The sequence below is a fragment of the Niallia sp. RD1 genome (genome assembly GCF_024219955.1).
In the GTDB taxonomy this organism is placed as follows: Bacteria; Bacillota; Bacilli; order Bacillales; family Cytobacillaceae; genus Niallia; species Niallia alba.
Genome location: NZ_CP100420.1, coordinates 3,097,131 through 3,154,801, shown reverse-complemented (window position 1 = coordinate 3,154,801; position 57,671 = coordinate 3,097,131). Strand labels below are relative to the sequence as shown.

At 35.3% G+C, this 57,671-nt stretch carries 54 protein-coding genes, 2 pseudogenes and 1 riboswitch (2 of these 57 cut by a window edge); of the genes and pseudogenes, 10 read left to right on the top strand and 46 right to left on the bottom strand.

All coding sequences use genetic code 11. From position 1 onward, the window contains the following. The 5 genes from NKG37_RS14990 to NKG37_RS14970 all read right to left on the bottom strand — a co-directional run. Nucleotides 1-826 carry the 5' portion of a CPBP family intramembrane glutamic endopeptidase gene (locus NKG37_RS14990; protein ID WP_254414884.1) on the bottom strand. Its footprint begins 62 nt before the window's first position, so only the first 826 of its 888 coding nucleotides appear in the window; it begins with the start codon at nucleotides 824-826; the stop codon falls past the left edge of the window. 169 nt (nucleotides 827-995) lie between these two features. Next, the gene (locus tag NKG37_RS14985) at nucleotides 996-1,850 is read right to left on the bottom strand and encodes a GNAT family N-acetyltransferase (RefSeq protein WP_016200795.1); all 855 of its coding nucleotides are present in this window, start codon (nucleotides 1,848-1,850) and stop codon (nucleotides 996-998) included. Nucleotides 1,851-2,036: 186 nt separating this feature from the next. Then, nucleotides 2,037-2,735, bottom strand: a complete 699-nt coding sequence (locus tag NKG37_RS14980) for an SDR family oxidoreductase (RefSeq protein WP_016200794.1) — start codon at nucleotides 2,733-2,735, stop codon at nucleotides 2,037-2,039. 57 nt (nucleotides 2,736-2,792) lie between these two features. Beyond that, nucleotides 2,793-3,167, bottom strand: coding sequence for a hypothetical protein (locus tag NKG37_RS14975; RefSeq protein ID WP_016200793.1), 375 nt, complete (start codon nucleotides 3,165-3,167; stop codon nucleotides 2,793-2,795). 288 nt (nucleotides 3,168-3,455) lie between these two features. Beyond that, on the bottom strand, nucleotides 3,456-4,901 hold the full coding sequence (locus NKG37_RS14970) for an amidase family protein (RefSeq protein ID WP_169188269.1): 1,446 nt from the start codon (nucleotides 4,899-4,901) through the stop codon (nucleotides 3,456-3,458). 124 nt (nucleotides 4,902-5,025) lie between these two features. Between NKG37_RS14970 and NKG37_RS14965 the strand changes: the two genes are divergently transcribed. Further along, the gene (locus NKG37_RS14965) at nucleotides 5,026-5,397 is read left to right on the top strand and encodes a GNAT family N-acetyltransferase (protein WP_016200791.1); all 372 of its coding nucleotides are present in this window, start codon (nucleotides 5,026-5,028) and stop codon (nucleotides 5,395-5,397) included. A 146-nt stretch (nucleotides 5,398-5,543) separates the two neighbouring features. Beyond that, nucleotides 5,544-5,654 (top strand): annotated as a pseudogene (locus tag NKG37_RS14960) (GNAT family N-acetyltransferase); the annotation flags it as partial. Between the two features lie 278 nt (nucleotides 5,655-5,932). Here the strand turns inward: NKG37_RS14960 and NKG37_RS14955 are convergent. From NKG37_RS14955 to NKG37_RS14945, 3 genes are all read right to left on the bottom strand, one after another. After that, complete coding sequence (locus tag NKG37_RS14955; protein WP_016200790.1) at nucleotides 5,933-6,667, bottom strand: MBL fold metallo-hydrolase; 735 nt, start codon at nucleotides 6,665-6,667, stop codon at nucleotides 5,933-5,935. A gap of 40 nt (nucleotides 6,668-6,707) precedes the next feature. Beyond that, nucleotides 6,708-9,074, bottom strand: coding sequence for a polyprenyl synthetase family protein (locus tag NKG37_RS14950; RefSeq protein WP_254414883.1), 2,367 nt, complete (start codon nucleotides 9,072-9,074; stop codon nucleotides 6,708-6,710). A gap of 494 nt (nucleotides 9,075-9,568) precedes the next feature. Beyond that, complete coding sequence (locus NKG37_RS14945; protein WP_254414882.1) at nucleotides 9,569-10,861, bottom strand: MFS transporter; 1,293 nt, start codon at nucleotides 10,859-10,861, stop codon at nucleotides 9,569-9,571. Between the two features lie 120 nt (nucleotides 10,862-10,981). Between NKG37_RS14945 and NKG37_RS14940 the strand changes: the two genes are divergently transcribed. Continuing rightward, nucleotides 10,982-12,226, top strand: a complete 1,245-nt coding sequence (locus NKG37_RS14940; protein WP_254414881.1) for a helix-turn-helix domain-containing protein — start codon at nucleotides 10,982-10,984, stop codon at nucleotides 12,224-12,226. A 128-nt stretch (nucleotides 12,227-12,354) separates the two neighbouring features. Here the strand turns inward: NKG37_RS14940 and NKG37_RS14935 are convergent, their stop codons facing one another. The 9 genes from NKG37_RS14935 to NKG37_RS14895 form a co-directional block, all read right to left on the bottom strand. After that, on the bottom strand, nucleotides 12,355-13,200 hold the full coding sequence (locus NKG37_RS14935) for a glycerophosphodiester phosphodiesterase (protein WP_016200785.1): 846 nt from the start codon (nucleotides 13,198-13,200) through the stop codon (nucleotides 12,355-12,357). Then, nucleotides 13,193-13,954 (bottom strand): glycerophosphodiester phosphodiesterase, encoded by a 762-nt coding sequence (locus NKG37_RS14930; RefSeq protein ID WP_016200784.1) that lies wholly within the window; start codon nucleotides 13,952-13,954, stop codon nucleotides 13,193-13,195. The genes NKG37_RS14935 and NKG37_RS14930 overlap by 8 nt, the downstream gene beginning before the upstream one ends. A gap of 70 nt (nucleotides 13,955-14,024) precedes the next feature. After that, the gene (locus tag NKG37_RS14925) at nucleotides 14,025-15,362 is read right to left on the bottom strand and encodes an ABC transporter substrate-binding protein (protein ID WP_016200783.1); all 1,338 of its coding nucleotides are present in this window, start codon (nucleotides 15,360-15,362) and stop codon (nucleotides 14,025-14,027) included. 59 nt (nucleotides 15,363-15,421) lie between these two features. Beyond that, a complete protein-coding gene (locus NKG37_RS14920; protein ID WP_016200782.1) occupies nucleotides 15,422-16,240 on the bottom strand; it encodes a carbohydrate ABC transporter permease in 819 nt (272 codons plus the stop codon). After that, nucleotides 16,237-17,175: a carbohydrate ABC transporter permease gene (locus tag NKG37_RS14915; RefSeq protein WP_254414880.1), complete on the bottom strand. Its 939-nt coding sequence runs from the start codon at nucleotides 17,173-17,175 to the stop codon at nucleotides 16,237-16,239. The genes NKG37_RS14920 and NKG37_RS14915 overlap by 4 nt, the downstream gene beginning before the upstream one ends. Further along, nucleotides 17,172-18,284, bottom strand: coding sequence for an ABC transporter ATP-binding protein (locus NKG37_RS14910; RefSeq protein WP_254414879.1), 1,113 nt, complete (start codon nucleotides 18,282-18,284; stop codon nucleotides 17,172-17,174). Before NKG37_RS14910 ends, NKG37_RS14915 begins: the two co-directional genes overlap by 4 nt. Before the next feature lie 236 nt (nucleotides 18,285-18,520). Further along, nucleotides 18,521-19,003 (bottom strand): pyridoxamine 5'-phosphate oxidase family protein, encoded by a 483-nt coding sequence (locus NKG37_RS14905; RefSeq protein WP_254414878.1) that lies wholly within the window; start codon nucleotides 19,001-19,003, stop codon nucleotides 18,521-18,523. 159 nt (nucleotides 19,004-19,162) lie between these two features. After that, nucleotides 19,163-19,840 (bottom strand): DUF554 domain-containing protein, encoded by a 678-nt coding sequence (locus tag NKG37_RS14900; RefSeq protein WP_212121483.1) that lies wholly within the window; start codon nucleotides 19,838-19,840, stop codon nucleotides 19,163-19,165. Between the two features lie 118 nt (nucleotides 19,841-19,958). Next, complete coding sequence (locus tag NKG37_RS14895; RefSeq protein WP_254414877.1) at nucleotides 19,959-21,206, bottom strand: APC family permease; 1,248 nt, start codon at nucleotides 21,204-21,206, stop codon at nucleotides 19,959-19,961. 129 nt (nucleotides 21,207-21,335) lie between these two features. Here NKG37_RS14895 and NKG37_RS14890 point away from each other — a divergent pair, with 129 nt between their 5' ends. Beyond that, the gene (locus NKG37_RS14890; RefSeq protein ID WP_101730173.1) at nucleotides 21,336-22,235 is read left to right on the top strand and encodes a LysR family transcriptional regulator; all 900 of its coding nucleotides are present in this window, start codon (nucleotides 21,336-21,338) and stop codon (nucleotides 22,233-22,235) included. Continuing rightward, nucleotides 22,232-22,786, top strand: coding sequence for a sugar O-acetyltransferase (locus NKG37_RS14885; RefSeq protein WP_254414876.1), 555 nt, complete (start codon nucleotides 22,232-22,234; stop codon nucleotides 22,784-22,786). The genes NKG37_RS14890 and NKG37_RS14885 overlap by 4 nt, the downstream gene beginning before the upstream one ends. A gap of 69 nt (nucleotides 22,787-22,855) precedes the next feature. Here the strand turns inward: NKG37_RS14885 and NKG37_RS14880 are convergent, their stop codons facing one another. Further along, complete coding sequence (locus tag NKG37_RS14880) at nucleotides 22,856-23,368, bottom strand: DoxX family protein (RefSeq protein WP_016200775.1); 513 nt, start codon at nucleotides 23,366-23,368, stop codon at nucleotides 22,856-22,858. Between the two features lie 406 nt (nucleotides 23,369-23,774). Between NKG37_RS14880 and NKG37_RS14875 the strand changes: the two genes are divergently transcribed. After that, nucleotides 23,775-24,542, top strand: coding sequence for an IclR family transcriptional regulator (locus NKG37_RS14875; protein WP_016200773.1), 768 nt, complete (start codon nucleotides 23,775-23,777; stop codon nucleotides 24,540-24,542). Nucleotides 24,543-24,794: 252 nt separating this feature from the next. Here NKG37_RS14875 and NKG37_RS14870 read toward each other — a convergent pair whose 3' ends face one another. The 15 genes from NKG37_RS14870 to NKG37_RS14800 form a co-directional block, all read right to left on the bottom strand. Further along, nucleotides 24,795-25,343, bottom strand: a complete 549-nt coding sequence (locus NKG37_RS14870; RefSeq protein ID WP_169188255.1) for a hypothetical protein — start codon at nucleotides 25,341-25,343, stop codon at nucleotides 24,795-24,797. Between the two features lie 178 nt (nucleotides 25,344-25,521). Then, nucleotides 25,522-26,055 (bottom strand): cell wall hydrolase, encoded by a 534-nt coding sequence (locus NKG37_RS14865; RefSeq protein WP_101730178.1) that lies wholly within the window; start codon nucleotides 26,053-26,055, stop codon nucleotides 25,522-25,524. A gap of 282 nt (nucleotides 26,056-26,337) precedes the next feature. Next, on the bottom strand, nucleotides 26,338-27,729 hold the full coding sequence (gene rlmD, locus NKG37_RS14860) for a 23S rRNA (uracil(1939)-C(5))-methyltransferase RlmD (protein WP_101730179.1): 1,392 nt from the start codon (nucleotides 27,727-27,729) through the stop codon (nucleotides 26,338-26,340). A gap of 313 nt (nucleotides 27,730-28,042) precedes the next feature. Then, complete coding sequence (locus NKG37_RS14855; RefSeq protein WP_254414875.1) at nucleotides 28,043-28,795, bottom strand: nucleoside 2-deoxyribosyltransferase; 753 nt, start codon at nucleotides 28,793-28,795, stop codon at nucleotides 28,043-28,045. A gap of 38 nt (nucleotides 28,796-28,833) precedes the next feature. After that, entirely contained in the window at nucleotides 28,834-30,177 is a 1,344-nt protein-coding gene (locus NKG37_RS14850; RefSeq protein WP_254414874.1) for an amidohydrolase family protein, read from the bottom strand. A gap of 30 nt (nucleotides 30,178-30,207) precedes the next feature. After that, nucleotides 30,208-31,173, bottom strand: a complete 966-nt coding sequence (locus NKG37_RS14845; protein WP_254414873.1) for a nucleoside hydrolase — start codon at nucleotides 31,171-31,173, stop codon at nucleotides 30,208-30,210. Further along, complete coding sequence (locus NKG37_RS14840; RefSeq protein ID WP_254414872.1) at nucleotides 31,161-31,781, bottom strand: hypothetical protein; 621 nt, start codon at nucleotides 31,779-31,781, stop codon at nucleotides 31,161-31,163. Before NKG37_RS14840 ends, NKG37_RS14845 begins: the two co-directional genes overlap by 13 nt. A gap of 67 nt (nucleotides 31,782-31,848) precedes the next feature. Then, nucleotides 31,849-32,574 (bottom strand): carbohydrate ABC transporter permease, encoded by a 726-nt coding sequence (locus NKG37_RS14835; protein WP_254414871.1) that lies wholly within the window; start codon nucleotides 32,572-32,574, stop codon nucleotides 31,849-31,851. A gap of 167 nt (nucleotides 32,575-32,741) precedes the next feature. Beyond that, the gene (locus NKG37_RS14830; RefSeq protein WP_254414870.1) at nucleotides 32,742-33,986 is read right to left on the bottom strand and encodes an ABC transporter substrate-binding protein; all 1,245 of its coding nucleotides are present in this window, start codon (nucleotides 33,984-33,986) and stop codon (nucleotides 32,742-32,744) included. 26 nt (nucleotides 33,987-34,012) lie between these two features. Continuing rightward, nucleotides 34,013-34,966: a carbohydrate ABC transporter permease gene (locus NKG37_RS14825; RefSeq protein ID WP_254414869.1), complete on the bottom strand. Its 954-nt coding sequence runs from the start codon at nucleotides 34,964-34,966 to the stop codon at nucleotides 34,013-34,015. Between the two features lie 36 nt (nucleotides 34,967-35,002). Further along, nucleotides 35,003-36,100, bottom strand: coding sequence for an ABC transporter ATP-binding protein (locus tag NKG37_RS14820; RefSeq protein WP_254416404.1), 1,098 nt, complete (start codon nucleotides 36,098-36,100; stop codon nucleotides 35,003-35,005). 310 nt (nucleotides 36,101-36,410) lie between these two features. Then, nucleotides 36,411-38,450 (bottom strand): beta-galactosidase, encoded by a 2,040-nt coding sequence (locus NKG37_RS14815; RefSeq protein WP_254414868.1) that lies wholly within the window; start codon nucleotides 38,448-38,450, stop codon nucleotides 36,411-36,413. 21 nt (nucleotides 38,451-38,471) lie between these two features. Then, complete coding sequence (locus NKG37_RS14810; protein WP_254414867.1) at nucleotides 38,472-39,299, bottom strand: carbohydrate ABC transporter permease; 828 nt, start codon at nucleotides 39,297-39,299, stop codon at nucleotides 38,472-38,474. Continuing rightward, the gene (locus NKG37_RS14805) at nucleotides 39,299-40,216 is read right to left on the bottom strand and encodes a carbohydrate ABC transporter permease (protein ID WP_254414866.1); all 918 of its coding nucleotides are present in this window, start codon (nucleotides 40,214-40,216) and stop codon (nucleotides 39,299-39,301) included. Before NKG37_RS14805 ends, NKG37_RS14810 begins: the two co-directional genes overlap by 1 nt. Before the next feature lie 87 nt (nucleotides 40,217-40,303). Then, entirely contained in the window at nucleotides 40,304-41,617 is a 1,314-nt protein-coding gene (locus NKG37_RS14800; protein ID WP_254414865.1) for an ABC transporter substrate-binding protein, read from the bottom strand. A gap of 253 nt (nucleotides 41,618-41,870) precedes the next feature. On the opposite strand from NKG37_RS14800, the gene NKG37_RS14795 reads away from it, so the two are divergent. Continuing rightward, nucleotides 41,871-43,061, top strand: coding sequence for a helix-turn-helix domain-containing protein (locus tag NKG37_RS14795; protein ID WP_254414864.1), 1,191 nt, complete (start codon nucleotides 41,871-41,873; stop codon nucleotides 43,059-43,061). 112 nt (nucleotides 43,062-43,173) lie between these two features. On the opposite strand, the gene NKG37_RS14790 is transcribed toward NKG37_RS14795, so the two are convergent. Both NKG37_RS14790 and NKG37_RS14785 read right to left on the bottom strand, forming a co-directional pair. After that, nucleotides 43,174-43,866: a hypothetical protein gene (locus tag NKG37_RS14790; RefSeq protein ID WP_254414863.1), complete on the bottom strand. Its 693-nt coding sequence runs from the start codon at nucleotides 43,864-43,866 to the stop codon at nucleotides 43,174-43,176. A gap of 637 nt (nucleotides 43,867-44,503) precedes the next feature. Next, entirely contained in the window at nucleotides 44,504-45,820 is a 1,317-nt protein-coding gene (locus NKG37_RS14785) for an ISLre2 family transposase (protein ID WP_254414862.1), read from the bottom strand. Between the two features lie 467 nt (nucleotides 45,821-46,287). On the opposite strand from NKG37_RS14785, the gene NKG37_RS14780 reads away from it, so the two are divergent. Both NKG37_RS14780 and NKG37_RS26120 read left to right on the top strand, forming a co-directional pair. Next, entirely contained in the window at nucleotides 46,288-47,403 is a 1,116-nt protein-coding gene (locus tag NKG37_RS14780) for an ABC transporter ATP-binding protein (protein WP_016204047.1), read from the top strand. A gap of 94 nt (nucleotides 47,404-47,497) precedes the next feature. Then, on the top strand, nucleotides 47,498-48,991 hold the full coding sequence (locus tag NKG37_RS26120; protein ID WP_302183184.1) for a glycine betaine ABC transporter substrate-binding protein: 1,494 nt from the start codon (nucleotides 47,498-47,500) through the stop codon (nucleotides 48,989-48,991). A gap of 59 nt (nucleotides 48,992-49,050) precedes the next feature. Here the strand turns inward: NKG37_RS26120 and NKG37_RS14765 are convergent, their stop codons facing one another. Continuing rightward, nucleotides 49,051-50,001, bottom strand: a complete 951-nt coding sequence (locus tag NKG37_RS14765) for an ATP-grasp domain-containing protein (RefSeq protein WP_016204049.1) — start codon at nucleotides 49,999-50,001, stop codon at nucleotides 49,051-49,053. Next, nucleotides 50,001-50,246, bottom strand: a pseudogene (locus tag NKG37_RS14760) (alkanesulfonate monooxygenase); the annotation flags it as partial. The pseudogene NKG37_RS14760 and the gene NKG37_RS14765, both read right to left, overlap by 1 nt. Before the next feature lie 94 nt (nucleotides 50,247-50,340). Here NKG37_RS14760 and NKG37_RS14755 point away from each other — a divergent pair. Next, complete coding sequence (locus NKG37_RS14755; protein WP_101730586.1) at nucleotides 50,341-50,526, top strand: hypothetical protein; 186 nt, start codon at nucleotides 50,341-50,343, stop codon at nucleotides 50,524-50,526. 408 nt (nucleotides 50,527-50,934) lie between these two features. Here the strand turns inward: NKG37_RS14755 and NKG37_RS14750 are convergent, their stop codons facing one another. From NKG37_RS14750 to NKG37_RS14710, 9 genes are all read right to left on the bottom strand, one after another. Then, nucleotides 50,935-51,675, bottom strand: coding sequence for a serine/threonine-protein kinase (locus tag NKG37_RS14750; protein WP_224428227.1), 741 nt, complete (start codon nucleotides 51,673-51,675; stop codon nucleotides 50,935-50,937). Nucleotides 51,676-51,814: 139 nt separating this feature from the next. Continuing rightward, the gene (locus NKG37_RS14745) at nucleotides 51,815-52,102 is read right to left on the bottom strand and encodes a hypothetical protein (RefSeq protein WP_254414861.1); all 288 of its coding nucleotides are present in this window, start codon (nucleotides 52,100-52,102) and stop codon (nucleotides 51,815-51,817) included. A 68-nt stretch (nucleotides 52,103-52,170) separates the two neighbouring features. After that, nucleotides 52,171-52,683, bottom strand: a complete 513-nt coding sequence (locus NKG37_RS14740; RefSeq protein WP_254414860.1) for a radical SAM protein — start codon at nucleotides 52,681-52,683, stop codon at nucleotides 52,171-52,173. Beyond that, complete coding sequence (locus NKG37_RS14735) at nucleotides 52,637-52,975, bottom strand: beta/alpha barrel domain-containing protein (RefSeq protein WP_169188251.1); 339 nt, start codon at nucleotides 52,973-52,975, stop codon at nucleotides 52,637-52,639. The genes NKG37_RS14740 and NKG37_RS14735 overlap by 47 nt, the downstream gene beginning before the upstream one ends. Nucleotides 52,976-53,091: 116 nt before the next feature. Then, a riboswitch (TPP riboswitch) is annotated at nucleotides 53,092-53,190 on the bottom strand. A gap of 206 nt (nucleotides 53,191-53,396) precedes the next feature. Next, complete coding sequence (locus tag NKG37_RS14730) at nucleotides 53,397-53,990, bottom strand: cell wall hydrolase (protein ID WP_254414859.1); 594 nt, start codon at nucleotides 53,988-53,990, stop codon at nucleotides 53,397-53,399. Between the two features lie 310 nt (nucleotides 53,991-54,300). Then, on the bottom strand, nucleotides 54,301-55,071 hold the full coding sequence (locus NKG37_RS14725; protein ID WP_016204058.1) for a sugar phosphate isomerase/epimerase family protein: 771 nt from the start codon (nucleotides 55,069-55,071) through the stop codon (nucleotides 54,301-54,303). 13 nt (nucleotides 55,072-55,084) lie between these two features. Continuing rightward, entirely contained in the window at nucleotides 55,085-55,903 is an 819-nt protein-coding gene (locus NKG37_RS14720; protein WP_016204059.1) for a sugar phosphate isomerase/epimerase family protein, read from the bottom strand. Between the two features lie 82 nt (nucleotides 55,904-55,985). After that, nucleotides 55,986-57,149 carry a Gfo/Idh/MocA family protein gene (locus NKG37_RS14715; RefSeq protein ID WP_016204060.1) on the bottom strand — a complete coding sequence of 388 codons (1,164 nt, stop codon included), beginning with the start codon at nucleotides 57,147-57,149 and terminating at the stop codon, nucleotides 55,986-55,988. A gap of 56 nt (nucleotides 57,150-57,205) precedes the next feature. After that, nucleotides 57,206-57,671, bottom strand: the 3' portion of a protein-coding gene (locus NKG37_RS14710) for a sugar phosphate isomerase/epimerase family protein (RefSeq protein ID WP_016204061.1). 293 nt of this gene lie beyond the right edge of the window; the window shows 466 of its 759 coding nt (coding positions 294-759); its start codon lies off the right edge, out of view — the gene reads right to left on this strand; its stop codon occupies nucleotides 57,206-57,208.

Here is a 57,671-nt window from a genome sequence, read left to right as displayed (position 1 = left end):
TAGCTAGTAAACCGCCTTCCAGGCCAAAAGAACCGCCCGTTAGCCAATTATTTCCCATGGACACATCGATTCCATAAAGACCGTGCGGAGTAGTACCACTAACTGGAAAACCAAACACATTTCCTTGAAAATAATTCCACGTTACATGGTAACCAATTGGCATCCATAGGCTTTTCGTCTTATCATACATATAAGCAAACAGGAGCCCAACAAGAAAAATATTAATAATTCCAAGAACCGCCACATTCGGATTTAATAAATGTGCCACACCAAAAATAAGCGAGGAAACGATATACACGACCGTCTTAGAGTTACCGTTATCTGCAAGTGTTGTCATAATGTAGCCTCTAAATGTTAGTTCCTCTGAAAACCCTACTAAAATAAAAAACAGAAGATAAGATAGCGTGTAGGCAGAAAAATCTGGTGAAGCAAAAGAATTAGCCATCTCTATATTTTGGGTGAATAATAGAATTAAAAAAATAAAGACGATAGACACTGCACCAAGTCCTAAACCAGTAATAAAATCTGGAGAAAACCTTTTAAATCCCATTTCTGAAATTCTCTTCTTATTAACAAACTTCCATAAAAGAAACAAGATTGCGATACCACCGATTAATCCTAAACCTTGAGACAAGAGAGATAGCGGAGAACTATCTAAAACCTGATCAATCATTTCATCCGAAATATTAGGATGAATTTGTGATTCAATAATTACGGCGATAATCATACCTGGGGCTGAAAGAATCATTTGCGCTATCATTGTAGCTGTTATAGCTAACAAAATAATCCAGCCCGACCTCACTTTCCCCATTTTATTTTTATACATCATTTTCCTCCTCTTTTCTTCACAATATATTCATAGAATTTTTTCCTCTATTCATTATATCTATTTCTTTTTGGACAATATATACTCTAATTCAATATTTTTCTACTATTCATATCATAGAAAAAAGATTCCCCTTAATATAGAAAAATCTAAAATAAGCATACATTATTCATCCATAAGCCTGTGCCGCAATTGCATATAAGCTATTATTTCTTTTTGGAAATGCTTCAAGATTCTTGACCATTACCGGGGGACGATCGTTTACTTGAAATCCTACTGTCTCTAATTCTTTCATTAATGATGTCTTCCCATCTAATACATCTATTCGTATACTTCCCTTATTGGTCGCAATTATTGTTTGAATAAGGAGCATCGCTTGTTTATCATTTTGAGCAACTACTGGACCAAGTACGAGATTAGCAGGTTTTTTAACAGCAAGAGCATATCCAACAATTATGCCTTGTTCCTTTAGCACAAGTGTATCCTTTGCCTGCTTTATCCTATTTTTTAGAAATAGTTCTCTCCCACTTCCAAATGCCACTTCGTCTAACTCCATCATTTCTTTTATATCAGTTTTGTTTAACGGACTAATGGAATAACCATCCGATGCTACCTCAAATATTTTTCCTTCCCCTAGAAGCTTTGTCACATGACTATATTCTTTAAAGCCTAATTTTTCATATACAGGTCTACCTTCTTTTGTAGCAATTAACATAAGTGCGGTATTTTGTGTTACTTGGCTCATACACTGAATCAATAGCTCTTTCGCTAATCCTCTTCCTCGATAGTCTGGATGGACAATAACCATGCCGATCGAGGCTAATTTAGCTCCATAAGGAATAATGGCCGCACAGGATATAACCATCTTATCGATATTTACATGTCCATAAACACTCCCTGAAGCGAGCAAAGTTTGTATTTCCTCTCTATCATAATCCCAACCAACGATCGTGGCTAAGGATAGCAAGTCTCCGATATGTAATTGATTTAACTGCTGCCTTGTTACTACCTCTTCCTTTTTCATTAGTTACTCCTTCCTCAATAAATCAACAGAATATTATAAATAATATTTCTATTATAATGGAAATTTCCATCCATGGGGATTTTTTTCTTTTACTGAGAAGGAAGATTTTCTTTTTATATAGAAAAGAATCAGAAACTTTTTGCGTGGTGCACAAAAGTCTGATTCTTTCCCTAAACACATTTCTAGCTAAATTTTCATTTCTTGTCCTTTAAAATCAATAAATCCTAGTTCACTTTTTGCTTCTATCTTTCCTTCTAGAATATCTAGTATGCCATTTGCTGATTCTTCTGGATAGCCTGTAGCATTTTCGCCGCCCATATCCGTTTTGATCCAACCAGGATGGACAGCATGTACAGCAATATCCTTTTCTTTCACATATCTTGATAATTGTACACTAAACATGTTCAGCGCAGCTTTCGAAATGCCATAGGGAAAATCACCACCATAAGCATTATGAATACTACCAGCTTCAGAAGAAATATTAATAATCGTTTTCTTCTTCCCTTTATATAAGAGTGGTAGAAAATGTTTCATTACTCTCATTGGTCCTAATACATTAACATCCATTGTGAACTTCACATTTTCAAAGTCTAGCTCTTCGATTATTTTTCCCCGCTCTGTCAAAACTCCGGCATTATTAATAATTCCATCGATAGAACCGACATCCTCTGCTGCTAATTTAGCTGCAGTTGCAACAGATTCCTCGTTCGTTACATCAAGGAAATATGTATATACTTTATCTGGATATTGTTTTTTCAATAGATTAATAGGGGAATCCTCTTGTATTGTTCGCACACCTGCAAGCACAGTATGGCCTCGTTCCAAAGCCGTTTTGACTAGATGAATCCCCAATCCCCGATTAGCTCCTGTAAGAATAATTTTCATTCACTGCACTCCTATTCCTTTTCACAACAACTAAATGTATTTGCAGCTGATGGATTCTTATCCTTTCTCTGGCTGAATCTCTGTATGAAGCGCTTTAAAAAATTGCTGAATATATTTATAGCTGGATCCGAAATCTCCTAAAGCCCCTTCCTTTGAACAATAAACATCAATTGCAGATTGCATTCCGGCCATCTTATAAACCGTAATAATCATTAAACTCGATCCCTTACTTAGGACAATTTCGCCACGATCCGTATCGATTTTTTTCAATTCCCAATTCGTCATTTTTCTTTCTATCACGGTTTTTACCGTTTCCATTAATCGATCACGACTTTTTTTATAATAGCGTGTCTTTAATTCAGGAACTTTAGGCTGTTCCTTCGTCTCTTCAAAACTTTTAAAAATCCCTACCAGCACACGTGTTAAAGACAATTCCTTTTCCTCCTCAAAACATGAATTCCTACTATTTTGCTAACAAACACTAGTACAAAAATGGCTACTAGCAGCTGTTTCAATGGCTACTTATGGGTTGTGCCAGTCAAATGTAAGAGCTTTCTTTTTGTTTTATTATAGCTTATATCTGAAAATCAATCTAGGACAAACTGTATAGACATATTAAATAAGAACAAATATTTCTATTAATATATTGTCCTACTCTTTAGCTTATGCTTAAGAAAGCCATGTACTTTTGGCACACTGCTTCCTTAAGCTACTTTTTTGTTATTCCTTATTTAATTCAGGTGGAATGCGAAGGTTTGTCGCTTGTTCATAACTAAATGCCATTTCAATTAATCTAGGTTCACTATAGGCTAATCCTGAGAAGGTGATTCCCATAGGCTTTCCTTTGGGTGTATATCCTGCTGGAACAGTAATAGATGGATATCCTGCTTTTGCAGGCATCTCACATCCTAAATATTTCGCAAACACTAAGCCATCCAATTGATATTCTTCCATTGCCACATCGATTCCTTTTGTTGCCGAAAGTCTAATATCCTTTTCTCGGTGTTTCTTGTATTTTGGATCGTCCAAATCTCCGTTTAACGTTTGGCAGTATTCAAGAATTGTTTGCCCATACTTAACAGCATCCAAATGTTGTTTATTAAATGCAATTACTTCACTTAATGAATGAACGGGAACTTCCTCTGAAAGTTTATGTAAGTAGTTATTTATACCATGCTTAAACTCATGATAGAGAACGATCGACTCAAACTTTTCTCGAGGAATTGTCACATCAAGCAGAATAGCTCCTTGCTTTGTTAATTCTTCCAATGCTTCATTAAACAACACAACTTCGTCTTCCTCTTCAGGCAAGAAGGAACGATCAACGCCAATTCTTTTTCCTTTAAGACCGTCCGTTTTTAAAAATGTTGTATAATCACTCGGCTGCCCTTCACATGTTTTAGTCACTTCATCTGCTTCGTCTACACCTGCAATTATTCCTAAAAGAATAGCAGCATCACAAACTGTTCTCGTCATTGGCCCCGCCGTATCCTGACTATGTGCGAGCGGAATAATGCCGGAACGGCTAACAAGACCAAGGGTTGGTTTAATTCCGACAAGGGAATTATTGCTAGCAGGACTAAGAATAGATCCAGACGTTTCTGTCCCTATCCCAACAACAGCAAAATTGGCGGCAATGCTTGCGCCAGTGCCAGAACTTGAACCACCAACATCCCATACAGCAGGACCATATGGATTCATTACTTGGCCACCTAATGAGCTATAGCCGTTGGGCATATCTAATTCAGTAATAAAATTAGCAAATTCTGAAAGATTTGCCTTTCCAATAATAATCGCTCCTGCCTCTCGTAGCTTTTTGACAATAAAAGCATCTTCTTTTGCAAAATTATTTTCCAATGCAATCGAGCCGGCAGTTGTAGCCATCGCATCCTTCGTATCAATATTGTCCTTAATAATAACAGGAATACCATAAAGTGGTCCAATTTGATTGATTTCCTGTCTTTTTTTATCTAGTTCTGCTGCAATCTCTAATGCATCAGGATTAATTTCTCTAATAGAGCATAATGTAGAATCATACGCAGCTATTCGCTCTAAATATTGCTTTGTCAGTTCCCATGAAGTAATAACACCCGAATCAAGTGCCTTTTGCACTTCTAAAATTGTTGCTTCTTCTATATTAAAGGGAATTCGATTATCAATTTTCATGTCCCTTCTACCCCCTTCTCATTTTCTTAAGTATAGCTTGTTCCAATTGTTCAGAGAAGAAGAAATTTTTCGTTTTATCACAATGTTTTGATATAGTATAATTTTATAAAAAAGGGAGAAAAAAATGACCTATACACTCCAACCTATCACACAAGAACAAGCAGAAGAAATAGCTTATAACTGGCATTATGATGGAAAGTATGCTTTTTATGATATGGAGGCGGATGAAGAAGATTTAGCAGAATTTCTTGATAATAATAAAAGAAATAACTCTATTTATGCTGTTACTGAAAAAAAGCAGCTCATTGGTTTTTTCAGTATATATCAAGAAGAAAATAATACAATTAATATAGGACTTGGTCTTAGACCTGATTTAACAGGTCAGGGGAATGGATATACATTTTTAACAACTGGAATCAATTATATAAAAGAACGGTATTCCCCAGCCTTTATCTCTTTGGCTGTCGCAACTTTCAACACTCGGGCCATAAAGTGAAACTTCCATCAGTGGGGGTTTTCCTTCATCCCCAACTGATGGTTAGTTGAACCAATCGGACCTTTACGGACAGTTGATCTCCCACCTACCTTCCTCGTATTCTCCTATGCTTAAGGGGGGGAGTCTTACTGACCGTTAAGAGTGGGATAAAGGTATATAAGAAAGCAGGCTTTAAAGAGACAACCATATTTATGCAATCGACAAATGGAGCAGAATTTGAATTTGTTAAAATGATTTATACCTGTTCGATAGCATGAAAAGGAAGCCGGGACATAAGTATTTTCAACCAAATAACCCCGAACGATTATACGTACATGCTAAGAAAATTCCGTATAATTGTTTGGGGTTTTATTCATTTTAAGAAAGAAGGTTTGTGGTGATCACCCACAGATTGAATATACTTCGCTTTGTATTTCCTACTCATTATATTTTCTTTTAAAAAAATGATGGAACGAGCTGGTTTCGCTACTAAATGAGAGATTGCTCGTCTTTATCTATTATATATTTTGTTCTGTCCCAGTCTTATTATTTGAAGTTATTTAAGATCTATTACCATACCGGGATTTACCAACTGAACGGGACCACTATACCCTTGTTTTGCTTCTTCCACAAGTTTTTCCTGCTCACCGTAATGGGGAAGATGGGTTAAAAGGAGTTGCTTTACACCCGCTTGTTCAGCAAGTTTTCCGGCTTCCTCTCCAGTTAGATGTCCTTTAACCATACCGAATTGTTCTTTATAAATGCTTGCTTCACTTATTAGAACATCCGCATTTTTTGCAAACACGACTAAATCATCCTTCCACTCGGTATCTGCGGTGTAAAGAATGGTTTGGCCACTTGCCTGTATTTTCATAGCCAAACAATAGGCAGGATGAATCGTTTCACAAAAAGATAGGCTGAATGGTCCTATGTCAGACGTTTTTCCTACTGAAATTTCCCGTCCTTCTGTAAAAATATCATTGGTTAATTCGTCAAACTTAGCATCTCTTTTATGCCCATAAATTGGGAAAGCTTTTGTTCGGTTTCCGAGTTTTGACTCAACTAGCATAGCATATTGCAGAACTCCCACATCAGCGATATGGTCATGATGATAGTGGGAAAGAATGCATGCATCTAAATCTTTTAAATCGACAAATGATTGAACTTTTGATAACACCCCACTCCCACAATCAACCAATAAATGAAATCCATTAGACTCTAATAAAAAAGAAGAAGTAGCACTGTCCTTGCCTGGATATCCTCCGTATTTTCCTAAAAAGGTAATTTTCATTTTTCTATCCACCTTTCCTTTCGAACTTCTCCAATCATTATTACCGATTTCGATTCACGATATAATCTACTAAACACTTTAAAAAGTTTGTCTTCTTTGGCAAGGAATCAACAATTTCCAAGGACTTACAATAATGCTCCCACATTTCCTTTTTCGCACCTTCCAAACCAAGTACTGTAACAAAAGTAGATGTATCGTTGTCTTTATCCATACCAGCTTCTTTTCCTAATATTTCTTTACTTCCTTCCGCATCCAGCAAATCATCCTTAATTTGAAAAGCGATTCCAGCATGGTAAGCATATTTCTTCAATTGATCCTTAACTTCTTCTGAAACTCCTGCTAAAATAGCAGGCATAAGAAGAGCGGCTTCAAAGCCAATGCCTGTTTTATAAAAACAAAGGGTATTCAATTCTTGAAGGGATAATTGTTTTCTTCTGGATTCTAAATCCATCACCTGTCCTTTACACATATCAGCAGTAGCTTTTGTTGTATATTGAATCAGTTTTAACACAATAGATCCAGCAAAATCCTGTAAACTAGCTTGTTCCTCTATTGCCTTTTGTGTAAGAAAGAGGCCTGTTAACTCAGCTGTTGCAGCATTATATACTTCATGTAAAGTTGGGCGCCCTCTTCTCATCACAGCATTATCCTGTGTTGGCAAATCGTCAAAAATAAGAGAAGCTGTATGCATATACTCTACAGATCGCAACAATGGAACGATTTGAGCATCATCTAACTCCAATTCCTTTACCCCGATAAACCATGTAATAATCGGTCGCAATCTTTTCCCATCCCCTGCAAGACTATAATTTGCTGCTTCTGTCACGATATCCTTCTCTAACATTGTGTTTTCTGTAATTGGCAGCATCTTCTCAATAGGTGAACGAATAGATTGAATCATTTCTGAAAACTCCGTCTGCTCGCGACGATTTTCCTTCAATGTGGCAATCATATGATCACGAAGCAGCTTATCGAAAAAGTCAACATCATCGGCTTTTGCAACCATTTGTTGGAGTAACCGATTAAAGGTAGGAAATCCCTTTGTTAAAATCCCCATTAAATCACTATACTTCTGTTCTCCTAATTTTTCCCTTAACCGTTTTAACCCATTAATTGCCCGGTCTAATATAACTTCCTGTGTTTTGGAATCAGAATGGTATACATCGTGAATCAAATAGGAAATGACTGTCCAATACATTTCAAACGGATTAATTAAATCCTTTCTTGTTTGATAATAAGTAAGATAATACGTATAAGGTGTAACTGCCCCATCTTTTTGATCATCAAACATATCTGCTAAATCATCGGCTAGCTGATTATAAATACCATAATAAAAGGTTCTTTGATCATACCCTTCATCTTCTGGAGCATTCATTAATGACCGAACAATCTGCCTAGAAGCGGAAGATTTAAGAATTACCGGTATATATAACTCTTCATTAGAATAAGTACTATTGGTCAATTCCTTTTTTCTATCTACCTCTTGTGAATGAAAAAAGATATAGGATTGGTTTAAAAATAACTCCCATGTTTGATTATCATGCTGTTTCTTCATATATTCGAATGCTTCTTTTAGTTCTTTATGAATGAATTGAATGAGTTCTTCATTTTTTCCAGACCATTTACCTAAGTCAGGAACTTCACCTGTTTCTAATGTATGTCGTATTAAATTGGAATACTGTATTTCTTCTTCCAACGATAAAATTTTTGCATCAAGCAAATCATCAATTAAAGGATAGGTTAAACCATAATAAAAACCTAGTTTTATCGCTTTTTCTAATCGAGTCTGGCGCTCTTGATTTGAAAGCTCTAGTTCTCTTCTTTCCTCCAATTCATGCATTAAAACTCCTGCAAGGATTTTCAGTATTTTTCGTTGGGCATGCTCTACACTCATCCCAGCAGGTATATGAGAAGTCACTTGCTTCAGTCTTTCCAATACCCAAATCATCGTATGTTCGACCGCTTCTTTTTTAGCTAACTTATATATACTGGATACACTAAAATTTCCCTCCTCTGCATCTTTCTTTAATAAATGATTTTTCATATTTTTAACTACTTCATTTATTCTTTCTTGAGTAGATTGAGAAGAGAGGGCCTTTCCTAAATCACGCATATAAAGATAGGAAATACTCCGATTTAAATAATCATCTAATTTCCCTACATAATTTAGCCATTCTATATAGGTTCGATATCCTTTTACAACTGGTTTTCTTTTTTTTCGGGAAAAATAAGTAAGGATGGATGGAGAATGAATATGACTTATCTTCCAAGTTTGAAAGTCATTCGTTAAGCGTGACACATAAGACTTATCCGTTAACTGATTTTGAAGGGAATGGAAATAACGGGCTGCTTTGTGCTCCGCCGATCGATATTCCTCATTTATTTTTACTTTTATTCTTTTTTTCATATGAACATTACCTCTGCTTTTACTTTAAGTTCGTTTAACTAGTTTAATATAATCACCTATCTTCTTTATTATAACTAGAATGTTCATTATCTCCTATTAATCTTAATTTTTTATTAAAAAACCCTCCTGTTTTGGAAGGAGAGTTTTTGGATTAGATACATTTTCTTGTGTACTATGTTTTGTTAAACTTTTTGTTCATTGTAGCAAGGGAGGGAGGTCATTTAGTAAACAAAGTAACTGTCTGTTGCCTTTACTCGTTGATTTTCTTCTTTTAGGTCACAGAGCTGCCTTCTCTGTTACCTTTTCTCGTCGATTTTCTTCTTTTTGGTCACTGAGCTGCCTTCTCTGTTACCTTTTCTCATCGATTTTCTTCTTTTTGGTCACTGAGCGACTTTCTCTGTTACCTTTTCTCATTGATTTTCTTCTTTCAGGAACAGAGCGACCTTCTCTAGATTTTCTTCTACTAAGTACCGGATAGCACTCCTCAAGAATCTTCAAACAGAAGTAGCTTTTTGTTTTGGAATAGATGATGTTGACTTTGATTCCTTTGCTTTTTCCATAACCGACGGCCTTGCAAGAATAAATACAGAAATAATAGTCAAACATCCCGCCATAATGAGAATCCACTGTGCTGGAACATAATCATATAGAAAGCCAAACAACAATGTGCCTATTGGCATCATTGCCATAGCAAAAGTCTCTATTATGGTAAAAACCCTACCTTTATATTCATTAGCAATTTTCTTTTGCAAGAGTACCATAATCGGAATATTTATCAAGATATTCGTTGCTCCAAATAAGAACATAATTACTAAATAGTAAATGAATACTGTCGTAGTGGATAACGAAATAATAATGGGAACTGCTGCAGCTATTATTAACACACTTGACGTAAGTATTCCCCTTTTACTAACAATAAACGGCTGTTTTACTTCCTTTCCTAATGTCAGGTAGACCGAAAGCAAAAGAGTTCCTACAGCAAAAGCACCTTCAACAATCCCAAACTGCACGGATGGCATATGTAATTTCGTATTAACGATAAAAGGGAACCCTACATTAAATGCTGTAAAAATAAAATTAACGATCAAACTTATACTGATGATCGTCATCAATAATGGTTGCAGCCTTACATAATTTAAACCTTCTTTTAAACTTTGAAAAACAGATTCTTTCTTCTCCTGTTTATCCCGTTCTTTTTCAAAAAGGGTAAAATTCATGGTGGAATCGAGTATAACCGCAATCAATGATGCGATAAGATAGATCGTTAAAAACACAGACATAGAAACCAAACCAAATAATATTCCACCGATAGCAGGACTTGCAATTTGCGCAATGGAAATAGCAATTTGATTTAAAGAGGATGCTTTCTGGATGCGAGTTTCATCAATTAATCCTGTTAATGATGAAGTAAAGGCATTACTTGCAAACATAGAGGTGATCGACAAGATACAAGACGTTGTATAAATGGCGGGTAATGACAATCCCATTGTTATGCTATAAAGTAGTAATCCACCTATTGCCATTGTAGTAACCGTTTGAGCGGTAATAGCAATTATTTTTCGAGGATACCTGTCAATAATGGACCCAGCAAAAGGAGCAACGATTGTTCTAGGCAAGATATTACATAACATATTCACGGCAAAACTCATCGAAGAACCAGTCAAATGCAAAATATACAAACTAATGGCAAATGTGTAAATTTGCGAGCCGGCTGTTGCAATTAATTTACTACTTACAAATGTCCATAAATGATAGATCGCTCTCTTTTCTAACTGATATTCATCCAACAAAATCCCATCCTTCCCCAATAAAGTTTAATTAAATTAAACAAATCATATCACACAAAAATTTCCCTTTCAAGAAAAAGTTTAATATAATTAAACTATCGAATAAAGGAGTGTACTATTATGCTAGGAGAACGAATTCGTACATTAAGAAAACAAAGAAAAATGACACTGGAAGCATTAGCTGGAGAAAGATTAACGAAAGGCATGCTTAGTCAGATTGAAAATAATAAAGCAAAACCTTCGATGGAGAGTTTGGAATATATTGCTGAGAGACTGAATGTAACTGTGTCTGAATTAGTAGATAAATTTAGTTCTACTGAAATTAGAAAGGTACTAAACCAAGCTGAAAAACTACATAAAGGATTTCAAGTTTATTTTCGCAATAAAAAAGAAACAATTGAAACTTGTAAAAAAATAATGAAACTAATACAACCCTATATTAATAGTATGAATGACAGCTATGAATCTGCTCGTTTATTAGAAATTTACAGTCATAGCCTATTTTGCCTGTATGATAGCCAGTGGGAAATTTACTTTAAAAAAGCTGCAACTATATATGATACACTCAATCTCACTGCTAACCGAGCAGAAGTTGGCATTTTCAAGGCAATTACCATTTTTCTAGAGCACCGTTATAAAGAAGCTCTTCAGACTTTTTTAGAAGAACGACATTTACTAGAAACTTCGCATTATAAGATTGACTCGATGACAAAAGTAAACTTAGATTACCATGAAGCAGCTTTCTATTCAGCAATTGGTGATTCTCAGGGAACTGCTCAAGCAATTGAAAGAGCTCTAGATAACTCTAAAAAAGAAAAAATATATTATAAAACGGATGATATATATAAACTAGCTGCTTTTGAAGCTTTACTAGGATCAGAGGACCAAAAATTTAATTATTACTTAAAAAAACTAAAACAATTTGGTGAATTTTTAGAAGACGAGAATTATATAGAACTTTACGATGTTTTATATGTCGAATATTTAATAAATATTAAAGGGCAATACAGTAGAGTCATGCCAATTATCGATAAGTATGTAAAATATGACGAAAAAGAATTAAAACTGATTGGAGATAATTGGAATATCCTCCAAAAGGGAAAGGCTCTTTACTATATACAAGCATATGAAAAATCGCTAGAAATTTTGTTAACTGTCCATGTTCCAGATTATTTGAACCATCCTGTAGATTTTGGAATCTATTATATTAAAGATACTTATATCGCTCTTTGTTATAAAGAACTAAATAATCAAAAAGATGCCTTTCATTATGCTAAAATTGCTTATGACAATTTCTTGCCCCTTCCCAATTCAATCTTTCGGAAACTGAGTATCGAAACATATGAAAGTATCTCGTCCAATTAAAGTTCTAATATAAGATTGTCGAGAAGTTTCATCCATTCAAATTAAGGATCCAGAGAAATTAGAATCCTAGGTTCAATTATCGGGAAAATAAAAAAGGGCGTGAATAAATTCCTTCATACCCTTTTTCTCTATATCGCTAAAATCTCTTTCGTAAAATGAATATAATCAGTGAAATAACCATCCACTTCATATTCCAATACTCGTTCTTGTTCCTCTTTTTGTGTTTTCTTATTTATAAAATATACGTGAACTTCTTTTCCCTTCTTATGTAATTCCTCTACAACTTTTTTTGTAACATCAGTAGACTCTATTCCGATAATAGGGAAATCAACCGTATGTGCCTTTTCCAAGGAAAAAGAGCCTTTTCGAAAAAGAAGGGCTAATTCAGTATCTGGTGCTAATTCTTTTATCTTCATTAAGCTTTCTTCTGAAAATGACTGAATCGTTACTAACTCTTTATCTAAAAGCTGATACTCTTCTAACAACTGAATCAGTTTTTCCTCCATTGCTAGTTTCTCATCAACGAGCCTTGTTTCTATATAATAGTTTTGAGTATCATGAAAAGTTTCTAATATTTCTTTTAAAGTTGGGATTTTTTCTGTTATTTCCTTGCTATCATCCGATTCCATCGTTCGAAACGCTCTTATTTCTTCTAATGTATAATCAGAAACCTTCCCTTTTCCATTTGTCGTACGATCCATTGTCTCATCATGCATGACAATTAATTCGCCATCCTTAGTCATTCTCAAGTCCATTTCTAGTGAATCTACACCTGTCTCTGCTGCTATTTGATAAGCGGTAATAGTGCTCTCGTTATACCATTCATTCGCCCCTCTGTGTGCAATCACTCTTGGAGTGTCATCGATTTCTATCGCAGATTGACTCACCATGGCTACCGACTGATTATTATCGCAGGCAGAAAGAGTAACAAACAAAAAAGAGATTACAATGCTTCCAATCAAGTACTTACTCAACCGAAACAGCCCTTTCTTGTCTAATCGCTATAGCCAATTCTGGATAATCAGTTATCACTGCTTCCACTTCTGCATCAATAAGATTAGTCATCTCTTCCTCTTGATTTACAGTCCACACTCTTACTAGCTTTCTTAATTCCTGCCAATCTTGCAAATTATCTATCACCATTTCTTTATGAAGATGCAAGGCCTCTAATTCCAAGCTTTTTATATAATCAAGTGGATTGGAGATTACTTGATTTAATAACCAGGCAATCGAAGCAGAGGAATCTATTGCTTTGATTCTTAGCAAGGTCGGCAAATGAAAGGAAGAATAGACTACCTTACGACCATTCCCATATTCGTTTACAAGTGCAAGCGTCTTTTCTTCTATTCCTTCGTATTCAAACGTATAGGTTTTAAGTTCAATATTTAATTCGATATCGTATGGCACAAGCAGTTGTAAAACTTCTTTTAAAGTAGGTACTTTTTCTACTATCCAGCTTTCTTCATAATCAGGAAGAGAGGAGAACTTGCTTCCCGCACTAAATTGTTTAATTTCTTCCAAAGTATATGCTCTTACAAAGCCGGTTCCATCTGTTGTCCGATTTAAAAATTCATCATGAATAACAATAACTTCCCCATCTTTTGTTAAATGGATATCTAATTCAATCCCATCAACTCCTTGTAAAATCGCTTGTTGGAAACTAAGAAGAGTATTTTCAGGGAATCTTCCTTTTGCTCCTCTATGTCCATATATTTTTGTTTGGTTCATGCTCTTCTCCTCCTTTTTAATGGAAAGAAACAGACCAACAAGTATTCAATTAGTCTGCTTTCCTAACGTCCTATTTTCTAGCTCGATTCGCCTTTTCAATTGCTTCATTAAATTGTTTTACCATATTGCTATAGGTTTCATCGACATCTCCACCGTTATAAACAGTCTCAAGTGCCGTTTCACTAATGCGGCGTCCTTCTGGAATCATATCCATTAAAGCACCTTGGGTAGCATAAGAAGACGTCGTTGATTGTAATTGATCAACCGTTACCTTCAATTGTGGCATTTTCTCATATGCCTCTTTTACAACTTGTTCGTCGTAAGCTTCTGGATTAATGGCAAAGTAGCCTGTACCAATATGCCATTTTGCCTGCACTTCTTTTGTTTGTAAGTATTTCATAAACTCCCAGGCAGCCTTTTTCTCTTCTTCACTTTTATCTTTCATCATCCACAGACTAGCTCCACCAATAACCACACCTTGTCTCTCTACTGCTTCTGGATGTGGAATAAATGCAACCCCTACTTCAAATGGTGCATTATCAATAACGTCTCTCGCACTAGCGGAAGATTGCATAAACATTGCTACATCCCCTGCAAGGAAACCAGCTACCATGTTATCTCCATTTGTACCGTAGTTAGCAAATGTTTTATCATTAATCATTCGTTTTACCCACTGAAAAATGGATTTGCCTTGTTCATCTGTAAAACCTACTTCTGTTGGTGTGTCTGTTCGGCCATTATCATTATTCATTAATAATGCTCCTTGATTCGCTAATAATTGCTCATATAACCAGCCATATGCTTGGAGCGCAAATCCTTTCATTTCTGGGTTTGCTTTCGCTATTGCCTTTCCTGCCTCTTCTACTTCTTCAAAAGTAGCTGGAGCTTTCTCAGGGTCTAGACCCGCAGCCTTAAAAGCGTCCTTATTGTAGTACATAACTGGTGTAGAAGAGTTAAATGGCATCGAATAAAATGTATCTTCCATTTTATAGTAGTTCGTAATATTTTCCTCTAATCCACTCATATCATAACCATCTTCATCAACAAGTGTTTGAATTGGTTCTACAAATCCACTATTAATCATCGACTTTGTGCCAATCTCAAAAACCTGCATCATAGCCGGTGCACTATCTGTCCCTGCAACCGTATGGAATTTCGTTAAGGCTTCATCATATGTACCTTGATACTCTGCATTTATTTTCACCTTATCTTGCGAACGGTTGTATTCTTCCACAATATTATTTAATGCCTCTTGGGCTGCTCCTCCCATTGAATGCCAGAATGTAACGGTAGTCGGACCATCCTTCTCTTCTCCATTAGTGGAAGATTCTGCATTATTGCTACATCCTACAATAAATAAAACTAGTGTTAGCATAAACATACTTAATAGCTGCTTCCTTTTCTTCATTTTCTTCCTACACTCCTTTATTTAACCGTTAATAAAAATGGTTACTTTGTTTGCAAAGATTATTTTAAGGCTCCTTCGGTTAATCCTTTCTGGAGCTTTTTCTGACCTAAAAATAATAGAATTAATGTTGGCAAAACAACAATAATTGCTCCTGCCATAATGACGCCCCATTCATTTAATTGTTCTTGTGATTGAAGCTGCCTTAATCCTATTTGCACAGTACGTACACTATCATTTGTTGTCGCCAACAGCGGCCATAAATACATATTCCAAGAGGTGACAAACCCGTACACACCAAGTGTAATCAAACTTGTTTTGGCCATCGGTAAAACAACTGTTAAATAAAATTTAAAGTCACCAACCCCTGCTATTTCGCTAGCTTCCTTTAACTCTTTCGGGATTTGCTTGAAATTCTGCCGCAAGAGAAAAGTCCCAAATGCTGTCGCGAAAAACGGAATAGTCAATCCATTAAAATGATCCAGCCAGTTTAGGTTTCTTATCATCTGAAAGTTTGGAATAATTGATGCTTCAAACGGCACCATCATTGTGGCAATAAAGATAAAAAAGATAAAATCTCTCCCTTTAAACTCTAAAAATACAAATGCATATGCTGCTAAACTAGCAAGAATTAATTGGCCCACCATAATAACAATGGAAACAATGAAGCTATTTATTAAATAGTGCATTAACGGAAAACGCTCAAACACTTTCAAATAATTGTCCAAAGTTAATCCGGTCGGTATTATTTTTCCTGTCATAATATCCTGAGAGGACATAAAGCTCATCAAAAACGCGATAATCGCTGGAGAAAAAATAAGCAATGCTGATACAGTCAACAATAGATAAAAGATAACTTTTTTATGGATTGGCAATGTCACTGATAATGAACCTTCCTTTCCCCAAGCTTAAATTGAATGATGGTTAAAACAAGGATAATCACAAAAAGAATAATTGCTTGTGCGCTCGCTGTACCATATTGGTAATTCATAAACGCCTCCTGATAAATGGAATAGACGATTAAATTAGTTTCATTCTGTGGTCCTCCTCTCGTTAACATATCTACTTGGCCAAATGTTTGAAAGGCATTAATTAGCGTAACTGTCATTACAAAAAATAAGGTAGGAGACAGCATCGGAACCGTTATTCTTCTCAGCTTATAAAAGTAACCTGCTCCATCTATATCGGCACTTTCATATAGGTAGGAATCAATGGATTGCAGTCCTCCTAATAAAATCAAAAATGTAAAGCCTACATTCATCCAAATGGTTGAGACAGATACAGAAAAGAGGGCCCAATTTGGATCAGTTAACCAGCCAATTGGCTCCAATCCAAATGTTTTCACAATACGATTAAGCCAGCCAATCGTAGGATGAAATAAGAACATCCAAAACACGGAAGCTGCTGCAACAGAAATCCCCATAGAAGAGGAAAAGACAGTTCGAAAAGCACCGATCGCACGAAGTTTTTCATTTGCAAGGATTGCCAGGAATAAACTGACGATAATAGTTCCCGGAACAGTGTATAAGGCAAAAAGCAAGGTCGATTTTAAGCTTTGCAAAAAGATTGGTGATTTAAAAATTTCGAGATAATTATCCATGCCGACAAATACAGTTGTATCCCCTCGATTATCTGTTAAGAAAAAACTTAAATAGACTGTTTTCCCCAATGGATAAAATAAGAAGACACTGAATAATAGAATTGAAGGTAATAGAAATAACACCCCTTTGTATAAATGCTGTAAACGCTGTTTCTTTTTTTCTTTTATAAAATCTACGGAATGCTGTACTTCCTGTTGATAAACGATACCACTCATAAGCCAACAACCTCTTGTTCTCTCATAGCAACAGCAGGTCGAATTAATGCGCCTGATTCAGAATCAAAAAAGCAAATATTCTTTGAGGACAACTGGACTGGTACATGATCTCCAGCTTGAATTCTCCATTGTCCTAACCATTTTGCTGTCCAAAGCTCTTTACCCACTTCAAATGTTAATAAGGTTTCATTCCCTAGCTGTTCTACATTTACTACTTCTAAAGTATGGCTCGTCTGTTCTGTTGTTCCTGGTAAAATATGTTCCGCTCTTATCCCCATCGTAAGATTTGGATAAGACAGTAACGATAAAATATCTTCTTTATCCATTGTAATTTGCAGTCCACTCTCCAGAACTAATTTATGGTCAATTAGTTTTGCCTCACTCAAATTAATTTTTGGTGAACCGATAAAGGATGCAACAAATAAATTAGCAGGCTGATTATATAAAGTTATTGGTTCACCTACTTGTTGGATTTTCCCATCATTTAAAACCATGATTCGATCGCCCATTGTCATTGCTTCTACTTGATCATGGGTCACATAAATCATCGTTAACCCAAGCTTTTTTTGTAAGCGGCGAATTTCTATTCTCATATGAGCGCGAAGTTTTGCATCTAAATTAGAAAGCGGCTCATCCATTAAACAAATAGGTGCTTCACTTACAACCGATCTCGCTAATGCCACACGCTGCCTTTGACCGCCAGACAATTGCTTTGGTTTACGTTTTAATAAATCTGATAACCCCATCATCTCAGCTGTTTCTTGTAATCTTTTTTGTTGCTCCATCTTGTCTACTTTCTTGGCACGTAAACCGAAAAGAATATTTTGTTCAACTGTTGAGTGAGGGTATAATGCATAATTTTGAAATACCATCGATAAATTGCGATCCTTTGGAGGCAGATGATTTACAACTTGATTATTCATCTTCAAGACACCACCTGAAATTTCTTCGAGACCAGCAATCATTCGTAGTAAAGTGCTTTTTCCAGATCCCGATGGACCTACTAAAACAAAAAATTCTCCCTCTTCTATGGAAAGACTAATCTGGTCGATCACTGATTTTTGCTTATCGTATGATTTAGAAATGTCCTTCATTTCTACTGCTACCACTAACAAACCCCTCCCCAATTAAATTTACATTCCTATTTAACCATACAATTTTAGGAAAGAAACCGAATTTACCAATCATTAACAAACTCCTAATAACCGCTTGACAAACTACAATTTCCCTTTACGTTCTTCACAATTGTTACCTCAACTGTTTCCCATAAATGTCCTCATAAGAACCGTCCACTGTTTCCCCATGAAAAAAAGCTCAGAGTAAACTCTAAGCTTTTTACGTGTCCTTATAATTCTAATGTTTCATTAATATTTGTGTTTTCTGCTTCTTGACCTGTCATTCTTTTATAAAAAAAAGCGATATTCTTTGTGAAGCTTCCCGTATCCCAATACTCTGCTGCCTCAGTTTTTACTTTAATTAAAACGACATTCGGATCGTCGTAAGAAGTTTGCATGATTTTTTCATAGGATTTACTCCATAATTCTTTTTTCCTTGCGAGATCATCTACAAGTTCGGCTCTACCTCTAATAGAAACAAAAGATTTGCCTGCATAAGAGATATTCACATCATTTTCATGTAAAATCTCTTCATACTTATCGGTATCTTTCTTTGTAATAAACCATAAATCTCCATCAAACTCTACTTCTTGCGTTTTCATCGGACGGGATACAAGTCCTTCTTCTGAAACAGTTGTCAGCATCGCCGTATCCACATCTTTTATCAGCTCTCTTAACGTTTCAAGCTCTTCTTGTTTAAAAGTATTTTCCATCTCTATCACCTCTTAAATGGTTTTAAAAGTATATTCCCCTTAACAGGAACTTTTAATCATAGGCGATATATTCAACTTAAAATAAAGTTTTATATTTTAAATTGTTTGGAGCGGATCAACATGCTTTCTAATAAGCAAAAAACTTAGGCAAAATTTTATCTAAAATAGCGTTAAGATTACAAACCAAATGGCTGGTATTAATAGAGATGGTAACAGATTTAATGTCTTAAATTTTTTAACTCCTAATATGCTCAACCCTGAGCTAAGTATAAGAATTCCACCAATAATCGATATTTCTGCTAGTAAATCAGTCGTTAAAAAGTTTGCAAGTAATCCTGCTGTTACATAAAAAAAACCTTGCCATGCAAATAAAACTAGAGCAGAAGCTGCAATTCCAAATCCAAAGGTAGATGCTAATACAATAGAAGTAACACCATCCAAAATAGCATTTGTAAAAAGATATGTATGATTTCCTCTTAGTGCACTCTCAATAGGTCCTAATATGGATAAAGTACCTGCACAAAAAAGTAAGATCGCCGTCGATAACCCTTCTGCTAGATTTCCTTTTGAAAATTTAGCCACAATTCGTTTAAAAGCATTCTCAATGTCTAATTTTTCCCCAATCAAACCACCAATAGCAAGACTGACAATAAACAGAACAGGGTATTTACTGTCTGGCATATATTGAACAATGGAATGAATTCCAAGAGCAGTTGCGGCAAGCCCCATTGCTTGCATTAAAATATCTTGATACTCTGCTTTAATCCCCTTTTTCAAAAAGCTTCCAATCGTACAGCCTGCTAGAATCATAAAGCAGTTAAATAATGTTCCAATCAATTTCTATTCTCCTTGACTTTATATTTTTATAAACACCGCATTACTTAAGTTAAAAATAATAATGCTCCCATATATAAAGCCATTTTATCCTATTCCATTACATTTTGGTAATTTTTCATCAAATATCAAGCTTTTCTTGGCTGTTATGTCTTTCATGGCGCCATCCGATCAATAAAAAGGTTAAAGCAAAGATAACAACTAAAGAAATGACAGAAGAACGTAATAGCAAAATTCCAAATAGGACACTTAACATCATTGCCATTCCTTTTATCCATGGATTATTCAATAATTTGATTGCTGCAAATAAGCCAATTAGTGCATTAGCAATAAAAAAGGCGTTCGCAAAGCCAACAAGCTGTTCTACTGTCACCACTTTTAATAGAACTAATACTGCAAAGAAAAGATGGATCGATACAAGTAAAGCAATTGCTTTAAATGGTGCACCATTTGCGAGCTTTTTTGTGAGGAAATGAAAAGATGAAACAGATTTTGATAATGCTGCTACAAGTCTCGCTACTCCACCAACTACCATTAAATGTGTTGTTATACAAAGCCCAGTTGCTACGAGCGCTAATAATCCAACAGATAATTGCCCAAATAGCGGATACATGATACCAGTTAATCGAATAGAAAATGTGCTGTTATACATTGTCCATTGGACGGCCGCAGAAAGAACTAAATTGACGATCAATATAACAGCAGCGCTAAAAAAGATGGCTTTTCGGATTGTTGTTTTCGGATTTTTCACCTCACTCGAATAATTCCCCACAATCTCCCAACCGACAATCGTCCAAAAAAGCAGCAAAAGATTATAGCCAAAAGAAGAAAAATGAAAATCAGGAAAAGTCCAAGTACCAGAAGGCTCATTAAGCAAAGCATATATACTTCCACTAACTAATATCAACACGGCCAAGGTAGAGATAATAAAGGATAATTTACCGAGAAAGTTCAATCGAAATAATAAAATCAGCCCATTCATAACTAATAGCACAATCGCAATCCACTCAACTTTTATTTTATCTGGAAATAACCATGTCTGAATATATTCTGCTGCCGTCATCATAACTGCCACTGGGCCCATAAGTGCTGCAATCATAAGAAAAACAGAAGCGAGATTTTTTATTTTTGTTCCGAATGCCTTTTCCATTGCATTGCCAAGACCTGCTTCTCCGGGAAATTTAATTATTAATTCTCCACATACATAAGCAAAACAGATACCGATTATAGACATAATTAGCCATGCAAAAATCGCATAGTTTCCTAGATTCTCATAAATAATGGTTGGTAATAAAATAATTCCTGATCCTAAGAGTGGCCCAATGATTAAGCCACTTAACGTCAAGGAACCGATTTTCCTTTGATTCATTCTTTTTCCTCATTTCCATCAATTTTTAATTATTTCTTACTTCCTATTGTATTTGCCTCTTACCATTCAGTAAAATAGATAAATACGATAAATGATATCGTTTTTTTCGATAATAGGAGAGTGATAAAAATGGAAATTCGACATTTACAAACATTTAAAGCCATTGTGGAAGCAGGTGGTTTTGCAAAAGCAGCTAATCAGCTTGGCTATGCACAATCAACGATTACCTCCCATATTCAAGCTTTAGAAATCGAGTTAGAAGGTCCGTTATTCGATCGACTAGGGAAAGCCATTGCCTTAACAGAGCTTGGCAAATCGTTTCTTCCCTATGCGAATGAAATGCTGCGTCTACATAAAGGAGCAAAAGAACTGCATCAATCTTCTATTACGAAAAAAGGAAAAATTACAATTGGGGCATCAGAATCGTTAACAGTTTACCGCCTTCCTACTATCATTCAGGCTTACAAAGAAAAGTTTCCAGATGTGCATTTATCAGTACGAATGGGGACATGTGAGGAAATTCAGCATTTAGTAGAGATTGGGGATTTAGATATTGCCTTGCTTCTTAATCTAGAATTTAAAAAGCATCCATCATTGGAAACCATTAAAATGTTAGATGAACATATGAGTATCATTTCCTCACCAGATCATATGCAACCAAATTCGATTCTTTATTCGGAAAGCAATTGTCCTTATCGAACAATTTTTGATAAATTCATCGAAGAAGAAAAAATCACGCCTACTTCTTTTCATGAATTTTGGAGCATTGAAGCAATTAAGCAATGTGTGCAATGTGGTTTAGGATTGGCACTTGTTCCAGAAATTACGATCCAAAACGAATTAAAAGATGGCCGTTTATCGGCACGACGTTTAGATACGAAACATGGTCAAGTTGCTTCCTTCCTTTTTTATCATAAAAGCAGATGGGTTTCTCCGATAGTTCACTATTTTATCGAAGAAGCAACAGCCTATTTTAAACAAGAGGAAGAAAAAGAAAACCATAAAAATAAAGGGAGCAAATTTGGATGAGTGATACAAGGAAAATTTATTATGAACGTGGGACAGAGGAACTAAGAAAGAAAAATATTCATGCCCACAAACTAGTTCAAATATTTAATAATAGCAACATAGAAAATGCAGACCGAAGAGAGAACATTATAAAGGAGTTGTTTGGCAGTGTTGGTGTAAACCCTAGTATAGAACACAACTTCCATTGTGATCTTGGTTACAACATTCATGTAGGAGATAACTTTTATGCTGGATATAATTGGACTATTTTAGACATGGCTGAAGTTAGAATTGGACATAACTGTATGATTGGTCCTAATGTGGGAATATACACAGCTGGACATTCCATTGAACCTAAAAATAGAAATAGTAGTGGCTATGCAATTCCAATTACAATAGGAAATGATGTTTGGATTGGTGGTAGTTGTGTAATTTTAGCTGGGGTAAGTATTGGCGACAATTCCATTATTACTGCTGGATCTATCGTTACCAAAAATGTCCCTGCAAATACAATTGTGGCTGGAAATCCAGCAAAAATTATAAAAAACATAGAAATTAATGAATCTGAATAAACTAAAAAGGCTCGCCATAACTGCTAACAGTTGACAAGCCTTCTTTTCTATAATCTAATGAGGAACTTCTTAAGCAATCGCTGTTTCTTTTTTATGTTTATTTTTTCTATTGTTAAATTGGTTTTTGATATATGGCATTGCATAACGGTCAAGACCAAATTTACCAGCGTTTGCTCCTGCTACGATTACGAATATTGCTAACAAAATCATTTGTCCATTTGTACTTACTGTTCCACTAAAGAGGAAGGCGAAGTTCATGACCATACCCATTAATGTTGCGAAGCTTGTGAATAACCCTAAGATTAATGCTATCCCAACAAGTAATTCTCCCCATTGAACTAAGAATGTAAATAAATCTGCATTAGGTAGTGCTACATGTTCTAAAAACGTTGCCCACCACCCTTGTACTGCTGGGTGATCTCCTGTGCTATTCGCAATCGCACCTTGTAAAAATCCACTTGCGTCAAATGCACCACTTGTTATCTTTCCGTAACCTGCATGTATAAATTGATAGCCAAGATAAATTCTTATAAAAGCTAATATTCCTGCAACCACTTTATTATTTCTTAATAAGTCTAACATTTTACTCCATCTCCTTAAGATTGATTAATTATTAGTTTGTTCATTGTTTCACATTTTTTACAAGATCTTGTTTGTTTCTTACTACACTTTTATAATAGCACTATTCCTAACGTAAGAAAGGTTATTGTGATGTTATTCACATTTAGTTCTCAAAGTTATGGCTTAATTGTGAACGACACAATTTGTGTAATGAGAATGGACATTTCCAATCATACTTTAACTGGTTTTCCCTGCTTCTACATGCCTTAAAAGTAAACACTTACATAAAATCATTTTAGAATTTTTTCATTATTTATAAAATGCCGTTGCTATTTTCAAATAGCTATATTAATGTAAATGTATCAACTAGATGTTTTCTATCATAGCAATCAGTTAAATAATATAAAACAAATATGGAGAAGATACTATGCCAATCATTCAATCTGTTGAACGTGCTCTTCAAATATTAGACTTATTTAACGATCACACGACAGAATTAAAAATTACGGAAATTAGTGACCAAATGGGACTTCATAAGAGCACCGTTCATTCTTTATTAAAGACCCTTCAAGCATCACGCTATATGGATCAAAATCCAGAGAACGGGAAGTATCGATTAGGCTTAAAGCTAGTGGAAAGAGGAAACTTAGTTATAAATACATTAAACATCAGACAAATTGCTAATAAATATCTTGTTGAGTTAGCTCAAAGAACTGGTCAAACATGCCATCTTGGAATTTTAGATGGGAATGCAGGTGTATATATTGATAAGGAAGAAGGAGCTAATTCGGTAATCCGTTACTCTCGAATTGGACGAAGAATACCTCTTCACTGTACAGCAATCGGAAAAACGCTGTTAGCTTACCAAAAGCCAGAAATAGTAGATGAATTGCTAACAAAATATCTTTTTGAACAAGCTACAAACCGTACAATTACGACGAAAGAAGCTTTGCTGACTGAATTAGAAAAAGTACGTGAAAAAGAATATGCAGTTGATGACCAAGAAAATGAACTAGGTGTTCGCTGTATCGCTGTACCAATCATTAATCAGCATAAACAAATACTTGCCGCATTAAGCATTTCTACACTAGTATCCAGAGTGGATGATGATACCCTTGAGGATTATATCCAACTTCTTAAAAAGACTGGAAATGAGTTATCAGAGGAAATGCGATATGGGGTTCCGATTAAATAAAAGAATTGTATGAAATAAAAGACATGGAAAAGGACCAAGTCCATTTTTCATGTCTTCTATTATAACCCCAAAATTAGTTTCCACTTTTTTAGGCAATATTCTACAACATATTACTATATCACTTTAATTTTATAGAGTCTCATGAACTTAAGGTTCCCTTTATACGCTAATTGATTTGCAGAAATAAGGGAACCCAAATATAAGATGTTTCAATAAAATTGCCACCTTTCAAAGGTATCCCCTGCTACTTTGTTACTTCTTATCAAACGAACCCCATAAATCATTTACGCGAATTAACATTCTTTCAATTTTATAATCACGATTTAAATTTGCTTGCCCAGTCACTCTTTTAACTTCCGGTGATTCCGTGCCCTTTTTGTGATACTCTAATGCGATAGAAAAGTTATAGATGTTTTCTTTGGAATCTGTTCTTTCATAATCAATATTTTTCACCTTTAAAGTATAATTATTTTTATACGGTTCAATCATTAACACTGTTCCATATCTTGAGATAAAATCATTGTAAGATGTTTGATTGGCAAAATAATCTTTGTATATTTCTTCTTCATATTGGACTAATGCCTCTCGTTTTTCCGCTACATCTATTTTATTTTCCATTTGTTTATTCCATATTTCTGTTAGGTCATCATTGGGGCCATTTAAGGTAGTTTGTAAAACGGCTTCTACTGTCTGTATGTATTCATCTGTATCCTTGTCTGTTTTCTCAGTACATCCAACTAATAATAAAATAAGAAAAGGAATTAACGTGATTTTGAATGAACGATAGCAGCTTTTCTTCATCTCATCCCCTCCTCGATAAGTAAGTATACGAATAATCACATGAAAAGTTTCAAATATTTTCCTGCTTGATTTTTTCAATTAAAAATAAAAAAGAGGAGATCTATAAAATCCCCTCTACTTACAATTATATTGATAACATATTATATGAATGCATTATTGGCTGCTTAATCGTATAAAATTAAATAGAAAATGCGTGATTACCTATTTTCTTCATTACTTTTCTTGTAAAGATCCAATCACTTGTTGCTGTATCCGGGTTATAAAAATAAAGAAGCTCTTTATTCTCTTTTCCATTTTTTAATGCTTCTTCTACAGCTTCGCGTGACTCTTTATCTGCTTTTTTATGAATAGAACCATTTTGTACAGGCTGAAAAGCATTTTTCTCATAAATTACATTTTCTACCGTATCGGGAAACTGCTCATTTTCCACACGATTTAAAACTACATCAGCTACTGCCACTTTACCGGCAAACGGCTCCCCCTTCGCTTCTGCATGAACAAGACGGGCCAGTAAATTTTTTTCATTGTTCGTTATTGCTGTTGATTCATCAGAAGCACTAACATTTTCCTTTTTATCAACTGCAAATTTTCTTGTTGATACAGTTGTTGTTTTCTTCGTACTAATAGTTTCTGCTTTTGCAATGGACGGAACATATATATAAGAACTACTAATTAAAGTGAAGATAATTGCAATAAATAATAACTGTTTCATTTTTTTATACCTCCTGTTTTAACAGGCCCATATACAAGGCTAACAGGTTTGCAAGCAAAACTCATTGCATAATTGTTGGAAGAACTGTAAGATTCGTTGGGATATTTGGAAGAAATAACTATATATTTACAATTCACCTTTTACCGATAGGTCATTTTTCTCCTATTTAGCGGATGAAATTTTTTTTAGAGGAGAAGATATTAAACTAATACAACTCTATTTAACGTCTATAACAACCAAAAAAGCTGATACCAGAAAAAATCTGAAATCAGCTTCACTCTTTTAATTGTTTCTTACAAGTAAGGCACAGCACTCTACATGAACGGTATGTGGGAATAAGTCCACTGGTTGAACAACTTTTAATGTATATCCAAATGGCTCAAGCTGCTTAATGTCTGTTGCAAATGTATCTGGATTACATGATACATATACAATTCGTTCTGGTTGAGAACGTCCGATACGTCTCATTACCTTCCCACCTGCTCCAGAGCGAGGAGGATCTAGTAATAATAACTCTGGTCTGCCAAATGTTTCTAAGACTTGTGCTAATCCTGTTCTTGCATCTTGCGCTAAGAATGTAGCATTTTCAATCCCATTATCGCCAGCATTGCGTTTAGCTGATTCAATCGAACTTTCCACAATTTCAATTCCAACAAGCTTGCCGACTCTGCTTGCAAATGGTAGCGAGAATGTTCCTACACCACAGAAAAGGTCAATCATATTCTCTGATTTTTTTGGTTCTGCCATTTCTACAGCTAAATCGACCAATTTTTGTGCTTGTGTTGGATTTGTTTGGAAGAAGGTATCAAACCAAACTCGGAAACGATAGCCATCCATTTCATCATAAATAAAGTCTCGACCAGCTAATGTATGGCTTTTCTCTGATTGCGTACGATCTGCCCAATCTGTATTTTCTAACCACATGAAGCTTTTTACTTGTGGAAATTTTTCCGTTATGCGAGCAACAATAGTATCCACGGCATTTTTCAAAGAACCATCTGGAGCTTCTGTTGCAAATAGTGCCAGCATCATTTCACCTGTTGCAAAAGATTGTCTCACCATTAAATGACGAAGAAGTCCTTCATGTGTATCTTTGTTATATCCTTTTAAAGCATGCTCTTTTACCCAATTTGCTACTTCAAGTGCCGCTTCCACCATTTCTTTACCAGCAATAAGACAAGTTTCTAAAGAAATGATTTTTCTAAAATTTCCTTGTTCATGTAGTCCTAGGGAACCGTCTGTAGCAAACGTAAATTCCATTTTATTGCGGTATCTCCAAGGCTCGTCCATTCCAATTGTATCTTTCACTAAGTTAGGATCAAATCCTTGTTCTTCAATCACACGTTTCACATGATTTGTTTTTTGTTGTAACTGCCCATTATAATCCCAATGTTGCCAGACACAACCGCCACATTTTTCAAAATGTGGACACGCTGCTCCGATTCTTTCCACATGTGCATTAAGAATTTCTTCTGGCATTGCCTTTCTATGTCTTCTTTGCGGCTGATCAACCGTTACTCTTACCTTTTCACCTGGTAATGTTTGCGGAATAGTTAATTTTAATTTCTTTTTGTTTCCTAATTCATTTTCACGCCAAACAACTGCTTGTCCAGCCCCTTTTTCATCAACATTCTTAATTTCAACAATCATCGTTTCTTTTTCAATAGTGGTCAAACGTTTTTTCCTCCTTAAACAATTTCACTAATCAAATTTATTTAAAATGATTTATTTCTCATTGTTAGTCTAACTATTATATTTTTAACATACTTCCCTAGTATAAAGGACAATCATACATATGAAAATAATTTTTATTTTGTAGATATTAGTAATTTTTTTCATACAAACTTTATCCTTACGATTTTATTAAAAATGAAATATTTAACACATACAGCAAAAACCTTCGGAAGATGGATATATCCATTTCCGAAGGTTCTTTTATTATAATATACCTAAATTTGCAGTCTCCTATCAATTGCTAAATCAGTCTCTAACACATAGAGTTATCTTCTGCCAGCTTCTTTAAACAATCTTCTAAGGAACCAACAACAATAGTCATAGGTATAGCTAACATTAAATTAAGCGGTAAATTAAAATCTTCTATAAACATACCATCTTTATACAGTCCAGTTTTTTTATCTACATCAACTATTAATCTTTCTTTCATTGACTGGCCATTGTCTATATAGCCATAAAGTTTTTTTCCTAATCCATAACCTAACCCACATTCAAAAACTGTTCCCGAATCTGGCTCATTCCCACGAAATGGATTTAAATTTGCAACAATTATATCACACTCTCGAATCAATCCTTCATTCGAATAAAAAATCATAGTTGCCTGTTTCTCCTTTTGCAAATTATCGATTGTTTCATTATCACTTGGATACAAACCTCGGTATCCATACTTTTCACAAAGATTTATCATTCGAGTACGAATTATTAATGAGTCTGGATGAAATACATGAAAGCCAGCCAAATATATTTTTAAAGAAGGTTTGGTTTGATCTTCTTTCCATTTTAAAAAGGTAGGAGAAATCGTGTTGTTTATAATCGATTTTTGTGCATCTTCTTTATTTTTAAAAATAAAATTATGAATGAAAGGGTGATGAATATCATCCTCATAGACAACGTATTTTTTTCCTTTAGGGCTTACTTTATAAAATTGGACTCCCTCTTCTGTTACACTTCTTTTACACTTACTAACTCCTCCATTGACAACAATATAATATTCTATTTCCTCCATAAATTCCTCTCAATTCCTTCTATAAATGTGCATAAAATCTATATCCCTGCTTTTATCGCAATTGGTTTCAATGCTTTATTACTTTCAAACATGATTTTTTCTTCATCTAATGTAAGAACTTCTCGGTTTTTCATTACAATTTTTCCGTCAATAATTGAATCTTCCACATCCCTAGAAGTAGCACATTCTACAATGGTATTTATTAATTTATGTGATGGGCTTAAATGCGGTTGATTAATATTTAATAAAACTAAGTCTGCTTTTTTTCCAACTTCAATGGATCCAATTTGCTCCTTTAGCATTAAAGCAGATGCTCCCCCTGCTGTCACCATTTTCAACAAATCTTTTGCTGGAATAACCATTGGATCAAATATTGGCAGTCCCCAGTAAACGTTAAGTCCAGAGCGAAGGACTCTCATTTCATCAAATAAACTTAAACTTGAGCCAGCAGCACCGTCTGTTCCCATGCCAATTGGCATATCATTTTGCATAAAGCGAGGAGTTTTTGGAAATCCGTGACTTCCAAAATTACTTCTTGGATTATGAACGATGTTTACTTTTCTTTCCTTTAATAGGTCAATCTCTGATTCAGACAATACAACACTATGTGCTGCTAATAAATTGGGACCGAGGGCACCAAATTGGTCAAATACTTCTGCAGGTCTTTTTTGGTAATTTTGTAAACAATAACTTACTTCATCTCGATGTTCTGATAAATGAATATGTAAACCAGTATTATACTCTTTTGCTTTCTCTGCCATATGTTCAATTAAAGCAGGTGTACTTGTCATTACCTGACGTAAAGCAAACCAAATCTGAATTCTCCCATCGCCTGCTCCATGAAAATCTTGATATAAAGATTCAATTTTTTGTGCTGCTTCAAATGGATTACTCTTCATTGAATCAGGTATAAATGGTCCCTGATCCATAGTTGAACATGTAATTGCTCCTCTTAGTCCAGATTGTACTGCCACCTCCGCAACTTTGTGCATATGTACTCCACCTGATTCAGCAAATGAAGTTGTTCCAGATTTAATCATCTCTAAACAACTAAGTTGAGCACTAGTAGACACATCCTCTTCATTTAAACTACTTTCAAATGGTACTAAAATTCTCGCCCAAACCATTGGATACTCATCCGCTGTTCTTCCACGAAGAAACTGTTGACAAATGTGGGTATGTGCATCGACTAATCCGGGCATTAATAACTTTCCATCTCCGTATAATGTTTCCTTTGCTTCGTATTTTGCTTCAACAGTTTCTACAGAATCGATCGCTAAAATAATATCTTCATTTATAACTACAGATTGATTTTCTTTTATCTCGAATTCAGGTGTAATCATACTGCAATTTTTTACTATTAAGCTTACTGGTGTTTTCATTGGTTTGTCATCCCCTCGTCTGTTTTTATTTCAGACAATATTTTTATAGAAATCTTCCATAAATCTTTCTGCATCAACTTTAATACTGACCTCTGTTTGTAGAGGATTAGATTCTTCTCGATATAAATCTTCTATTGTTCTTCCAGCTGAGACACCTTCTACTTCCACTTCTAAATGGATAGGAATGGTTTGCACAAAAGAAGGATCTTTGCCGACTGCAATAGCTAAAGGGTCATGTAAGGCGCAACCTTTTAAATAGGGATGTATCTTTTTATAAGCATCAAGATAATACTGTGTAAACTCAGCAAAAAAACAGGATAGTTCTGTTCCTTTTTGTTTCCAATTAGCTACATCCTCTGTAGTTAATAAGGTTTTTCTTGTTACATCTAACCCAACCATCGTAATAGGAATATTCGTCTTATATACATAATTTGCAGCATGAGGATCAATGGCATAATTGGCCTCTGCATATCTATTTACATTTCCCGGTGTAGTTAGAGCTCCCCCCATGGATACAACTTTCCCTACTAGATTTATAATATTAGGATCTTTTTTTATTGCTAATGCCAAATTTGTTAAAGGTCCTGTTACTACTAACGTTAATTCTTCTTTATACTCATAAATTTTTTCTATTAGATAATCAACTGCATGTAACGATGGGCAATCTACTAAATCCTCTGGTTGAACATTACCAAGGGTATTCCCTAATCCATCCATCCCGTGGATTAATCCATTGTATTCTTTTTCTAATAAAAGAGGCTTCTCCGCTCCCTTCCATACACCTATATCGCTTCCGAGTAGCTGCACTATTTTCTTTGCATTCCGATATGTGTAGTCGACAGGAGCCATTCCGTAACATACCGTTATCCCTAAAAGCTCAATTTCAGGAGAATGAACGGCATATCCTATTGCAAGCGCATCATCAATTCCTGTATCACAATCCAAAATCATTTTTACCATCTTATCACCATCTTGTTTATTTTTTATGCTTGCCATGAGTTGTAGGAAAAAGGGGTAACTTCCGGTTCTTTCCTTTCCTTATCACTTGTTAAGATCTCTATTAATCTCTTTTTATAAGCTAAATTAATATCTTCCTTCTCCGGTATTACCTTACTGGCCTCTTCTAAAAAATGAAGGATATCTTTCCCTTGCTCTCTTCCTCTATTTGTATGCATATCTAGAGCGAAATCAGGAATTACCGGCTTTCTTCCCTGTTCAAACTCGTGAATGACAATATTTTTTAACCAATCAGAAGAACGTTCTTTTGTACATTGGCATAAATATCGAATAGCATGGACAAAAAACATAGGACGATCCCCATCTTTATAAGGAAAATTCTGTCTCATCGTATTTAAAGTATTTATTAAAATAGGTGCATTTACTTCACCAAAACCAATATCTTCTACTGAAATAGCAAGTAGTCTTCTCCACATTTTTTCTTCAAATTCAGGACTTGTAATATACATTTCATATGCTACCGTCACTGCTTCTTCTTCTAAACCCCGCCTAATACTTTTTTGCAGAGCAGATATAATCTCATCTCCCGGTATACCGTTTCTTGTTTCGACTTTACTCCACGGATCATAACTCATAAATTTTTCCATGAGATACACCAACTTTCTACTGAATTTTCACTTTTATCATTAGGATTACTTTTAAGATATTAAGATACTATTTAACAGAGCCTTCTGTTAAACCTTGAACGATATACTTCTGAAAAATCATTACAAGGATTAAAATTGGTAGACTCGCAATTACACCAGCTGGAAGAATCATTTCATATTGAACCCCTTCTTGACCAATTAGTTCACCAATTCGAATAGGAATTGTTTTTAAATTTGTGTTGGTAAATACAGAAGCAAATATAAATTCATTCCAAGCACCAATGAAGACAAATATCCCCGTTGTAACAAGTCCAGGAAGCGATAATGGTAGAACCATTTTGACAATTGCCTCAAGTCTTGTACATCCATCCATTCTAGCTGCTTCTTCTATATCGTTTGGAACTGATATAATAAAAGCTCTAAACATCCAAATAACATAGGGTAACGAAAAAGTAACATAAGCACAAATAATCCCAATATGTGTGTATAGTAGTCCACTCATTCTCATCAATATAAAAAGGGGAATTAATAAAGCCATTTGTGGTAACATTTGTGTCCCTAATATCATTAAATAGAGCGAATTTCTACCTGGGAATTGCAATCTAGCAAATGCATAGGCTCCAAGTGTCCCAATTACTATACAAATAAGGGTAGTAAAGGAAGCAAAAATAAAGCTATTGGATAGTGAACTGGTAAAAGATTCTGTTTGAAATAACTCCAGATAATATTTAAATGTAACTTCGTGTGGAATCCATGTTGGAGGATTTTGAAACAACTCCACTCTATATTTCATACTGGACAAGATTAGCCATAAAAAAGGAAATAGCAAATATATCATTAAACCAATTGAAGCCCCAATTAGTAATGTCTTTTTTGCATATTTTTTCAAAACGCGTCACCAGCACTTTCCCTGTTTTTTTTACTGGAAGAGGATGATGGCATCCTCTTCCCTTTCACCTATTATGGGTTTATATTAAGCACTTCAGCTTCCGCATCTGAAAGTGCCTTTTCAGCATTTTTTTCGCCTTTAATTACTTGTATAAATTGTCTAGATACTGTATCTGAGATTAATGTTGCTTGCTTATGTTTAAAAAGACCATGTGGATATTGAATTTGTTCAGAAACATACGCAAAGTGTGGGTATTTCTCAAGGACCTCTGAATCTTCTAAAACATCTAAGTTAGCTGGAATTCTTGCTACTTCTGAAAGAGCCATTTTCTTCTCTTGTTCTGCACTTGTAGCAAATTTTATAAATTCAAATGCTTCTTCTTTATGCTTTGAATTAGCTGGAATTCCAATTGCACCAGTTTCTGCTAAACTTGATGTTTTTTCTGTACTACCTGGCATTAACGCTGTTCCTAACTTGCCAATTATTTTCGATTTTTCTGGGTCATTTGCAAACCCTACAATGTCCGGATAACCGATAAACATCGCAGTTTTACCTTGTAAGAACTGATCTTTAGATGCTTCATTTTCAAAAGATAGTGGATCCAAGATCTTCGCATCCATATTAATTTCTTCTAATCTCTGTAATGATTTTAGTCCTTCTGGAGTATTAAAAGTTGGCTTATTTGTGGAATAATCCCAGAACTCTCCACCTTCCGCTCTTAAATTTAATATAAATGGTCTAATTGCATCTTGTTCTCTTAATTGAGTAGACAGGGCATATTCAATATCTGTTTTTTCTTGGATTTGTTTACCTACTTCAATTAACTCATCCCAAGTTTCCGGAACTTTCGTAATTCCAGCTTCTTCAAAAATTTCCTTATTATAATAAAATTGTGTTAACCACAAATATCGAGGCACCCCGTATATATTTCCATCATAGGAAAGGTTGTCAAAGCTTAATTGGCTAAAGCTATTTTTCACATCATCCGTAATATAGTCATCTAAAGGTTCTAAGAAGCCTTGCGATGCAAATTCATCAGCCCAATCATCACGAACATGAATAATATCATAGTCATCCGAGCCACCACTTAAGGCAGTAAACATCTTGTCATGCAATTGTTCAAATCCGACTACCTCATAGTTCACCTTTATCCCTGTCTCTTCTTCAAATTCAGCAGCTTGATCTTGCCAAAACTGATCCCCTACATACAATATGGTAATCTCTTTCTCTCCTGAACTACTTGCTTTTTCATTTCCACAAGCAGTTATCGTCAATAATAAAATAACCGCTAATAATGCTACCCCCATTTTCTTCATTTCCTTTTCCCCTCCTAGAAATCCTCTTAGTTTTCTTTCCCTAATACACGTAAATAAAATACTGTTATAACCATAGTAATAATAGTAATCAACCAAGCGAGCGCTGAGCCGTAACCTATGTCTAAATAGCGGAAGGACTGATCATATGCGTAGACATTCAAAACCATGGTGCTGTCTACCGGTCCTCCTTTTGTTAGTACACTAATGATGTCAAATACTCTTAAAGTCCACATTGTTTGTGTAACCATAACAACAAATAAAACTGGCTTTATTGTTGGTAAAACAATACTTTTAAACTGTTGGAATGGACCAGCTCCATCCACTTTTGATGCATCGTATAATTCTTTTGGAACACTTTGAAGTGCTGCTAATATTAATAGTGCTGCAAAAGGTGTACTCTTCCATATATCCGCTAAAATAATAGCTCCCATTGCTGTTGATTGTTCCGTCAACCACATAACAGGTTTCTCAATAATATGTAGCTCTAGTAAAATATGATTGATAATTCCGTTGCTAGAACTATACATCCACTGCCACATGAGTGCATTAACTACATTAGACAAAGCCCAAGGAATCAGAAATAATCGTTTAAATAACCATGACCCCCATATGCCATGATGAATAAATAGGGCAATAGCAAAAGCGATAATTAACGTTCCTAATACACTGACAATAGTAAACACAATAGTGTTAGATATAATATTCGGAATTCTAGGATCGGAAAAAATTTTTAAATAGTTATTTAATCCAACGAATTCAAAATCGATAAGGCCGGCTTTATACCCTACTTTGTTTAAAGACATGACAAAGGAATAAATGATTGGAAAAACAATCGTTAGTAAAATTAAAAGCAAGGATGGAAATAAATAGATGGAAGCAGTTTTAGTTTCAGATAATCTATCAAATCGTTTTCTCAAACTTAATGATTTCGTATTCTCGGCCTTTTTCTTTAAACTTTCTTTTGATAGCTGGGTTTGCAAATGATCCCCTCCAACACACTATAAATTTCATAAAAATTAAATATTCGTAGATTCATTAAATATATTTTCCTCCTTCATTGAATCGAAAAAGTGCAATTTTTCAACATTGAACCCAATTTGGACAGTGTCTCCAATTTTTAAATGGTTATAGCGTTCTAATCTAATTAATACATCGCCAACATCGGTTTTACAGTAAATCACCGTTTCAGACCCTAGGTACTCGATTGTCTCAATGATCCCAGTAAAATGCTCATTCTCTTCAGTAGTAAGAAATAAATCCTCCGGACGGATACCAATGATTACAGCTTGTCCCTCATATTCACTTAACTTTTCAGATTTATCATTCTGGACTTTCCAACTTCTTTTACTTAAAGCTACGAAAGGGACTTTATCTTTTATTCCTACATTCCCATTAAGTAGATTCATGGGTGGTGTTCCTATAAAACTTGCAACAAAAGTATTTTTTGGGTTCTTATAAATGTTTGCAGGGGTGTCAATTTGTTCTAGTTTGCCTTTATTCATCACAGCAATTTTAGTACCTAATGTCATGGCTTCTACCTGGTCATGTGTTACATAAATCATTGTTGACTGAAGCTGTTGATGTAGTTTGGATATTTCTTTTCTTGTGGATACTCGGAGGCTTGCATCTAAGTTGGATAGCGGTTCATCAAATAGAAAAAAATTAGGTTGTTTTACAATTGCTCTTGCTAAAGCAACTCTTTGTCTTTGTCCACCTGATAAATGCTTTGGTTTTCGTTTTAATAGCCCATCTAACCCTAGCATTTTTGCAGTCTGCTGAATCATTTCATTCATATCATCTTTCGGTACTTTTGCTTTCCTTAATCCAAACGCAAGATTTTCATATACATTTTTATGTGGATATAAAGCATAGCTTTGAAATACCATACCAATTTTCCTCTCACCTGGTGACATCTCATTTATAATTTCATTATTAAATACTAGTGTCCCATCTGTGATTTTCTCAAGACCAGCTATCATCCTGAGCGTGGTCGTTTTTCCGCAACCTGATGGTCCTACTAAAACTAAAAACTCTCCTTTTTCTATTTCAAGATTCAGATTATCTACAGCTAAGGAATTATCATTGTATTTCTTTGTAATTCCATTTAATATCATCTTAGTCAAGTGACCACCTCAGTTTATTATATATAGAATTTTCTGACTATTAAATGTTACAATTCCTAACATGGATTCATTTTAATCAAGATTTTTATATAAGTCATTGTATATGATGTATAATAATAAAGTTCCGTTTTATTCAATATAGATAAAAATCTGCGTTAAAATGTCAAAAAAATACAAAATTTGCACTTGAATGCCGAACATTAACGTTAATTTAAGTAACATCATTCATGTTTAAACAAAAATAAAAACGCAAGATTTGAATAATAATTCAAATCTTGCGTTTTACCGATCCATTCAAGTGTTATTCTAATATTAACACATCATAACCCCTCAATCTTACCTTCTGATATACCTTCTCTCCTGTTAAAATATCTGTCATTTCTTGTTTCACGTTAATTTCCTGAGGCAACTGAGAATAATTCAATAAGAAGACAAATTCCTCCCCTTCTTTTTTGCGAATAGATAACTCTACACTTTCTGGTAAATCAAATTTATTTCGATAATCATTTATTTGTGTTTCTTCCATTAGTTTTTCGGCAAGCTCGATTGTAAAAACCCCACCAAAGTAATAACAAGTACCCTCTCCATATTGTCGCTTAACTAGGGCTGGCTTTCCTTCGAAATAGCAATCTGAAAACTTCCCAATTACTTCAGCATTGTCTGCCTCTACTTTCAAAGCTTCATAAAAATTATTAGTTTTAATCTCCCCTTTTTCTTTATAGATTACCTTCGGAGTAGCTTCAAATGGTGCTTCCCTAGTAAAGTCCTCCACCGTAATTCCTGTAAGCTCTGCTAAATAGCCTGGGAATGCTTTCATATAAGTTTGACCGGTTTCATCCTTATATCCAGTTCGGCAGCCTAGAATTAATTTGCCTCCTTGATTTACATACTCTTTCAACAAATCTGCTGTTTGTTCTGACACAATTGCTGCATGTGGATACACGAGTACTTTGTATTTTTTTAACTCCTCCACATTTGAATTTTTATTTAAATTATAGGCATCTACAGGGACATGATTATACTGAAGCGCTTTAAACCAAGCCTCTTTGCTTATCGAAGCAAAAGGTCCTGACCACTTATCAAATTCCCCGTCCCACTCATTATCATAATTGGTAAGGATCGCTATCTCCGCTTGGTAGTTTGCCCCTACTACTTTCTCTCCAATAAGGTGTACTTCCTTGCTTACTTGCTCCACTTCTTTTATACGACGATTAGGCAAATTATGATAGTCATTGATTCCATGCCAATAAATTTCTGTTCCTTTCGTTGCGGTTCTCCAGCGGAAATACATGACTAAATCTGCTCCATGAGCGATTGATTGGTATGTCCAGAGGCGAAGCTGACCTGGATTAGGAGACGGTTGTTCAAGTCTTGTTACCCACCCTCCCGGACCAGACTGTTGTTCAAAGATAGCAAAATTTGCTGAAATACTTCTCACAACACTCAAGTTCCAGCTCCATTTCCGATCGCGTAAAGGCTTCTCACTTTCATCTTCTAACACCCTTCCAAAATTGGGATAAGAATCATAAGCATAGAAGTCTAGCACTTCATTTGTTAATTTATGATTATCTAAATGTTTGAACATTCCATTTGTTGTTATCCATTGATTAGAAGTATATTTCCGAATGATATCCCCTTGCATTTTTGCATAGGAAATAGCACTATCAGAAATGAACCTCTTTTCATCTAACATATGATGAGGATTCGGTGAATTTGAAACCGTTATACGAGTTAGATAAACTTGATCCCAGCTTGTATACGTCTGATTCCAAAAAACGGTCCCCCACGCCTTATTTAGTTTCTCTAATGTTTTATACTTTTCTTTGGCCCATTTTCTAAAAGCAAGATGATCTGCTTCCGAATAAAAAACATCTATTTCACAGTTCAATTCATTATCAATCTGCCAACCGACAACTCCTGGATTATCTCCATAGTGTTTTGCCATTTCTGTAACAATCGCAGTACTTAACCTCCGATAGTTCTCGGAATTATAATTATAGTGTCGACGTGCTCCATGCTGGTATGGAATACCTGCTTGTGACACATTCAATACATCAGGATATTTATGTGTCAGCCATGCTGGTGGGGTTGCTGTCGGAGTCCCAAGCACTGTTTTCAAGCCTAATTTATGAGCCTTTTCAATCGCACGATCAAATAAATCAAAGGAATATACTCCTTCTTCTGGTTCGAATATCGTCCAGGCGAATTCCCCCATGCGAACATAAGTAAATCCTAAATCTTTCATTCTTTGAAAATCATCATCCCATAGTTCCTCAGACCAGTGCTCTGGATAATAACAAACCCCAAGCATTAACTTTTCTGCTGTCCATTTTTTTGTCATTATTTGTCCCCTCACAAAAATTTATTCTTTTATCGAACCGCCTAAAATACCGGAAATAAAATGCTTTTGCAGGATTAGAAAAACAGCCATTACCGGGATTACTGAAATAGCTGTCCCTAACATTAACTGTCCGTAATCGATAGAATTAAGACCAGCTAAAGTGGATAAAGCTACTGGTAATGTATAATTTTCTTGTGTCGTCATCACAATTAATGGCCACATAAAATTATTCCATTGATGGGTAAAAAGAAATATCCCAACAGCTGCCAAAGCAGGCTTCATTGTTGGCAAAGCAATTTTGAAAAAGATAAAAAATTCTCCAGCTCCATCAATCCTCGCTGCTTCAATTAAAGAATCAGGTATCCCTTGCATATTTTGCCTTATTAGAAAAATGGCAAATGGATAGCATATTTGTGGCAATATAATCGCTTGATACGTATTAATCCAGTCTATCGCACCAAAAATTTGGAATAGTGGAATAATCGTTGCCTGATACGGGATCATCATTGCCAATAAAAAGGAGGCAAAGATTAAATTGCTACCTTTAAATTTAAATTTCGCAAAAGCATAGCCAGCTGCAGAGCAAATGAATAAACTTACTACTACAAATACAATCGCAATGACAGATGAATTAGTTACTGCTTTGACAATATCAATTGAATTACTTAAGTTTCTTAAGTTTTCTATGAAATAGTCACCTGGAATCAACTTAGGAGGAAAGGCTAACACATCACCTGAAGGATTGGTTGCACCAACAACCATCCAATAAAAAGGACCAATAGAAATGACAACACCAATTAGTAAAAATAGATGCATAAATATTTTTTGAATACGTTTCTGTTTTGCCATCAGTCATTCCTCACCACCTTAAATTGAATCCACGATAGAACTGCGATAAAGAGCACAATGACATAAGCAATTGCAGATGCATAGCCAAAATTAAAGAAACTGAAGCCTTGATTATAGAGATAGTAAGTAATCGTTATCGTCGCATTATTTGGACCACCATTTGTTAAGTTGTACGGCTCATCAAATAATTGAAAGGACCCGATTGTCGACATAACAAAAGTAAATAATAAGACAGGCTTTAGCTGTGGAATAGTGATATAAAAGAACTTTTTTATCGTACTAGCACCATCTATGCTTGCAGCTTCATACAAACTATTCGGGATATTTTGTAAGCCTGCTAATAAGATAACCATATTATAGCCAGTCCATCTCCATGTTGTTACGAGAATAAGAGAAACCTTCGCCCAAAAAGGATCGGTTAACCAACGAACCTTCTCTAATCCCATCGATGTTAATAAGTAATTGATTAATCCGTAATCTGTATTCAGTAATAGTACAAAGATTATAGATGCTGCAACTAATGAAGTAACAGCAGGCGTAAAAAAAGCTACGCGGTAAAAACCTTTCATTCTTAGTAATCCAGAATTCAATACACTTGCTAAAATGACTGCCAGAAATAACATTATAGGAACCTGCACTAGTAAAATAGTAAATGTGTTGCCAAGTGCCTTATAAAAGAGCGGGTCACTAAATAAACGAGAATAATTAGCAAAGCCTGAGAAAGTATAAACACCTGCAACCTTTGTTTGAAAGCTTAATAGAAAAGAAGCAATAATAGGATAAACAGTAAAAGCAATAAACAACAAAAGGGCAGGCCCAACAAAGATATATGGAACAGTCTTAGGAGTGATATACTGTTTTTTCTTTTTTATTGTTATACGATTCGTTCCTGTTTCCAACATTTTATTATCCGACATACTTCTTCCCCTCCTTTTTTAGAGGCTGCTTCAAAAAATAGGTTCCATTTTCTGAACTAGCCTCTAATTCTATATCCACAATAGTTTCTAATTAGACGATTCTAAGCCAGTTTGCTGCTCTGCCTGTTTTTTACCATCTTCCAATATTTTTTCTGCTGGCTTACCTTCAAGTAAAAAAGCTTCCATTTGACTTGTCATGATTGATCTAAGCTCTAATTCTGCACTGCTGTGGTTAACGGAAGGGATATCTGTTACTGTATCAGCAAAATCTTTAAAAAATGTTTGGTTACTAAAGTATTCTTGTTCTTCGCTGAAAACAGGCTCTTCATATGCTGATAATAAAGCCGGGAATAACCCTCTATTCGTCAGCGCTTTAATTTGTGAATCTACATCTGTTGATGCAAATTCAGCAAAAACATATGCTGCAACTTTATTATCAGACTTGCTTGGAATTGCTAATGCAGATCCCCCATCGTTAGAGGCTCTTCCTCCACCTTCTTCAAAAGCAGGCAATGGGAACATTCCCCACTTTCCGGACAATTCAGGCATTTGTTCGATCATCGTTCCACTCCACCAAACAGCACCAGGCTGTGTCGCAACCTCTCCATTTTTCATTGCTGCTACTTGACCATCCCAGTTATTCGTATAGATAATTAACTCTGCGTCTTTCATTTTTTGTAAAATAGAAACTGCTTTTTTAGCGGCATCAGAAGTAAGATCTAATTTATCATCCTCTGTAAAATAGTAGCTTCCTTGCTGTTGAAGCATAATTCTAAGCAGTCCATCGCTATCTGTTCCTAAAAACGCTTTGCCAGTTTGTGTAACAACCTTTTTTCCTGCTTCAATATAATCATCCCATGTCTGAATACTCGCTGGATCAACTCCAGCCTCCTCCAAAATATCTGTCCGATAAATAACACCAACTGGACCTAAATCTCTTGGTGCTGCAATAATATTTCCATCCTTATCCTTTAATCCATCTATTTTTGATTTAGAAAATTCATTTTCATGTTTAGCAAAGCCAAGAGAGCTTAAATTCGCAAATGCATCAGGAAAATCATCAGTAAACGAATGAATCCGATTATTTTCCACTTGTACTACATCTGGTAATCCACTACCACCTGCTGAAAGACCTGCACTAACTTTTTGGTATACTTGATCGACTCCAATGTGCTCCACTTTTACATTTACATTAGGATACTTTTTATTAAATGCTGGTAATACATCCTTTTCTAAATAGTTGGCTTCCAATGCCCAGGCCCAAACCGTAACATCGCCTTTTATATCTTCTGGATTCTCTGGAATAGTTAAATCCTCTGTACTCGTTGAAGAACTATTACTACAAGCTCCTAGCACAATCGTCAATAATAATAATAAAATGAAACCATACTTTCTCTTCATAAAAGCCCACTCCTTTTAAGAAAGATATTTCACCAACTATTAATCTTAAAAATTACTTTCGATCAATAGAAAGCGCTTACTTAAGTAGTCCAAGTATATACTGATATCAATTTTGGTTATGGTATAATTTCTATTATTTTGGTAATTTAACTACCTTATCACTCTCTAAATTTTGACAATATTAAATTTAATGGAGGAGAATCTAGTGGGAAATCGTCTAAATATGGAGAATATGGAGTATATATGTAACTTAATGAAAGATATATTAAATGTCTCTATTTATATACTTAATAAGGAAAATATTTTAATGAAGGAAATAGTACCAAATGAATTATTCAATCCTCTTTATCCCTCTAAACAATCTTTTTTTAGAGAAGTCATTAGTAGTAATAGAAAGAAAAATCATGATCCTATTATAAAAAACACCTCTTATTACGAAAGTGCATCTATTATTCCTATTGCCAACTTAGGAACCATTTTATTAGGTCCAGTACTATCTTCTCGACCAACTAAAGTGCTTATCGATGAATTAATTGCTACTTATGGAAGAAAGGAAATGGAAGATACATTATGCGCTTATTATTATTCTCTTCCCGTGATAAGCAATGCTAAATTAGGGCAAGTTTGCAAACTTTTTTATTTTTTATACAATAACAAGATTTATAACAATGAAATGATTCTTCCAAAAATACAACCGCATAGTCATTTAGTTGATGAAAAAATTGCAAACAAATACATGTTAGAAATACATCAAAACTCCTCTTTTCACCATGATCCTATTGCTGAGAAAAAAATCTATCAATTTATTATTGATGGACAAAAGGAAAATCTTCTTGCTTATTGGAAAGCCTTTAAGGAAAACACTTCTTTTGATTTCGGGAAACTTTCTAAAAAAAATGAAGGGAGAAATCAAAAAAACTTATCCATTGCAATCATTACACTTGCAACCCGCGCAGCCATTACTGGTGGACTCCATCCTGAGATTGCTTATACTCTAGGAGATCGTTTTATCCAAGACTTGGAAGAGTTTGACTATATAAACGACATTCATCTTTTTACAGAAAATATTTTATATGAGTTTGCAGATAGAGTAGAAAAAACAAAAAGGGAAAATTACTCTAGACCTATCTTTCAATGTAGAAATTATATTTACAAACATATCTATGAACCGCTAACATTACAATCGATTGCAGAACATTTGTCCGTTAACCCAAAATATTTGTCCAATTTATTTAAAAAAGAAGTAGGGATACCGATTAGTGATTATATACAGCAAACTAAAATTGAGGAAGCGAAAAAACTGATGACTTTTGGCGAGCACTCCTTATCCGATATTCATGCACTATTATATTTTACCGATCAAAGTTATTTCACTAAGGTATTTAAAAAATATACCGGGATTACGCCTAACCAATTTAGAAAGAAACCGGTAAGTTTTTTATAAAAATAGAAATAGGGCTTATCTAACAGCATGGTATTGCGTTTGGATAAGCCCCAACAGATTAAAATATCCCCCCAAAAAAAACCTATTTAAATGCCTCTTCTTCTGGTTCCAACTATTCAATCATCTTAAGTATCGTTTCTATATCATGGTTCTCGACATATGCTTCACTATCATTGAACATTTCATCTGTAAATTTAATACCACTCATAACAATATATGGATTTTCCACATTAGTCACACGTGTAAGCTGCATTACCGCATCACCCTTGAATAATTCAAGAGCCTCTGTCCGCTCTTTTTCGGTATCATAAATCTGTATATCTCCACTAGGAATTGTTCCATATAAATAACTACTAATGTAAATGATATATCGCTCATCTAACCAAAGAGCACCACTTGGATAATGTTGATCTCCAAATCTAGCTCTCGAATCGATGATTTCTTTTAGTCCATTCTCTTTAGAATAGACATAAAGAGCACCCCCTTCTTCCCATCCATATTGTGGTGTTAACAAAACTTTAGCACGAGTTGGTGAATAATCAATCGGATCCATCTTAGCAAATGAACGATCATGATCAAAGATTTGCTTAGATCCATCCTCTTTTGTTATTACCAAAGAAGTTGGTTCGACGCTATAGGACAGACTTTCACTCTCAGCGTCAGTTTCAATATTATTATCCGTCTCCACATCCTTTTCGTTTTCATTTTTCGATTCTTCCTTAGTAATTGTTTCAGTCCCTGCTTTTGTTTCCTTTTGAAAAGAATAGTTGCCGATAAATACAATTCCTGCTCCAATTATCAACACAGTAGCGATACCAATAATAAATCCTATCCAGATATTTTTAATAATAATCCCACCATTAATTAATAAATTTTTTTATTACTAAATCTTTTCTTTTTCCATATTTTTAAGAATAATAGCTGAAAATGATTTTATAGATTTTTTAATCGGAGAATATATCTTCTTATAAATAGAAATAGAAGAACAATAGCAAAGAGCATAACAAAAGACGATGTATATACTGTGAACGCATACCAAACTCCTATCTTAAAATCTTTTATTATACTATTCGGATTAAAAATAAGGCTAATAACAAAGTTAATAATAAAGATACACAAACTAAAAATTGCAGAGTCTTTAATAATCTTCAATATTTCCCCACCTTTCTGCTATCTAAATAATGTTTTATCAAACGACCTCTGTCAAGATCACAGTCCTCCTATACTTTACTAATCGAGATAAATATTTGTAATTCCTCTTTTTGAGTAGAATTACAACATAATATATTTTTTCATTAATAATAGCAATCCAACCAACATTATAGATTGAGTCAAGTTTTTGTGGGAGTTTTTTTAGCTCCCTTTTTTATAAAGTAAAACCTCTAAGTTTGTATCCGCTTTCCAATTGGTTTTGTTCTTCCAACTGTTGATTCTCTCATTTTTTAAAAACCTTTTAATCCCTGTAAGGCAAAGTGAACGGGTTTTCCAATCGCTTGATTTAAGTATGGCATGTTCTGACGCACGGTTTCTGTTACTAATTTTGTGGGTATTTTTCTTTTCGGTCGATGCTCTTTCTTTGATTTTTCCGTGGCTTTTTCCCATTTTCCATATATCGTTTGGATAGATAGATCATCCTTCAACCCAATCCACAAACGTGCCATGCTCATGACGCCTTTTTTGCTCCATGCTCTTCCATTTTTTAATCGTTTGGCTAATTGATTCATCATTGCTTCTGCACTTCCCATTGGACGATACGCTGTCGTGTCCACGCCTTTCTCCTGTAACCAACTACGGTAATCTTTTATGGTTTCCTGATGATGCGTTAAAAAGCCGAGGAAATGCGCTAGTTTTTCTTCTTCTTCTGGTGTATCCATTGTTCCTACTGCGCTATTCAACTCTAGAAGTAATGTTTCTACCTGGTAGTTTTTTAACGCTCTTTTCATGTAGCGGTATCGAGGATGGCTCTTCATTAGTTGCTTCATCGAACGAGCGACATGAAAACGGTCCATGGTGAAAAAGGCGCGTTCCCGAAAATACTCCCGACATGCCGTTATCCAGCCTGCTCCATCGCCATTAATAATAAGCAAGGTTTGGGTTGGATCATACGCATAATGATTCTGTAAGAATGTTTCAAAAGCTTCCCAAAAGGGTTCTTTTTCTTCATAGAGAAAATGCCTTTTATTTCGGAGCCTGACTCGCTTTCCGTTTTCTTTCCATCCCTCATGTACAGCGGCGAATTTCAACTCCCATCCACGCTTTTTCTTTTCTTGACTCTTCACATATAATCCATCTACTTCGACAAACAACACCTTTTGAAAAGGACGTTTTTCCTTAGCGGGAAGTACGCTTGTATGAAGAAGATGTTGCCGTAATGCTTCGTGGCTCATCGCCGAATAGCCTAAAAATTGTTCGAACGTTTCCACCGCCTTTCGATAGGAGGAACCATTTGTCGCTAATTCTAGCCCCCATTCTTCTAATAGTGGACTAAACCCTTTATTCCCTTGAAACTGTAAATAATGATCTAACAGACAAATATATTTTTTGGTTACACGATCGAAATAATAATTACGCTTCAGCTCCACTGCTCCAAACGCTGTATCTACTCGTATTTCTCGTTTATCTCGTAAAGCAAATCTTCTTTTGTCTCGTTGCTGAGCAATCTCTAGATCCCAATTTTCTAATGTTTGAACAAGGATTTCTTGAAAGGTCATTTGTAGTGTTCGAAATAAAGTTTTTTCCAATTCTTTTAATGATGGCATTTTTGTGTTACATTGATTCATGAGAGCCTCTCCTTTTCGTAGTATTCTAGTCAAACTCTACTTTACAAAAGGAAGCTCTCTTTTTTAATACTTAATTTTTTCCAGCTACCGCGCTTTCGCTTGGTGGCCTTTTTGTCTAGTTGGGGGACTCGTCCCCCAACTAGACAAAAAGGATATTTATTCTCCCACAAACATTTTACTCATACAACATTATAAAGATTACTTCAAAATACAATTATTGTCTCTTTTTCTATTTTTTAAAGTAAGCCTCAGCGACTTGCACACCCATTATTTTAACAAAAAATCTGCCTGCACCATCCCATAACAATCCCATTTTGGACTCTTTTTTCTGAAAATAGTGATATAATAGTTAATAACAGTAATTTATATTTTAAAAAAAGGAGGTTAGTTAGTTAGCAAGATCGGGTAATAAGTTGTATAGAAAAGTCTGGAGGTGTTCGTAGAAATTGATTCAATTTAATGAAGTTACTAAAACGTTTCAAGATGGATTTAAAGCACTTAAAAACATTTCATTTCAGGTGAATGAAGGGGAATTACTTGTTCTAATTGGACCAAGTGGTTCAGGTAAAACAACTACTATGAGGATGATCAATCGACTCATAGAACCTTCCAGTGGTTCCATTACCATTGAAGGAAAAGATATTTCCACTGAGGATCCAGTAAAACTCCGCAGAACTATTGGCTACGTCATTCAGCAAATAGGTTTGTTACCCCACATGACCATTAAAGACAACGTATCGCTCGTTCCTCGACTTCAAAAATGGAAAAAAGAACAATACATGGACAAAATTAATGATTTAATGAAAATGGTTGGGCTAGATCCAGATACTTTCGGTGATCGTTACCCTTCCGAATTAAGTGGTGGACAGCAACAAAGAATTGGAGTTATTAGAGCCCTTGCTGCTGAGCCAAAAATAATTTTGATGGATGAACCTTTCAGTGCCTTGGATCCTATCAGTCGTGAACAACTGCAGGATGAATTAGTCCGACTACAGCAGGATATTAAAAAGACAATTGTATTTGTTACACATGATATGGATGAAGCGCTTAAAATAGCTGACCGTATTTGTATTATGCAGGATGGAGAAATTGTGCAATTAGATCGTCCAGAAAATATATTACGGCATCCAGCCAATGAATTTGTTCGCAGTTTTATTGGAGAAGACCGTTTACAAGAAAACATTTCTTTACCTAAATTAACAAAATTAATGGTAACACCTGTCACAGCTGGTCAGTCTCGAGGTCTTGCTGAATCGTTAAAGTTAATGAGAAGAAAACGTGTGGATAGCCTTGTTGTCGTAGACAAATCCAATACTTTTCTCGGTATAGCGAATGTTTGGGAGGTACAAAAACGATATAAAGAAGAAGAATTAACCTTACAAGATATAATGGACACCAATATAAAGACGCTGAATGTAGAAGAACCGACAGAAAAAGCTTTTCAACTTGTCAATGAATCCCAATACGGCTTTATTCCAGTAGTTAATCAGGAATCTAAAATTGTCGGTATTGTCAACCGTGCAAGCCTTGTTGAATATATAGCAGATCAAATTGGAGAATAAAAAGGAGGTTTGAACCATTCCTAACATAATTACAGAGACAGTAGATGTCTTTATCAACCGTTGGCCAACAATATGGAATTTAATTTTAGAGCATATGTATCTTTCTCTTCTTTCGATTGTTATTGCAATCGTGATTTCCGTTCCTCTAGGAATCTATTTAACTCGCCACAGAAAAATCGCTGACTCCATCATTGGAATAGCGGGTGTATTTCAAACTATACCAAGTTTGGCATTACTAGTATTTTTAGTACCATTCATCGGAACCGGTAAACTTCCAGCCATTATTGCTTTAACTGTTTATGGTCTGTTGCCGATTTTACGCAATACATATCTAGGAATTGTTGGAGTAGAAAGATCAGCAATCGAAGCAGGCGTCGGCATGGGTATGACCAATCGTCAAGTGCTTTGGATGGTTGAATTACCATTATCTCTAAGCGTCATTATGGGAGGAATCCGAACCGCAACTGTCCTAATTATTGGTGTGGCAACGATAGCTGGACTAATTGGTGCAGGCGGACTAGGAGATTTAATCTTCCGTGGCTTACAAACATATAATACAGGTCTTATCCTTGCTGGAGCTATTCCTTCTGCACTCTTGGCGATTATATTTGATTATTTGTTAAAACTTTTAGAAGCAGACGTTACGCCTCAGGGCCTGCATCAAAATAAAAAAGCAAAAAAAAGCCGGATTCGCATCTGGATTGTTGCAGGATTAATCGTAATCCTTCCATTATCAACTGTCATTGCAAATTTCAGTAATGCAAAAAGCACGAAAGATACAATTACCATAACAGGTAAAAATTTCACGGAACAAGAAATCATGGTTTACATCATGGGGCATTTAATCGAGGAGCATACAGATTTACAGGTAAACTATGAATCCTTTCTTGGTGGAACCGCTCCAGCCTTCGAGGGCGTAAACACTGGCAATTATGATATGTACATGGAATATACCGGTACTGGACTATTAAGCATCTTAAAAGAAGATATGGTTAGTGATCCTGATGAAGCATATGAAATTGTCAAAAAGAAATTTAAAGAAGACTACAATTTAGTTTGGTTAGAGCCGTTTGGCTTTAACAACACTTATACATTAACACTTCGCAAAGAAGACGCTGAATTAAACAATATAAAAACAATTTCAGACTTAAAAAAGATGGCACCAGAACTTACTTTAGGATCTGAACCAGAGTTCCTTGAAAGAGAAGATGGTTATCCGGGGCTTATTGATACTTATGGAATAGAATTTAAAAATACTCAGGCAATGGACTCTGGCATCATGTATAGTGCGATTAAAAATGGAGATGTGGATGTCATTGACGCCTTTTCAACCGACGGTCGCATCCCGGCTTTTGATTTACAGGTACTGGAGGATGATCAAAACTTCTTCCCTCCTTACTACGCTACACCGGTAATTAGAGCAGATACATTAGAAAAGCATCCAGAATTAGAAGAAGTATTAGGCATGCTTGTCGGAAAAATTGATAATGAAAAAATGCAAGAACTAAATGCACGAGTAGATATTGATAAAGAGCAATATGAAGATGTTGCTGTGGAGTTTTTGAAAGAGGAAGGGTTAATTGAATAGTTAACGAAAAAAACTAATAAAAGGGATAGATACAATCAACATCTATCCCTTTTTCTTATTTATTTCGAAACTCCATACCTACTCTTCAACTCATCCCCTAAATAAGTGGCTAATTGAAGCATTCCATATATGCCAGCTTCTTTTTCTGCATCTGCATTGTAGTTTGTATTTGTATTAATATCATACGTATAAATAGTACCGCTTTGATCTTTCATGAATTCAATTCCAGCTACTAAAATTCCTTGTGAAGCTAAGAATTGTTCATATTTTTCGATGATTGGCTCATTGAAACCTTGCTGGATAGTAAAATTCGGTTTTTCTTCCACTTGTTCACCGACAGGGCAGAATAGATCATCGATTTGGCATGCATCTGCTGGGCAAAGCTCAAATCCTCCTGCTGTATCTACCTTCACTGCGTAAACAAATTTCCCACCAACAAATTCACATCTTGTAATGGATTGATCTGGTGTTTCGATATACTGTTGAATTAAGGTAATACCATCGACTGGTTCTTCAAATTCCGGTCCTTCCACATATGACTCAAGTTCATTTATGGAATGGAATAAGCGAACACCCAAGCCTTTTCCTGCCCGATTATGCTTTGTAATAAAAGAAGGGTTGCCAAGCTGTTTTGCTGCGGCAATAATATGATCTTTACCAGTTGCCACCAACGTTCTCGGAGTTGTAATTCCATGCTTTTGTAAGGCAGCATATTGAGCTGCTTTACTCACCTCTAACTTTAAAGCGCTACTGCCATTTACTACCGTTCTTCCATGAGATTCTAGCCATTCCAATACAGCCGATGTATATTCAGCAGCATAACGGTGACCCCGAGTATGCGAAGAAGCACTCATCCTACTATAGAAAATCCCTTCCGGCGGCTCTTGGAGTAAATCGAAGCTACCTTCTGATAAGTCCCATTCCTCATACGGCAAATTTAATTCATCTAGTCTTTTTGTTAAATGGACCGTCCACTCACTATTTTCATGAATAACGTATATTTTACTCATCACCCAGTCACTTCTCTTTCTTTTCTTAATGTCTCAACTAATGGCATAACTTTTTCGGAAAAGTTTTTCATTTCCTCAAGCTGTGGAGAAAATTGCAGAAGCAATAAATCAACTCCGGCTTCCTCATAATCTAGGATTCTTTTCGCTATTTGTTCAGGTGTTCCGATTAAATTAGGACGGAGTCCACGATTGGAAACAGAGTAGTCATATAACTTTATTTGTTGTTCTAGTTGAGATTTATTTATTTTTTTTGTAAATTTCCGTTATACTTTTGCATTGTTTGTTAAAATTAATACTTAGATGAATCTCAAAAGAGGTGATAAAATGTTTAGAAAAATCATGAAGAAAATACAGCAATTTTCTGGTAGCTATAGCAATAGCCGCCGTCATAGAAGCTATAAAAAATATAGTAGCAGTGATAGAAGAGGTTATCGAAAACATAAAAGCTACAGTAGTTCCGACTACCGAAAACGTAATCCCTATGGGGGCAGCCATTATTATAAACGCCGAAAGCATAGTAGCTAAAGGTACTAAAGAAGCTGGGACATAAGTATTTTCAACCCAATAACCCCAAACGATTATACGTACATGCTAAGAAAAGTTTGTATAATTGTTTGGGGTTTATTCATTTTAAGAAAGAAGGTTTGTGGTGATCACCCGCTGACGGAATTCACTTCGCTTTCCATGGGGCGAGCGCCAAGCCTCCTCGTTCCTGCGGGGTCTTGGACTTTCTCGCAGCTCCCATAGGAGTCTACGTGTATTGCGTCTGCTTTGTATTTCCTACTAAATTATATTTTCTTTTAAAAATAATGATGGAACGAGTTGGTTTCGCTACTAAATTAGAGATTGTTCTTCTTTATCTATTATATATTTTGTTCTGTCCCTGCCTTTAGTTTATACCTTTTAATTTTCTTGTAATATTCCAATCGCAGCCTATAAGTCTTTTTCAATTTCAACCATATTGGCAAATGGATCAGAAATTCCCAATAGTTTTTTGAGGAATTTTATGGTTGCAGGATGCAAGCTTAATTCCTCTATCCATGTACGCCGCTTGCTTTTCTTCCCTTTAAACGTAGAATACAACAAAAACAAAATCATCTGGCCAAAATCGTAGTAATCATCTTGTCGATAATTGCTTATATTCTTATCCCTTTCAGATATTTGTTTAGCAAGTCCAAAGTCAATTAAATGCACTTTTCCTTGATGGACGATAACATTTGGTGGTCTAATATCTGTATGAAAAATATTATGTTGATGTAAATACTTTATAATAGAAAGAAGTTGTTTCATCATATTTAACGCATCTAATTCTGTAAACTTTCTATTATGAAAAAATAATAAATCTTCTATATTATCTCCCTCTACATATTCCATCACATAATAATGCTGGTTCTCTATACTAAATTCACCAGTTAAGGAAGGAACCAAGTGATGACTTATTTTGCTCAATAATTGTATTTCATCTTTAAAACGATCGTGTTCTTGCTGTTTTCTCCCCTTACTTGGACGTAATTGTTTGATGACGTATTTTTTGCCTAAACGAGTATCCTTGCACAAATAAATCATTCCATACGCACCTAATCCCAAGCATTTTTCGACTTCATATGTATTCAATCTTGTTCCAGCCTTCAGTGGCCGATCAAAGTACCACCGAGTTAAGTAACTCCATTTCAAAACGATTTACTCCTTATCCGCAGAAAAACTGCTGATTATTTCTATGTTTTTATTGTAACAAAAATATCGTTTTAATTTGAAAGAAAACTTTCATTTTTCTACAGTTACCATTTTTCCACAATAGATTACTTCCGATCCGTTATAACATTTGCCAATCTTTCATCATTGGTTGGTAGCCTTTATGTTTTAGTAATACTTTTATTTCTTCGACTGAGCGATCATCTGAAATTTCAAACTGGCTTTGTGTTGCGTGTGGATCTGAATAACCGCCAACAACTGCGGAAGAATCAGCAGACATTTTTGTCACTCCCAAAGGAATCAATTTTCCCCTAAATTCAGCCGTTTCACGAGTAGATAGATTAATACCAGCTCTCGGAAGAAAAAGGAGAAATGCTAGAATGGCTTGCACTAAATTTTTATCTGTCACAAGATCTTTCGGCTGAAAACTACCAACATGTGGGCGTATGCGTGGAAAAGATACTCCAACTTCAGTTTCTAAATATGTAAATAGCTAGCATGGGCACCTGTTAAAAAACATTCTTTTCTCCAATCATCTAAGCCTAATAATGCCCCAACATTTAATGAACGCATTCCAGCCTCTGCCCCTCTTTCTGGAGTTTCTAGACGATATCTAAAGTTTCGCTTTGGTCCTTTTTTATGAATTTCTCGATAAATACCTTCATTGTATACTTCTTGATAAACTGTTAATCCATCAATACCATCATCTACTAACTCTTTATAATCGTTTTCATCTAAAGGCTGAATCTCGATAGCAATAGAGGAAAAATATTGTTTTAATACGGTTAAGCTTTCTTTTAAATATTCAACTGATGCATGAAGGCGGGATTCCCCGGTCAATAAAATAATGTGTTTAATCCCCATATCTGCAATAACTTGAGCTTCCTTTTGAATTTCCTCAATCGTTAAACGCCTTCGAGGGAATGGATTTGTAAAACTAAAGCTACAATATATCTGGTAATAAATATTTGTGATCGGAAATAACCTCAATCTTAACCCAGTTACCCATACCGATTGCTTTTGCTAGCCTTGCAATTCGTACAGCTTCGTCCGCAGTTCTTGCACCTGATGTATTTGGCATTAATCTCATATTAGCTGGAATATTATTTAAAATGTTTTCCTCCTTTGCCTCTATATCTACTCTGCGAAGAGCTACTGTCACAACCTCCGTATTCGATTTCTCAAGTACTTCCTCCATTTGCTGATGATTTGCAAATTTACCTGTTCCAACAAATAGTCTACTAGTAAATTCTTCTCCACCAATTACAAGTGTATCTTTCATTTTCCATCCTCCAATTCTACATTGTTTTCGTCCTTTGATTACTGGCTAATTACACAATAAAAAGCCCACCCCAATGGAGTGAGCTTATAGACAGTATCACATTAAATTACATAACAACTGTATATTACAAGCTTCCCTCCGTTGGTCCTAACCAATTCAGGTTCAAAGGGTCGGATTTCTCCTCTCAGCCAAAAATGGCACCCCTAGCTTTTCAATCTATGCAATTACTTACATATATAGGATAACAGAAAAACAAAAAGAAAATGTTACAAAAAAACGAATTATGAAAAAATTCATTATTCGAATTAATCCTTCATGGTATCAATAAAGGCTAGCCAAAGTCAGCTAACTGACCGTTGGATAGCCTCTTTCAAAAAGAAATATTCTATTAGGGATATTAATATAAGAGCTGCTCCACTATTTATCTAGCAAAACGGTGATTTCCAATGGTAACAGTTACTTCACGTGTTAAAATCCAGTTACTTGTAGCTGTTTTAGGATTAAAGAAATAAAGAGAACCATTCCCTTGTCCACCTAAAGCAATTGCTTCATTAACCGCTCTTTTTGATTCTGCATCCGCTGCCTTATTAATTTCTCCATTTTTAACTGGTGTAAAGGCATAATACCCATTTGATTTTTCATAGATTACACTACGAATGTTGTTCGGAAATTGATCGCTTTTTACACGATTCAAGACAACAACTGCCACTGCAACCTTCCCAGCGTAAGGTTCACCAACTGCCTCAGCACGTACTAGTCGCGCCATTAAATCTTTATCGGCTGGTGAAACTGTTGCATTTGGTAGAATCATATTTTGACCCGTAATTAAAGGTTTATTCTTATTAGCTTTCATTAAATCACTTACAGGAATCCCAAAACCTGTTGCCACTTTCCAATAAGTGTCCCCAGATTGTATCGTTCGATTGGTTGCGGCCTCTGCTTGATCTATTAATGTAAATGCTGAAATAGATAACACTAATCCAGCGGCTACTATCAGCTTCTTTAATTTCTTCAAATCTATTACCTCCTAGTAGTCGTTTCTGTGTCTATTATTAGGCTAGCAGATGTAATATTTCTATACATCGTCCAAAAAGTGGTAAGTAATAGATTGCTAGGTTGATGTCTTGCTAGGTAAGGGTTCAAAATATTGGTGGAAGTGTTAACCAATCAAGTTAGTTTGCTAATAATATCCTTAGTTAGGGAATTTAGGTAGGTTTGTTACGGTGTGATTTTTGTTTGTAATATTAAAAGAAGAAAATCCCGTGCAAAAAGGCACTAAATTCATTTAGCGCCTATACTCTATTAATCTTCCTATATCCACATCATTATTCGAAAGAAAACTGCTTTTTTAAATAATCAAGTGCTTGCCCAATTTCTTCTTCAAAGTTTCGCCAATTACATTCGATGGAGATTCTGCTATCATAGTTCGCTTTATGTATAATGCTAGCAAACTCTGAGTATGGATACGTACCAGTACCTGGAGCTAATCTATTAGAATCGGCAACATGTATATGATGAATAAAATCCCTCTGTTCATAAAGATGGGCAAGTGGTTCGTTTTCTTCTACCATATGATAGAAATCAGCTAATGATTTTAATGATTTTCGCTTTAATTTCTTTGTCCATTCAACAGCCTCAGGAATACTGTTAATTACATTCGATTCTTTTCTGTTAAGTGGTTCAATCACAATTGTTAAGTTTAGCTGTTCCGCAATATCTGCTACTGTCGATAAAAATATCGCTATTTGCTCTTCCCCTTTTTCTTTTGGATAGCCTTTTGGGAAGGTTCTAGCACCCCCGCTTCCAAATACAATAGTTTTGGCTCCAATTCGATGCACCCGTTCTAAAGCTGATGTTAGATAATCTTTCACTCGCTGATGATTCACACTTTCACCGACGATTTTCAAATCGCTTGGCAGAAGAATATTAAACGCTTCAATCGGAATAGGTGATTCCTGATATTTTTTTACTATATTTTTGAAAACATCTTCGCTTTCTTCTGGCAAAAGGGAAACAACCGTACATTCAATAAAATCATAACCTGCTTCATATAGCGCCTCTGCCTGATCAATAGCAGCGCAACAACCGAACTTCATGGAATCAACACCCTTATATAAGAATATTTTTCATATACTTACTAAACTGCTTAAATGCAATTTCCGGCTCTTCCAACTCTGGACACCACTTTTTTTCCCATTCTAATGTAAAGTAGCCATCATACTCATTGTCCTTTAATAGAGCCATTATATCCGGCAGAGGTATATCTCCTTCCCCTAAAAGACAAAGTTGATAGCCTCTTTTCGTCTCTTTCTTTACATAGGAGTCCTTCCAATGTGTATAGCAAACCCATTCCCCAAGATTATCCCATGTAGTCTCTGGTTTTTCTCCAATTGTTCGATACGGATGATGAATATCCCATAATACAAGAAAATGGTTAGAGGAAACTCTTTGAACAAGTTCTCTTACATTTCTACTATCTGTCCAATCATCATGTGTTTCTAACAGAAGTTTGACATTATATTTCTCTACAAGGGCAAGGTAATCATGCACGTTCTTCTCTGCAATTCCGATTGCTTCCTCTCTCTTCCATTTTCCAATCGCTCCACCAAATACACGGATATATGGGGTGTTGAATTCTTTACATAACAGGGCGTACTGTCTTAATTCCTCTATATATCTATCATATTCTTCCTGTGACTGGGTAACCAGTTTTACCGAACTTGAAAAACAAGGAATTTCTAAAGAAGCTTCCTTAAACTGGCGAACCGTTTCTTTTACATTTGATGAAAATTCTTTCAGTTTGTATATATCAAGTTCCCCCAGAAGCCCACGAAAATCAATACCATTATAACCATTTTCCACCGCATTTTTGATAATTCTCTCTAAGTCCCAATCAGGACACCCTAATGTCGTAAATGCTAATTTCATCTTTACACCTCGCTAATAAAACTAGTATTCTTGCTATGGAGATATGACCAAAGGACAGGGCAGAATGAATCTGCCCTATCCTTTAATGAGATCCTTTCACATCTAACGTTAAATTGGTCTCTTTTTTCTTTGTAAACGTAGATGAATTAATTCTTTCTTGTAGTTTGGAATAAAATAGGTCTTCATTGATTGGCAGTTCGACCCAATCATCCAGCCATGCAGACAAATGCATCGCATTAGAGATTTCTAACCCTTTAATCCCTTCTTCTCCAGGTCCAAGTAATGCTGTCCCATTGCGAATAGCATTCACCCAATTTGCGGTGATGCCTTTATGCTGTGTCGCTTCCCCATGAATGGGAATATCGATTTTCCAGCATTCTGGTTCGCCAAATCCACCTTTATACTCTTTATTGAATTCCCTTTCCGATTGTCTTAATCTCCAAAATGTTAATTTCCCATCCTCTACCACTACTTTTCCCCGATCACCCGAAATTTCATAACGATTAGTTCCAGGAGAGTCACCTGTTGATGTAACAAAAACCCCTGTTGCACCATTTTCATATTCGACATAAGCGGTTACATCATCTTCCACTTCAATATTATGAAATTTCCCAAATCCACAAAACGCCCGAACTCGCTTTGGCATCAATCCACTCGTCCATTGCCATAAATCCAGCTGATGGGGATCTTGATTTAAAAGAACGCCGCCTCCTTCTCCAGCCCATGTAGCTCTCCAGCCACCTGAATCATAATAGCTCTGTGAACGGTACCAATCCGTGATAATCCAGTTTGTTCGTTTGATTTCACCGACTTCTCCACTTTCCACAAGATCTCTTAGCTTTTGATATAAAGGATTTGTTCGTTGATTAAACATAATTCCAAATACCTTATCACTTTTTCTAGCAATCTCATTTAATTCACGCACATTTTTTGTATATACACCAACAGGCTTTTCTACTAAGACATGAAAACCTTTTTGTAGGGATTTGATTGCTAATGGCGGATGATCATAATGAGGTGTTGCAATGATAACCCCATCCATGTCAGCAAACTCCAAAAAGCGATCAACATGATCAAACGTCTGAACATTTTCCCCTAATGTTTCTTTTGCCCATTGTAATCGTTCTGGATTACTGTCACACACAGCAGTTAATTCTGCCCCTTCAATTTCTCGATTATTTAGATACACAGCATGCGAACTTCCCATATTACCAATACCGATAATTCCTATTTTGACATTAGCCAATCTTCTCCATCTCCTTCAGTTGTCCTCACTTTTCAATTTTCTAATTACTATATTTACTACTGTAAAGGTTTTGTTAATTGGTTAAGGTTCTTTAAACTTATTTGGAGACTATCCATCGGATCCCCCGGACAAATATCTTGTTCTACTGCATACCATTCGACTCCAGAGCTTCTGCACCAATTTAGAATAGGAACAAAATCAATTACCCCTGTACCAACCTCTGCAAAAGTTTGTCTTTCATCATTCGTCATGTCTTTTAAATGAATGATTGGCATTCTCTCTGCATAGCTTTTAAGAAATTGCAATGGATCTTTTCCGGCTTTTTTCACCCAAAACACATCTATCTCAGCAAAAATTTTATTTTCAGACGTTGGCTCTAGCAAATACTCCAACGCTGATTTCCCATCTATTTCCGTGTCAAATTCAAATGCGTGATTATGATAACTTATGCGAAATTCTGGTGCCTTCTTCGCCACTTCATTTAAAAGCGCCTTTATCTTCTCATATCCATCTTGATTTCTT

What these genes read in the sequence shown, in the direction of transcription:
- NKG37_RS14985 (WP_016200795.1), bottom strand. Translation starts at nt 1,850, where the DNA reads ATGAAAAAGGAAGAGGTAGTAACAAGGCAGCAGTTAAATCAATTACAT.
- NKG37_RS14980 (WP_016200794.1), bottom strand. Translation starts at nt 2,735, where the DNA reads ATGAAAATTATTCTTACAGGAGCTAATCGGGGATTGGGGATTCATCTA.
- NKG37_RS14970 (WP_169188269.1), bottom strand. Translation starts at nt 4,901, where the DNA reads ATGAAAATTGATAATCGAATTCCCTTTAATATAGAAGAAGCAACAATT.
- NKG37_RS14965 (WP_016200791.1), top strand. Translation starts at nt 5,026, where the DNA reads ATGACCTATACACTCCAACCTATCACACAAGAACAAGCAGAAGAAATA.
- NKG37_RS14955 (WP_016200790.1), bottom strand. Translation starts at nt 6,667, where the DNA reads ATGAAAATTACCTTTTTAGGAAAATACGGAGGATATCCAGGCAAGGAC.
- NKG37_RS14950 (WP_254414883.1), bottom strand. Translation starts at nt 9,074, where the DNA reads ATGAAAAAAAGAATAAAAGTAAAAATAAATGAGGAATATCGATCGGCG.
- NKG37_RS14940 (WP_254414881.1), top strand. Translation starts at nt 10,982, where the DNA reads ATGCTAGGAGAACGAATTCGTACATTAAGAAAACAAAGAAAAATGACA.
- NKG37_RS14930 (WP_016200784.1), bottom strand. Translation starts at nt 13,954, where the DNA reads ATGAACCAAACAAAAATATATGGACATAGAGGAGCAAAAGGAAGATTC.
- NKG37_RS14925 (WP_016200783.1), bottom strand. Translation starts at nt 15,362, where the DNA reads ATGAAGAAAAGGAAGCAGCTATTAAGTATGTTTATGCTAACACTAGTT.
- NKG37_RS14915 (WP_254414880.1), bottom strand. Translation starts at nt 17,175, where the DNA reads ATGAGTGGTATCGTTTATCAACAGGAAGTACAGCATTCCGTAGATTTT.
- NKG37_RS14905 (WP_254414878.1), bottom strand. Translation starts at nt 19,003, where the DNA reads ATGGAAAATACTTTTAAACAAGAAGAGCTTGAAACGTTAAGAGAGCTG.
- NKG37_RS14895 (WP_254414877.1), bottom strand. Translation starts at nt 21,206, where the DNA reads ATGAATCAAAGGAAAATCGGTTCCTTGACGTTAAGTGGCTTAATCATT.
- NKG37_RS14890 (WP_101730173.1), top strand. Translation starts at nt 21,336, where the DNA reads ATGGAAATTCGACATTTACAAACATTTAAAGCCATTGTGGAAGCAGGT.
- NKG37_RS14885 (WP_254414876.1), top strand. Translation starts at nt 22,232, where the DNA reads ATGAGTGATACAAGGAAAATTTATTATGAACGTGGGACAGAGGAACTA.
- NKG37_RS14880 (WP_016200775.1), bottom strand. Translation starts at nt 23,368, where the DNA reads ATGTTAGACTTATTAAGAAATAATAAAGTGGTTGCAGGAATATTAGCT.
- NKG37_RS14875 (WP_016200773.1), top strand. Translation starts at nt 23,775, where the DNA reads ATGCCAATCATTCAATCTGTTGAACGTGCTCTTCAAATATTAGACTTA.
- NKG37_RS14870 (WP_169188255.1), bottom strand. Translation starts at nt 25,343, where the DNA reads ATGAAGAAAAGCTGCTATCGTTCATTCAAAATCACGTTAATTCCTTTT.
- NKG37_RS14865 (WP_101730178.1), bottom strand. Translation starts at nt 26,055, where the DNA reads ATGAAACAGTTATTATTTATTGCAATTATCTTCACTTTAATTAGTAGT.
- NKG37_RS14855 (WP_254414875.1), bottom strand. Translation starts at nt 28,795, where the DNA reads ATGGAGGAAATAGAATATTATATTGTTGTCAATGGAGGAGTTAGTAAG.
- NKG37_RS14850 (WP_254414874.1), bottom strand. Translation starts at nt 30,177, where the DNA reads ATGAAAACACCAGTAAGCTTAATAGTAAAAAATTGCAGTATGATTACA.
- NKG37_RS14845 (WP_254414873.1), bottom strand. Translation starts at nt 31,173, where the DNA reads ATGGCAAGCATAAAAAATAAACAAGATGGTGATAAGATGGTAAAAATG.
- NKG37_RS14840 (WP_254414872.1), bottom strand. Translation starts at nt 31,781, where the DNA reads ATGGAAAAATTTATGAGTTATGATCCGTGGAGTAAAGTCGAAACAAGA.
- NKG37_RS14835 (WP_254414871.1), bottom strand. Translation starts at nt 32,574, where the DNA reads ATGAAATATAGAGTGGAGTTGTTTCAAAATCCTCCAACATGGATTCCA.
- NKG37_RS14830 (WP_254414870.1), bottom strand. Translation starts at nt 33,986, where the DNA reads ATGAAGAAAATGGGGGTAGCATTATTAGCGGTTATTTTATTATTGACG.
- NKG37_RS14820 (WP_254416404.1), bottom strand. Translation starts at nt 36,100, where the DNA reads ATGATATTAAATGGAATTACAAAGAAATACAATGATAATTCCTTAGCT.
- NKG37_RS14815 (WP_254414868.1), bottom strand. Translation starts at nt 38,450, where the DNA reads ATGACAAAAAAATGGACAGCAGAAAAGTTAATGCTTGGGGTTTGTTAT.
- NKG37_RS14810 (WP_254414867.1), bottom strand. Translation starts at nt 39,299, where the DNA reads ATGGCAAAACAGAAACGTATTCAAAAAATATTTATGCATCTATTTTTA.
- NKG37_RS14805 (WP_254414866.1), bottom strand. Translation starts at nt 40,216, where the DNA reads ATGTCGGATAATAAAATGTTGGAAACAGGAACGAATCGTATAACAATA.
- NKG37_RS14800 (WP_254414865.1), bottom strand. Translation starts at nt 41,617, where the DNA reads ATGAAGAGAAAGTATGGTTTCATTTTATTATTATTATTGACGATTGTG.
- NKG37_RS14795 (WP_254414864.1), top strand. Translation starts at nt 41,871, where the DNA reads ATGAAAGATATATTAAATGTCTCTATTTATATACTTAATAAGGAAAAT.
- NKG37_RS14785 (WP_254414862.1), bottom strand. Translation starts at nt 45,820, where the DNA reads ATGCCATCATTAAAAGAATTGGAAAAAACTTTATTTCGAACACTACAA.
- NKG37_RS26120 (WP_302183184.1), top strand. Translation starts at nt 47,498, where the DNA reads ATGTATCTTTCTCTTCTTTCGATTGTTATTGCAATCGTGATTTCCGTT.
- NKG37_RS14765 (WP_016204049.1), bottom strand. Translation starts at nt 50,001, where the DNA reads ATGAGTAAAATATACGTTATTCATGAAAATAGTGAGTGGACGGTCCAT.
- NKG37_RS14755 (WP_101730586.1), top strand. Translation starts at nt 50,341, where the DNA reads ATGAAGAAAATACAGCAATTTTCTGGTAGCTATAGCAATAGCCGCCGT.
- NKG37_RS14735 (WP_169188251.1), bottom strand. Translation starts at nt 52,975, where the DNA reads ATGAAAGATACACTTGTAATTGGTGGAGAAGAATTTACTAGTAGACTA.
- NKG37_RS14725 (WP_016204058.1), bottom strand. Translation starts at nt 55,071, where the DNA reads ATGAAGTTCGGTTGTTGCGCTGCTATTGATCAGGCAGAGGCGCTATAT.
- NKG37_RS14720 (WP_016204059.1), bottom strand. Translation starts at nt 55,903, where the DNA reads ATGAAATTAGCATTTACGACATTAGGGTGTCCTGATTGGGACTTAGAG.